Below are 43,017 nucleotides of genomic sequence, written 5' to 3'. Positions count from 1 at the left end.
CATTTCCCTGGGTGACCACCTCTTTGCTATTCTTCATTTGAGCGTAACCTCCTTGGTGGGCCAGTTCAAGCTGGCCTCTTTTGATTTCCTCAACCAAAGGTTACGCTTTTTGCTTTTTCTCCATCAAACGGGACGCGGCCCGGTGTCGCTCAGGATGTACAGGAGCCTGTCGAGGAAATGGAATCTCAGGCCGGTGGTGGCGTCCAAGTCGAGGTCGCTGTGATGGACTTTATGGATTCTCCAGACAAGCGGCGTTTCGTGGGAGAGGCGGTGGACCCAGTACTGGCTTAAGTCCACGAACAAGAGGGTCAGCACTATGTTGGCCCATGGTCCTAGACAAACCAAGTTGAGAAAGCCCCACCCGCCCTCTTGAAGCCGCCGCAGAAGGGGAAGCAGGATAAACACGCTCAACCCGGGATCGATGAAGGTATTGAGGCCCGCCAAACCGAAGTTCGTAAGACACCGGGGAAGGAAGGCCGCCCGCCGAGGCCGCCAGGGGCGAATGCGCTCCAAAGCCATGAAGAATACAAGCCCGGCGGCGAAAACCCAATTGCAGAGAACGAAGTGCATGCGGACATCCTACCAGAAAATGATAGGATGCGCGGAGCATCCCCGCTGAACGATGGCCTGGGCCAATTTCGCGTTCAAGTATCGCCTGCACCTGATCGCCCTCTATTTTCTCGCCTTTCTCAACTCCGTCTCAGTCATGCACGGGGCGATCAAGCCGGGCTTCGCCGCGGCTGGGCTGTGCTTCTCCTGCCTGGCCGCGGCCGTTTATTTGTTCAACATGATCTGGGACGATGTCGAGGATAGGATCAATTCTCCAGGGGAATGCCTGGAAGAAAGACAAAAGCCCGCCGTCCGAGTCGGGAGCCTAGGCCTGTTCCTCATCCCTTTCATTTATCTATGGGCCAAAGCCCCTCTACGGGTCTGGGGATCTTACCTGGGAATAGGCCTTTTGGGGATTCTTTACAGCCGGCCCTGGGACGGAACGGACTTTCGTCTCAAGAACAGCGCCTGGACAAAAACGGCTACCATGACCGCCTGCGTCTTTTGGACCGTCGTCGTCGTCCCTCTAATGCTCAAGCACCCCCTGAACCTCGAGCTCCTTTGGCGCTGCTGGCTAAGAGCCTATCCCTCGGCGCTCGTGATCGCCGCCACTGGCTTGCTTTGGGACATCAGGGACGCGCGGGGAGACGCCGCGGCCGGAGTGAATACTCTGCCGGCCCTCTGGGGGGCCCCCGCGACCGTGGCATTGATCTGCGCCATGATGTCCTTCAACCTCCTGTGGCCCGCCATGGCCGCCGGAACGCCCACCAAAGCCAACTCCCTGATTACCCTGATCTTCGCGGCAGGGTCCATCGAATTCAAGCAAGGACTCTATTTCCACGCCCTGATCCTGGCGCAGACGGCGGCTGTCCTGGCCTGCCTGGCCTAAGGCGCCAAGGCAGGCCCAGGAGCTCCAGCAGCGTCAGATTGCCGGGATCCGGAAAATCCGGGAGGCCGATCTTGATCGAGTCCTGGTCGTCGATTTCGCGGTAACTGCCCAGCCAGCGGTCCCAAAACGAGAATATGATCCCATAGTTTGAATTCGTTTCCTGGCTGAGCGCGGAGTGATGGACGCGGTGCATGTCCGGAGTGGTGAATACCAATCGGGTCATTCTTTCCACGCCGATCGGGAGCCTAAAATTGCAGTGCTGGAAGTAGATCAGGACCAGAAGGAACACCCCGGCCGCCGCCGCGGAAATCCACGTGGAGCCAAGAACAACCATGACCGCGAAACGCACTGGGAGGAAAAGGGCGTGCTCAGCGACATGGAAGCGGAAGCCAGTGGTGACGTCCATCTGGGAATCCATGTGATGCACCATATGGATGCGCCATAATAAAGGGTTGCGGTGAAAATGCCTGTGGAATAGGAACGTCGTCAAATCGACCGACACGATCGTCGCCAAGACATTGCCCCAGAAGCCGATCCCCAAAAGAGGCAGCAGGCCGAGGCCCATGCCGCTGAACCAATGAAGGAATGGAAACATCCAAAGACCAACAGCGCAGTCCAGGGTGAAGATGCAGAAAGATAAGAATATATTGCGCCCGCAGCGAATCAGCTGCGAGTCGGGCGCCGGACGATAGCCCCACTTTTGCTCGCATGTCCAGAAAAGGAGGAGAGGGCCGAAGAAGTAGAGCGCCTCAGAGAACACAGCCGCTCATCTTGAAATCTCGATTTGGAGCGCCGAGAAAACGCCTCCGGAGGGCGAGATGCTGACGATCCCGTTGAATCCCGCCGGCACGCGGATCAAATGATCGCGCCTGGCCCGGAAAAGCCGCCCGTTGAGGTTGATGGTCGCTCCATTGTCCAAGACGATCCAAAGCAGCTCCTTTTTGACCGGACCCAGCCATTTGACCGCCTTTCTGACGGTCAAAAGGCCGGCAGACACCTTATTGCCGGCGACAAGGCGCCTGATCGAGAAAGGCTTCGCGGCATCCTTGCCCAGCCCATCCTTCATGAGAGAGTAAGCGTTATATCCCTGGGGGAGGGGCTTGCCTTGCCTGCGCAGGACCTCAACATCCTTGCCGGAGGCAAGCGCGTCCGCATACCGAGGCACCTGCACTCGCAATCCCCAATCCGACTTTTCGGATTCTAGGACGCCGGCCTCCATAAGGGACATCGCGCCGAAAACGCTAACGTCTCCCGCTTCGTGCGAAACGACACGCCCGTTGAGAAGGCGGTAGCTTCCCCTCTCCATGGCGAAAAACAGCGTCTCATTCTTGGCGATCACCGCTGGAATTTCCCGTTTGGGAAATACTATTGTCAGCAGGATTCGGTGATAGTTCTTGGAATCGTAGACGACGCGCTGCTCCCCGATATCGTTTTTCCAGGCCAGCGGCAGGGATTCCGGCTTGGACAAATCCACCATGGAGGGAGCATCCGCCTGGGCCCAGGCCAAAGAAGAAGCAAGAAGAATCGCCGCGATCAATCCGGAGCCGCTCGCCCGCATAGCGACTCGAAGGTATAACAAACGGGCCGCCCTGTCAATCGCCCGGCTCGAAAGGCATCCTAAGCAGACGCCCCAGGCCCAGCTCCTCACGCTTAGAGTACTCGGGCAGGCCGATCTCGATCGAAGACTGCTTGGGGCCTTCCCGGAAGCTCCCGAGCCAGCGGTCCCACACCGAGAGGATGATGCCGTAGTTGGAATGGTTTTCCTCTCCCCGCGTGGAATGATGGACGCGGTGCATGTCCGGGGTGGTGAAAGCGAGCTTAAACCGGAGCTCCACGTTCCCCGGCAAACTGAAATTGCAGTGCTGGAAATAGATGAAGACGGGCGCGGCCAGGCAGTAGGCGCTGGCCTGCGGGAAGCTCACCCCCATGAGGCAGGCGCAAACCAGGCGCGCCGACAATTCTATGGCGAATTCCCCGGGATGGCAGCGGGGTGCCGTGGTGACGTCCATGTCCCGGTCCGAGTGGTGCACTCTATGAAAGCGCCACATCCAAGGGACCTCGTGCAGGGCCCGATGCACCGCATAGAAGGCCAGGTCTAGGACCAGGAAAGACGCGGCCAAGCGCGCCGCCGGGGCCAGCCTCAGCCAGTGAAGCAGGCCCCAGGAACGGATTTCGAAAAAAAACAACGCGGGAGCCAGAAAAGCCAAATTGAAGGCCTGCTCCATAAACACCATGAAGGCCCCCATGGCCAAGTTCGCCCGCAAGCGCGGAGCCTGGGGTTTAAGCCACGGGCGCTGGGGATAAAGCCGCTCGGCCCCGGCCAACAGGATCATGGCGCAGGCGAGGAAGGCCAGGACCGCGCCGCTGCGCAGAATCCATATCCTCACGGCGGACCCAAACTCAGCAGCGCGGCGTCGAACACATGCGAATTACGCGAGCGGGCCATTTCCCTGAATTTCTCGCGCGCCAGTCCGTAGCCCGGCCAGAGCTCGAAGGCCCTGACGATCTCCCTCTCTGCCTCGTCCCAGCGCCCCGCGCGGGCGTAGGCCTCGGCCAAGGCCGCGTGAGCCCGGGCGACGCCGGAATCGGCCCGCACCGTGGCCTCGTGCAGCTCTATGTCCCCGCGGAAATCGCGCGCGCGGCTCCACGAGCGGACACCCCCCAGGATCAATAAAGCGGCCAGGGCGCCGCCCGCGGCCTTCCTTGACGAAGGGCCCGCGTCCCATGCCTTCGACAGGACCGCGGCCGCCGCCAGGCACGCGCCGGCAGAGGGCAGAAACAGGTAGCGCTCGGCCTCGAGGTTGCGCAGTAGAAACATGCCGCTGACTGGGGTGAGGCTGATGGGTATCCAGAGAAGTCCAAAGCTTAAAACAGGCTGGGATTTCCTAAGGCGCCAGCCCGCTCCGAGTAAAAGCACCAGAAGGAGGAGCCCTGAAATGACGCGCCGGTCTCCCCAATCCTGCGCCGGCCGCGGCGCGTAGTCGGCCTGCAGGCGCCGCGGCCAGAGAAGGAGCCGAACCTCGTCGCTCCAAACCGCGAGCGAGGTCCGCAGGCGAGTCGCGGGGTCGCGGTAGTAGCCCGACATCCAGCCCGGGGTCGCGGCCTTGGGGCGCGGCGGGGGCTCCGGAGGTCTTCCCAACCCCGAGGGACGGGAGAAGAAAGAGAAAAGACCCGGCCTGTCTTGAGCCAAGCGGCTGAAGACGTCTCCGCCGGCGTCGAGGCGGTAGCCCGCGCGAGGCGCGCGGAAGCCAAGGAACAAGACGAGGAGAGCCGCGGCCGCGGCGAGATAGGCGGCCCGGCTCTTCGGAGGCCTGCCGTCCTCCGGGAATATACAATCGGAAAGAAGAACCAGGGCCGGAAAAACCACCGCGCTTTCCTTGGACAGGAGAGCCGCCGCGAACGCCGCGAGCGAAGCCGCTCGCCAGCCGCGCCTATACAGGAAAAGCGCGAACGCCGCGAAGACAAAAGCCATCGAATCGCAGCGGTAGCTCACAAGAGCCACGGCCTCCGCGTGGACCGGGTGGCAGAGGAATAAGAGGGCCGCGGCAACGGCCAACAATCCGCGGCCCGATAGGAGCCACGCCAGGGCCAGCACAAGAAAAGCCGCCAGACCATGCCAAAGAACGCCGGTCAAGCGAAGGCCCCATGGCCGCTCTCCATAGACCGCCCGGTCGGCCAGGATGGAGGCCAACCACAGAGGGCGGGCCGAACCCCTCACGGGCAGGGGAGTGATCAAGCTCCGCGGGTCGAGCACCAACTTAAGATTCCTGGGCTCCCCCAAAAACGACTGCTCCTCCACGAAGGTGTGGTCGTCCCAGACCAGGGGATAGCCCAGCAGGGCGCCGTAGAGGAGGAGTCCGAGCAGCTCGAGCGCCAGGAGCCAGGCGATGCCGAGAAGGAAAATTCCTTTTTTCCCCATTGTGGGAGGAGTCCTCGTTAACATATCATAAGCTGCCGATCTTGGGCAATCAGCGAGACATGAGCCTTTCCTCTGGATTTTTAGCGCTGCTGCTGCTCGGGCCGCTTCAGGCCGCGGTCGAGATCAAGTCCGCGAACGGTGGATACTCCATCGAGAGGGATTCCCTAAAACTCGTCTGGAAGCCGGGTTCGGGCTTCGCGTTCTACGACCTCAAGGCCGACCCCGGGCAGGCGCGCGACGCCATCAAGGCAAATCCCGCCGCGGCCTGCGCCTTGGCCAAGATGCTCCTGGACCGGCTGCGCCAAGATCCGGCGAAGGCGAAGCCGCCGGCAAGCTCGAAAGACGTGGAAGAGTCCCTGCGCCGCATCGGCTACACGCGATGAGCTCCCTGGGACTGCTCCTCTTCCTCCTGGGGACCATTCCGACGGCCGTGGCCGAGTCGAGACCGGACGTGGTCCTCGTCACTTGGGACGCGGCCAGAGCCGACCACGCAGGCTGCTACGGCTACCGCCGAAAGACCACCCCGCTATTCCTGGACGCGCTCGCCAAGGAGGGCGCTCTCTTCGAGCGGGCCTACGCACAGGCCCCTTGGACGGCCCCGAGCCTGGCCACGTTGCTGACCTCCCGCTACCCCGAGGCCCATGCCTGCAACATCCTAAAGCCCATTCTGGACCCTGGGCTTGCCACCTTCGTCAAGGCTTTTCGGCAAAGCGGCTACCGCACCGCCGCTTTTGTCGCGGGCATGCCCGGAGAATCCGCTCTTGGGCTGACCCGCGACTTTGAGACCGTAAGGCCGTTCTGGGTCGGAGAGCCGCTCGAAAAAATTAGAAAGGAAGTCTTGGAATGGGCCGACGCCGGCGACCCCCGCCCTTTCCTGTTTTGGATGCACGCGTTTAATTCCCACCTTCCGTATTACTGCCCCAAGGCCTACCGGGAGCAATTCGAGCCCGACTACTCGGGCCCCGTCCACGAGGTGGACCAGGAGCTGTACGCCGAGCCGACCTTGGAGAAGCTTCTCGAGGTGATCCGCTTCTACAATGAGCCCTCTCCGGAAAATTCTCCCAATCCCAAGCTCCAAAGCCTCATGGCCCGCATCCAGGCCGACCCGAAAAACATCGCCCATTTCACCGCCCACTACGACGGCTGCCTGAATTACATGGACCGGGAATTCTCCATCCTCAAAAGGGAGCTGGAATCGGCGCGCCCGAGGGGCGGGATCATTTGGATCGCGAGCGCCGACCACGGGGAGCACCTGGGAGACGCGGTGGAGCACTCCAGCCCTACCCTGTCTCACCCTTTGGCGGACTTGCATGAAAGCCTGCTGCGCGTACCCCTCCTCATAAGGGTTCCCGGCGCGCCTAAAGGGCGAAGGATCAAGGCCCCGGTCATGCTCATGGATGTAGGCCCGACCCTCCTGTCGCTCGCCCGCGTCCCGATCCCGGAAGGCATGCAGGGCCTCGACCGATCGGCCGAGATCATGGGCAAGGCCGCCCGGCCGGCGAGGGCCTGGGCCTACGCCGCGGACGTCGCCGGCCGGGGTTCGGGCTGGAGCTGGACCTTGGTCAAGGGCGGATGGAAGCTGGCCCGGACCGGCCAAGGCTGGGAGCTCTACGATCTAAGCGCCGATCCCTTGGAGAAAAAAAACCGCGCCGACTCGGAGCCCGCCAAATTCTTGGAGCTGGCCGGCGTCTACCTCCCGGAAATCCACGCGGGCGCGAGCTCTAATGCACCCGCTCAATAAATTTCTGCGCTGGTATCCGGCGCTCATACTATTCTGGGCGGGGGTTGGTGCTTGGGAACTGCTCCTCGCCCCATCGGCGACGCGGCTTTTCCATCTTGCATTCATTCTCTACGCCGCGCCTCTGCTCACCTGGCGACTCCTCAACCTCTTTCATCCCATCCGCGAGGGGCTTTTCTACTTCTCCGAAAAGGACTATTCCCCATGGCTGGCGTCCAATTACATCCAGGACGTCTACAATGTGTTCCCCGGCCTGGAAGGCCCCCTTCTCCTGGCGCCGGGCCTCTTCAGCCTGTGGCTCAGGCTCTGGGGAAGCTCGGTGGGCCGGGGCGTCTACTGGGCTCCGCAAATCTGGATCATAGACCGCGGGCTTATGGATATAGGAGATGGAGCGGTTTTCGGCTCCCGGGTGGTGTGCTTTGGCCACATCATCAAACCCAAGAAAAACCGCCACATGCTCTATATCAAGAAGGTCCGGATCGGCGCCGGCGCCTTCGTGGGAGCGGCCTCCAGGCTCACCGCGGGCGCGAGCGTAGAGGCCGGAGCCTCCGTCCCGATCGTCTCCGACCTTTACCCCAACAGGCGCTTTCGCAAAACCTGATTTTTGATAGAATAAGTCATTATGTTCAAGAAGAGCCCTTCCGAAAATCAGCGCAAGGCGAACAAGCGCCGCAAGTACGTCAAGCCGAAATTGACCAAGCACGGCGCCCTGTCCCAGACAGCTCTGGCCCGCAGCTATTGAGCAAGCCCCGCCGCATCGCTTTGCTGCCGGGCACGAGCCTGGAGGACCCCACGTACCGGCGCTTGTTCGATGGGCTGGAGAGCTCCCTGCGCCCCCTGGGGTTTATGGCGCGCGCCTTCTCGCCCGATGAGGGAGGCGAAACTTTAGACCATTTCTCCCCAGACATGGTGCATCTACACTTCACCGGCCATCTTCCCGGGCCCTGCCGCCGGCTCCTCGCGCGCTCCATGGCGCGCGGCGCGCGCCTGGCCCTCACTTTCCAGGACTTGGACAACCAGGACCGCCCAGCCAGGACCGCGGGGCAGACCCGAGTGATTTCCGATCTAGTGGATAGGGCATTTTTCGTGTCCGCACTTACCCCAGCCATGGCGCTGCGCGTCGTTTCAAACTTTCCCCAAGCCCGGGGCAAAATCGCTTCCATAGGGAATGGCGTGGGCCCGGAATGGTTCCAGCCCAGAAGCGGGTGCCGGACGCCGAGCCTGGTGTCCATAGCGAGGCTTTCCCCTTATAAAGGAACGGACATCCTTCTCTGGGCTTTCCGCGAGCTTCTGGACGCCCATCCGGAGGCCCGTCTGACCCTTTTCGGCGAGGACTTTCAAAACGGCCACTTCCAGGGCTTGGCTGAAAAGCTTGGTCTGGACGGCTATGTGGAATTCAAGGGCTTAGCCTCCGCTTTTCGCTTGAAAGCAGCGCTTAAGTCATGCCGATTATTCGCCTTCACTTCCCGAGACGAGACCTACGGCATGGCCCTTCTCGAGGCCATGGCCGCCGCGGCTCCCATCGTGGCCTCCGCCACGGGGGCCGCAGCGCTTTTCATCGAGCATAAAAAGTCGGGCTGGCTTTGCACGCCCGGGGACTGGAAAAGCCTGGCCCGGGGGATGAAAGCCCTTTGGCGCGACGAGAGTCTAGGCGAGACCCTAGGCCGAGCCTGCAGAGAGGTAGCCCTAAGCCAGACGTGGGAGCGAAGGGCCTCGGAATATGCGCGATTATACGCCCATTAAGCTCAGCCTTGTCATCCTCACTTACCGGCGCCTGGCCTCGGTCCTGCGCTGCCTCTCGAGCCTTCGTGAAATGCCGCGTCCCGATGTCGAGGCGCTGGTCGTCCTCAACGGCAGGGAGGCGGACAACCCTCTGCTCTTGGAGGAATTGGCAGCAAAATACTCTTGGGCTAAGGCCTTCCCCATAGAAAGGAGCCCGCGGGGTCTGGCCCGGAACTTGGCCGCGTCCCGAGCCCGCGGGAAGCTCGTCTATTTCCTCGATGACGACGTCGTCGTCCCGGAGGGCTTTATCTCCAGCGTCCTGGAGGCCGCAGGACGACATCCCCTAGCGCCCGCCCTGGGCGGCCCCCACCTGGGAACCCCGGAAGCCTCCGACTTCCAGGCCGCGGCGGACTTTCTCCTGCGCTCGCCGCTTGGAGCCGGCCCCTTGCGGGCGCGGCATTCGCCGGGCTCGGAGGAAGGTCCGGCCCCGGGCTGGAAGTTCACCCTATGCAATTTGGCCTTCCGGAGGGAGATTTTCGAGCTCCACGGCCTGCGCTTTCCAGACCGCTGCGCCAGCGCCGAGGAGAATTTGCTCCTATTCGAAGTGGAGGAAAAACTGGGCCTTCCGGTATTCTCGCCGTCGCTGTATGTTTACCACGAGCGAAGAAACGGCCTTCTTCCCTTCATGCGCCAAACATTTCTCTGCGGCAAGGGCCGGGGAGAGATCACCCGAATCAAGCCTCTCTCGCTCCACCCAGCCATCCCGGTTCCCCTCCTCTTTGCAGCCTATCTGCTGGCATGGCCCGTTCTTCCGCGCGCGGCGGCCTTCGCAGCACCCCTACTGGCTTACGGCACCCTCGCTTTGCTCGAGTCGGCACGCCTGCTTCTCCGCCAGAGGCGCTGGCGCGCCGGCCTCTGGCTCGCGGTCCTGTTTCCGGCGGCCCATCTTTCATACGCCCTGGGCCTGGCCCGAGGACTGTGTTCGCGCCCATGAAGAGCCTCGCTCTCGACTTTTACGGAATAAGCCTTTCGGTGGAGGCGGACTCGTCCGAGATTCTCGAACCGCTGCGCAGGGATTTCGAATACTTCTCGGCGCCCGGCCCCACTTCGGACGGCCGGGAGCCTGCCGCCATTGGGATTCGGCTTTGGTTGAAGGCGCCGCCAGCCCATAGGCTGTCGGACGCTGGCGTTCCCATTTTTAAAACCAAAGAATTCTTGGTCAAGCAAAGAACAAGCCAACGGCTTATCTCCTATTGCGACCAGGCTTGGGCCTTCTACGACTACCGCTCCCGCCGAGGCGAGATATTCTGCGTCCGCCCAGAGAGGCTCCATGAGCTCGCGTATCTGGCCGCTCTCTCCCGGGTCGGAGAGGAGCTCGACCGGCGCGGACTCCACAGAATCCACGCGCTGGGCTTCGAGCATCGTGGCCTCGGAGGGCTCCTATTGCTGCCCTCCGGCGGAGGAAAAAGCACCATGGCCTTGGAGATGCTGGAGAGGGAAGGCTTCGGCATCCTCTCGGACGACACTCCGCTCGTGGATTGCGCCGGCCGGCTTAGGGCCTTTCCCCTCCGCCTCGGATTCCAGCCCTCGGCCGACCTGTCGGGCCTTCCCGCCCGGCACGTGCGGCAATTGACGCGCCGACGCTACGGAGTGAAGAAGCTGGTGGATTTGACCTATTTCAGAGACAAGGTAAGAAGCGATCTTCCCCTTTCATGGCTTTTGATAGGGCGGCGCGGCGCGGCAGCGCCCCTCCTGCGCCCGGCCTCATGGCCCATGGCTATCCGGGCCTTGGCCGTCCACCTCGTCTTGGGGCATGGGGTGGCCCAAATGGCGGAGTACATGCTCCGGCCCTCGCCCTACGGCCTCTCCAACCTGACCGGCATAGCCCTCTCGCGCCTGAAGACGGCCCGACGCATCCTTGGGCAAGTGCGGTCCTATGAATTTCAGCTGGGAAATAACCCGCGCCGCAATCTCGAGGCCCTCGGGGAATTTCTGAACAACTACTCCAGATCCACTTCGCGCAACTGCTTGTCGGCCCATAGCTCCACCCCTTCGGCGTCCGGAAGCCTGGCGCCGGGAAATCTCTCCTGGTAAAGCCGCGCCAACTCGTCTATCGCGAAGAAAGGCGCGGCCTCCCCCTGTAAAAGCAATTTCAGCCCCATGACTCGGCTCAAGAGGTAGTGGCGGACGTACTCCGTGGAGAAGCATCCTCCGGCGCTGGTGAAGCGCCAGGTCAGGCGCAAGGCGGCGAGGCTCTCCTTGGCCGCGTCCTGGAGGCCGGGTGCAGCGCCCTCGCCGCGGCGGGCAAGCGCCGAGCCCCAGCTGTATTGCCAAAGTCCGGGAAATCCTGCTCCGGCCGGAAGGAGGAGCCCATCGCGATCGGGCTCGCCGCAGGCTTCAAGAAAGCGCGCCGGACATTCCAGATAGGGCAGGCGGCTCCATAGCCGCCACAGGCTCTCGGACAGGATTATGGGCAAGGTCCCGGGCGCCCCACGCTCCAAGGCGAACGTCCTAAGCGCGGTGAAAAGGCGCGGAAGATCGCGCTCCTCCAAGGAATCGTCGTCCAAGACCAGATAGGAGCGGTAGAGGTCGTCGCAGGAGCCTCCGGTCAACGAAGCCCCCAGGGCTTGGCGCAGCTCGCAGGCAAGCCTCATGCGCCTGCCTCTCTCCACTAGGCGTTCCGCGTCCATTTTCTCCAGCGCCGAATGCAGGCCGCCCGGGGCCGAGGAATCGGCGGCTCGCCCTTGACGAAGGGAAAGCGCGCTTTGGTGCAGTTGCCTCAAGGCCTCGGCGCAGAGCGCGGCGTGCGCTGGCCGCGGCCCCGAGCGCGGGCAGCGCTCGGCCTCGAAAGCCGCGCGGCTCAGCGGCTCGGATAGCGCCCGCGCGGCGCGGGCGTAGCGCATCGCGTCGGTAAACGCCTTTTGGGCCTGGACCCGGGCCAGGCCCGCGCGCGCTCCGCGTTTCCAAAGACACGACTGCATGAGTCGGGTATAGGCGTGCGCCGCCTCCCCCAATAATTCCGGGCCGGGTATGCTCGAGGAAGCCCTTTGGCGGCGGGGAAATCCGCCCGCGAGAACCCGTCCCCGGGAGCCCAGCTCCGCGGCGCGGCGGCCGCCCCAGCGCAGATAAGCTTCCAAATCCTCCGGCCCCGCGACCAAAACTTCTCCGAAGAAGGGAAACACGGCCCTCCACCGCCTCAAGCTCTTCTGAAAACCACGGCACCATTCAAGGCCTCGCTCCTCCCCAAGCTCCCGGGCCACGGCCACGAAGTCGATGTCGCTCGTCCCCGGCCGCCAGTCCGATGAGGTCCAGCTGCGGTGCACCGCGAGGGCCTTGAGGCCTCGCCGGCGCCTCGCCCAAAACGCTAAAAGGCGAAGAGACAGCCGGGCCCAGCCGATAAAAATCCAGCGGAGAGGAGGAAAAGCCGCGCCTTTGAAAACCGCGTGAGCCAGAGCTCTCCGCGCCGCCGCCCGAAAGCCGCCGTCAAAAAGGCCGTCGCCAATGATCCGGACCGCGGCCGCCGGGCTCTGGGCCAGGCCCTGAGGATTGCCCTTGACCGCAACCCGATCGAGGACATGAACCCCCGAGTCCAAGCTGACCCCGACTCGGGAATTGCCACAGACCGACACCCGGCTCAGATTGGACGAGCCATCCTCGACCGCGAGGCCGAAAGAGTTGCCCATAAGGCCGCAGCGCGCCAAGTCGAGAGCGCCGCCCTTCTCCACGGAAATTCCGCTCTCCGCATTCCCCAAGAAAAGCGAGTTCTCGGCCCCAAGGGCGCCGCCGGACACCAGGGCGCCGTGTCGGCGGCAATTCTCGACGCGGGACCGCCGCGCTTGGGCCCAAGCGCCGGGCCCCACCTCGACACCGACCTCCCCCCCCAGGACACGTCCGCCGCTCCACGCCAGGCGGGCTCGGCCGCCGGCCAGGCTGATCCCGGCCCGCCCCGACTCCAGTATTTCACAGGAAGAGCACTCCGCACGTCCTTCCTCCACCGCGATTCCGAACGCGTTTTTTTCGAAGCGGCATGTGGAAAGTCGAGCGGCTCCGTTCTTGGCCAGATGAAGCCCGGCCCCCCCGCAGCCCCGGAAACGGCCGCGTCGCGCCTCCAAGGCCCCGCCCAGCAGGCTCACGCCATGGCCACGACAGTCTTCAAAGGAGGATTTTTTAAGGAAGACGTGGGCTTGAGCCGCAACCTCGAGCCCGATGCCTCCACCTCGGACAATTCCGGCGAGCAGGCGCAGGCGCCCTTGCGATGCGCGGATGGCCGCCTGGTTGCCCTCCATGACGCAGCCGGCAAGCTCCGCCTCTCCTCCGGCCACGCTCATTGCCAAGACGGGATGGTCCCGGATCCGGACGCCCCTGGCCTTGAGGCGCCCCCCGGAAAGGGATATCCCGACCGAGGTGTTGTCTGAAAACTCGCAGTTTTCCAGGTTCCCCCGCCCTTGAGCGAGAGAAAAACCGAAGGCGTTGCGCTCCAGGGAGCATCGCTCCAAGCGCACGCGGGCGCTTCCCGAGGCATGGACTCCCGCCGAGCCATGCCCGGAGAATACGCAGCCGCGCGCCGTCAAGCGCCCCCCGACCGCCGCGACGCCGTGGCGCAGGCAATTGTCCACGATCACATCCTGTATCTCGGCCCGAGCGTTGGCCGAGAGCTCCAAGCCCGTGCCGCCCCCCCGGAGCTCTCCCTTCCTCCATTGCAGACGCGCAGAGCCTGCGCCCTCGGCGGGCGGACTCAGGACAACTCCGGCTCGGCCATTATCGAGGACCCGACAATCCTGAAGCTCAGCTAGCCCCTCTTGGAGGGACAAGCCCCATGCGTTTTTCTCCAAGACGCACCCGGAAAGCTCCGCTCGGCCGCCGGCCTTGACGAGCAGTCCTGCGCCTGCGTGGCTTAGGAATATAGACCCGCGGGCCGTCAGACACCCGCCCGAGATAGTCGCGCCATGCCCGCGGCCATTATCCAAGCGCACGCCCTCGAGCTTGGCGCGCGAGCGGTTGAGGAGCTCAAGGCCGGACTCTCCGCCCTTGAGCCGCCCTCCTTTCCAGGAGAGAGTCCCCAACGACAAGGCTATGCCGACGACGTTATCCTCGAAGAGCCCATCCTCCATGCTCAACGTCCCGCCCCGCCATGAAATCCCCCAGGCGTTGCGCTTGAAGCTCACCTCCCTGAGAAAAAGGCCGGCCCGGCCGAAGCCGTTGACTCCTCCGATTTCGCTTCCCGACACGTCCGCGCGGGCCAAGGAGCCGCTCGAGCCCGGCATGAAATGGATTCCCCCCCAGGGCTCGCCCCCGCCGAAGCGTATCCGGCTCGCGGCCTCGCCCTCGGCCTTCAAGCGGCCCGCCACCAAAATGCGGCAGCGCCCCGCACTACGCGCGTAGCGCCCGTGATGGTTGGTGCAGAGCGACTCGGGCGCAAAGCCGATCTCGGTCCCGGGAAGAATTTCAAGCGTGACGCCGGGCGGGACGTAGACGTCTCCGAGCAGGCGGACCTTCCCCGACCAGGAGGCTCCCTCCTCGACGATGCCGAAAATCTCCCGCTCCGCGGAAAGGTCCTCGCTCGGCGCGCCCTCGGGAGCCTCGCCGGCCAAAAGGCGCGCCGCCAAGTCGGGAAGATGCCGGTCCCACAGGCGGGAGACAAGGCAATGGCAGAGGGCCAAGGCGCTGCCCGCTGCTCCGGCTCCCGAGAGGCGTGAGAACGGTTTAATGGCAAGCTGGTGCAGGCCAGCGGCCGGCACCGAGAGAACTGCCCCAATGGCGCGCGCCTTGGCGCTGTCGAGCCTGATCCAGCGCCTGCCCCGCCGCACGGCCACAACTTTTCCAATGAAGGAATTCTCGGGAAGCGACGGATCAAAGGACAGCTTCACGTCGCCCTTGGTGAGCCCATGCGAAACACCCTCCCTCTTGAATCGCCCCCAAAGGCGGTGCACTAGATAGTCGGCTTCCCCTTTTTCCCAATGGAGGATCACCGCCACGTCGCCCACGGAGAGGCTCTCGAGCCCGGCTCGGCGATAATAGACCAGGTCGCCGGGCTCTATCAGGAAGCGCATGGAATCGCTGCGCACGCGCAGGCCCGGCTCGACCGGATTCACGGGGCGGAGGCTTTCTGGGCGGCTTCCGGATCGAGTTCGTCCAAGAAGCTCAAGGACTTGCGGCACCATTTGTCGAGGAACACGTCGCGGTTGGCACGGGCCTGGGCCGCCATGGCCTCGAAGCTCCCGAAGCTCTTATGACCGAAATGGTGCACGAAAACGTCCTGCGCGCAGGCAAGCTCATAGCCCGCTTGCCTGAGCCTCAGGCAATAATCGTACTCCTCGTAGCAGCCCCGGCCGAAACGCTCGTCGAGAAGGCCGACCTTGGCGACCGCCTCACGCTTGAGAAGCAGGCAAAAGCCGGTCAAGCGGGGAACCGAGAGCGCCTGGCCCTGGTGCTTGAGGGCCCAGGCCTGGGCGAACAGGGGCAGCTCCTTGAGCCCCTGGTAGCCCGCTCCCGGCACGAGCTGAAAGCCCACGGTCTCGTTGGTGCAGGGGCCCGCGGCCGCGATCCGGGGCAAGCGCGTGGCACAGGCAATGAGCCCCTCGAGCCAGCCCGCAGTCACGACCACGTCGCTGTTGAGCCATACCAGATAGCGGCCCTTGGCCTTCTCCATGCCTTGGTTGATCGCCTTGGCGAACCCCAGGTTCTCCGGATTGCGGATGAGGCGCACGCCGGGAATCTTTTTGGCCTGGGCCGCGGTCCCATCGGTCGAACCGTTGTCCACGATGATGATCTCGTAGGGCTTACGGGTGCACGCGAGCACCGAATCCAGGCACTGGCGGGTGTATTTCCATTGGTTAAAGCAAGGGATGATGAGGCTTGTCAAGGCCGTGGCCGGGGCCCGGCGCGCCGCCGCGAGCTTGAGCAGGCGCTTTGTAAGCCTAGGCCTTCGGCCTGGGCTGAAATTCCAAACGTCCGAAAATATATGCTCCGCGCAGGGAGCGCTCCTGCCAAAAGAAGCCCGGACGAGCGGGCATTTCATCCCCTCGAGAATTTGCAGCGGCCAATTCTCGCCCACGACCACCGCCGCGGCATACTCGGCGCCGGAGGCCTGGCTCAGAAAGCCCGCGGCCCTTCCAGGGGCCACGGCCAGGAGATCGAGCTCCCAGTCCTTGCCGAGCTCGCGCAGGAGCAGTCCCCGCCAGCCGCGGAAGGGGGACGCAGACGAGGGAAGAAGAACGAGCACTCTCCTCTTTTTCATGAATGAGCGGGAGCCGGGGAAATATCCGACCACGCGGCGCGCAGCACACGGTCCAAGACCGGGTTGGCGATGCAGTTGAGCCAGCAGCGGCATTGGCAGGGCCGCAGTTCGCCCCTCAGCGCCTCGGCACGGGCCGAGCTCCAGATCCGGTCGAAGGGAGCGTTTCTGACGTTGCCGACATGCTTGTTTTTGTTGACCGGACAGAAGAAGAGATTTCCCTCCGGATCCAGCATGGCGTAGCGCCGGCCGGCCATGCAGTCATCGAAAAACCTGGGCGAACCCCGCCCGTGCCGGCGCAGATAGCGCCAATAGAGGAGCTGGATCCAAAGTCCGTGCGACTCGGGCGCGGGACGCGTCAGCCAGCGCTCCAAGGCCCCGTGGCGAGCCGCTATGTCCGCAAGCACCCGGTCTATCTGCGACTCGACCTCGTCCAACTCCGCGCTTTGCCATTGGAAGCGCTCCGGGGCCTGGTAGCCCTCGTGATTGACCACGAATTGGCAGCCGAAGCCCAGGCCTTCCTCCTGGGCGAATCGGTAGACGGCCCAAAGATCCCGGTGATTCCTGGGAGTGATGGTGAAATTAACGCTGGCCCGGATATTCGGGAATTCCCGGCGCAGCATCTCAAGGGATCGCCTAAAGCCATGGAAAGCCCCTTTCTGTCCTCGGACGAGGTCATGGGTCTCCTCGAGGCCGTCCAAGGAGGATCCCAGCCAAATACCGGAGGCTCCGAGAGCTTCCGCTTCCAGGAGCTTGCGCCTCAAGAGCTCCGCGTTCCAGAAATTGGTGAGCACCCCCAAAGAGGCCTCAGGGTAAAGCCGGCGCAGGAGCGCTACGATTTGCGGGGCGTCCGGCCGGGTCCAGGGCTCGCCGCCGGTCACTACAACGGTGCGCACGCCGCGAAGGAGCTCCGATCGGGAAATGAATGCCTCGATCTCGGCCGGGTTCAACTGTCGCGCCAGGGAGCCCGGATCGCGCGAGGGCATCTCCCAATGGTGGCACATCACGCACTTGAGGTCGCAACGGTGGGTGATCTCCAGGTGCAGCTCGCGGATGGGCTCGGGGTCGCAGCATCCCTCGAGGGCCTTGAGCCCCGCCCCCACCCACTCATCGAGCTGCTTGAACACCAGGCGCGACGACTCCGGGCTCATAGCGCCTGGATCAAGCCTTCCCGGCTCAACTCCTCCACGAGCTCGTCCACGTCCCGGCGCAGTTCGGCCCGCGCCACCTCGTACTCGCCAAAGAGCTTATCCACGATATTCTCGGCGGGCTCGCCCTTGACCAACAGATCCCAGATGGAGGCGGCGGGGTCATTGAGCGAATAGTAGACGCTGTTTTCCAGGTTGAGTATTACGGCCTCGCCCTGGACCCGGCGCCATGCCACGTTGGAGGAATGCTTGAATGTCACGCCTTAATTTATCAAATTTAGCTATAATTTCGCCGTCCGGCTTTGCGGAAAGGTGCGTGAGCGGTTGAAACGGCACGACTGGAAATCGTGTAGGGTGTAACAGCCCTCGGGGGTTCGAATCCCCCCCTTTCCGCCGGCGCTTTCCCCGGCGAATTCTAAAATAACCTTTGAAACAGGATCGGCGGATCCGCCTTTGGGAAGTCCTGGCCCTGGGCCTGGCCAGCCTCCTGGCGCTGGTAAGCGCCCCGGCCCAGTACCTCGGCCGCCAGCAAGACGACCTCCTCTACGTCATCGCCTCGCACGCCTTGAGCCAAGGCCGCTACCGTCTCTTCACGAGCCCCGGCCTGCCGCCCCTGACCTTCGTCATTCCCGGCCTGCCGCTTCTGCTCCTGCCGGTGACTTTCCTAGCCGGAGAGAATTTCGCGGCCTACCAGATTATTTCGACTCTCCTCATGGCCTTGAGCCCGTGGCTTTTCTGGCTTTGGCTGCGGCGCAAAAAAGAGCCCTCAGCCGCCCTGCTCTGCCTCGTCTTCGCCTCGAGCCCCATCGTGCTGAGCCAAGCCGGGACCGTGATGAGCGAGATTCCCTACCTCCTCCTGGTCTTTCTCCTGCTCGCGGCCCTGGACGCCCCGACCGGCTCTGGCTGGGCCGGGGGCGGGCTTCTCCTGGCCCTGACGCAAATACGGCCGGCCGGAATTTCACTGCTCCCCGCCGCCGTCGCTCGGGCCTTGGCGGGCGGGCGATGGCGGCAAGCCCTACGGCTTCTCCTTGCGCCCTTGCTCGGGCTGGGGCTTTGGGCGCTTTGGTCCTGGAACAGGTCCGGCTCGGTGCAGGAGCTCGGGGAATTTGGCCTGTCGTACGGCGGACGGCGATGGCTGGATATTCTTCAAGTCTCCCGCGAAAACGCGGGCTTCTATCTGTCCTCTTGGGGTTCCTGCTATTTTCCGCCCGCGTGGGGCCAAGGCCCGGCGGCGATGGCCGCGGGGCTCCTCCTTTTTGGCGCGAGCCTTCTAGGACTCAAACGGATTCTCAAGAAGGACCCTCAGGAGCCCGCCGCCTGGGCTCTCGTCGGCGCGCTCCTCATGCACGCGATCTGGGCCTGGCAGTATGAGCGCTACCTTATAACGCTTCTGCCTTTCCTGCTCTGGGCCCTGGCCCGCGCCTTGGGACCGGCCAGGGCTCCCGTCCTGGCCGTCATGCTCGCCGCGCAACTCGGCTTTCACTCGATCCCGCGGCTCTTCAAGCCCAATCTATGGGCCGAGCCCGAGCTTTCCCTCACCTATTCCTGGATACGAGCCCACGGCGCTGAGTCCGACATCCTGGCAAGCCCCCTGTACGTGCGCGACGGGTTTTACGCCAGGCGCCCAAGCCTGCCCCTGCCCGACTCCGCGCGGATCGAGGAGTTCCATGACCTCCTCAAGAGGCACCGCGCCCGCCTCGTCCTCTGGCAAGAAGGCCTGGCCCTGGGCCTAGCCCGGGGCCAGGCCGGGCGGATCGGCCAGATGTTGGAAAGAGCCCGCTGTAATTTGGAGAACCAGCGCTTCTTCAAGCTCGTTTATGAAAATTCCGGGGAGCGCAGCCGCGTCTATGAACTCCAGTAAAGGCCAACTTCCCTGGGCGCTCGCGGCCGCGGCCTCTCTCTTCTACTTGTGCTTTCACTCCACTTTCTACAACTTCGACGGCGTGGCCTGCGCGATCGCCGTTGAGCTCTCGGATTTTCCCCATCTGGTCCACGGCAACCACCTGGCCTACGGGCTGGCGGGATGGCTCTTCCACCAGCTCTGGAAGCTGTTAGGCTACAGGGGGCCCGCGCTCTTCTGCCTGCAAGTCCTAGACAGCCTCCTGGGAGGAGCTGGGATAGGCCTCTTCTGCTCCCTCCTCCTGGCCCAGGGCTTTACGTATCCGCTGGCGGTTCTGGGAGCCCTGGGGCTGGGATTCTCCCAGGCCTATTGGCTGTGGAGCCTCGAAGCCCAGGTCTACTTATTTGGCGTTTTCTTTCTACTGGCCGCGCTCCGGGAGCTATGGAGCCAGAGCCCCCGCCCCCGAGCGGCGGCCCTGGCTCACGGCATGGCGATCCTGGGGCATGCCGGCCATGCGATGTTTTTTCCGGCGGCGGCAACTTTGCTTCGCAAAAAGAAACTGAGAACTTATACGGCGGTCCTCCTCATCACGGCGGTGGGGGCTTACGCCTTTTGCGCGCTTTCCCTATTACGACACCAAAGTCTCCACGCATGGAGACTTTGGATACTGGGCAGCGCGGCCCTCCAGCCCGACCGGTCCTTCTCCTGGCACGGCGGGTACTCTTGGGACAACCTCCAGGAATGGGCGAGGATGACATTGAATATTTTCGCGGACTCCAGAGAACTCGAGGGAGCTCCCCAAATAACGGCACTACTGCTCTCCATCTCGGCCTTGGCCGCGGCGGGCCTCGGCCTTCCCTCTATTAGGGGCGCCGCTGGGCCGCGCCGGAGGCTGGCGATTTTCTGCCTGGCGTGGCTTATCTCCTACGCCGCGCTCTTCGTTGGTTGGGAGCCATACACCATCGTCTACAGGATTGCGGACCTGATCCCGCTCTGGGTCCTGGCCCTCATCGGACTCGAACGGCTGCCGCCGCGGCTTCAAGGCTCCGTTCTCGCCGCTTGGGTCGCGGCGGCGGGGCTTTTCAATTGGCGCTTCTCCATCAAGCCCAACTGCGACCCCGAGCGCAACTGGGAGTATCAGGAGGCCCTCTGGGTGAGGCGCCAGACTCCGGAGGAGGCCTGGCTTGTAGCGACCGCCCGGGCCCAGGTGTATTACCCCTACTTCGCCCACCGCCGGCCCCTGAACATGCGCTATTACTCCAGCGACCGGAAAGCCTTGACCGAGAAGCTCGACGGCTTGGCCGGCCAAGGCTTTCCGGTCTACATCACCTCGAGCGTTCTGAAAAGCGCCGACTGGGAAGGATTCTTCAGGGACTACGGCCTGGAGGAGGTCGCGAAACGGGACGCGTCCCATCTCTACAAGATCAATAGGCGAAAGGGAATCCCAAGGGCAGGAGCCAAAAGAGGTTGAACAAAGCGGCCGCGCTCAAGAAAGGCCCGAAGGGGATGGGATCGAAGCGCTTGAGCCGGCCTTGGAGCATCTGGGGCGCGCCGTAGGCGGCCCCGAGGAGCGAGCCCAGCATCAGGCAGTCGAAGGCCCCCAGGCCCCCGCTCCAGGCCCCCACGGCCGCCAGGAGCTTGACGTCTCCCCCGCCCATCGCCTCCCGCTTAAATATCTTCTCTCCCACCCAGGCCACGCCCCAGCAGAGCAGGAAGCCGACCGCGGAGCCTAGAAGGCTCCAGGCGAAGGCCCAGATTCGATGGGAAAATCCCTCCAGAAGATAGGGATTGACGGGAGCCGCGATCCAGCCCAGGACCAGCAGGCCCAAAGAAAGCTCGTCCGGGATGAGGAAGGTATCCCAGTCGATCAATGCGATGGCCAAAAGAGCCGTCGCGGCCAGGCTCGCCGCCGCGACCCAAGGAAAGTCTCCCCAGCGCAGCCACAGCCCCAGGGAAAGCAGCGCCCCCGCCGCTTCCACGGCCGGATAGCGGGGCGATATCCGGGCCCGGCAGGAGCGGCAGCGCCCCTTGAGCGCCAGCCAGCTAAAGACGGGGAGATTGTCATGCCAGGCGATGGCCTTGCGGCAATGGGGGCAGCGCGAACGCGGGGAAACGACGGACTGCTGCTTGGGAAGGCGCTGGATGAGGACGTTGGCGAAGCTCCCCAGGCACGCTCCCCACGCGAACGCAAGAAATCCCATAACTCGAGGGTCCCTCCAGCAAGAGCAAGAGGCTCCCGGCTTGCGCCGGGAGCCTCTTTTCTACGGTCTTTGCTGAATTAGTACGTCGTCCAGACGCTGCCCTTGGTGTCGGTGTGCGTGCAGTTGACCCACACGGTTCCGAGGTTGGCGTTAGACATCGTATTGTTGTACAGCCAGCCGCCCGCGTCCGCCGAGGTCGTGCCCGCCGTTACGGTGGAGGCGTCCGAGTGGTAGTTCGGGGCCTTGGCCACGGGAACGGAACTCAGGTACTTGCCGCTGATGGTGAGAGAGTCCATATCCGTTGGATACTGGCCCTCCATGTCTCCGTAGTAGATGCTGAGCGCCGAACGGATGGAACCCAGGTTCCCTTTCGAAGCACCCTCGCCCGACTTGCGAATCAGCTGCGCGAACTTCGGGATGGCGATAGCCGCCAAAATACCTATGATTGCAACCACGATCATCAACTCGATGAGCGTGAAACCCGAAGCCTTGAGTCTTTTGCTGCTCTTCTGTGCTCTCATGCTATACCCCCTTTTGTACCGGTATCATAATCCAGGGTAAACAGTCCATATCCCGGCACGCACCAATATAGCCCTAAGGGCACCGCTACAACTTCTTGGCAATTATAAAAGGAACGCGCAACCTTGTCAATAGCAATCTGCGCACAGGCCTAAAAGGGGCTGGCGACTCGGCCGCCGCCGCGGCGATCTCCTGGGACATAGTCTTCGAGAGCCCCAGGTTCACAGCGGAGTCTGGGTCGTGGAGCGCAGCTCGACCGGGGTCTCCAAGTCGAGGATGAGGTACAAGTGCTCGAGGATGTCCGGAACGGATATCCTGTAAAGGAGAAGGTCGATGCGCTCCCGGCCGAGCCGGCCGCTCAAGAAACTGTAGCCTTCAAGGGATGTGTGGCGCTTTTCGTAGACCAGACTCACGTCCATGGTCGAACCCGCCGATGACCTTATTCCCCTCTCGTCGTACTCCAGGTTCAACTGGATGGGTGCTAGCTCCCGTCCGGAAGCCTTAATCCAGGCCCGGCCCGAAAGCCCTCCCTTTCCGGGCTTTACCAGAGCCGCGTAATCGCGCCCCTGGGTATGGCCCTCCAGGCGCGTGGAACCATCCGGCGCGACGCCCTTATCCAAGCTGGTTTCGACGCCGCCCACGTAGCCAACTATGGCGCGGTCCTTCACGGCCAGCGCCACTTCCCGCCAGGCCCGGTCCGAAAGCTCGCGTATGTAGGGCTGGGGGCCCCCGCGATCGATCTCCAGCTCCATGTACCTCGTGCCCGCCATGCCCTTGATGACGGACACGCCCGCCGCGGCCTCCCGCAGCATCTCATCGGCGGGAGCCAAACCGAGGAGCAAGGTCAAGATGGCAAGCTCGCGATTGCCGCAGGACTCGCCGTGGCCCAAGGCATCGAAGCCCCAGCGGCCGCGGTAGATGACCCCGTCGTCGAAGTGGGCCATGGCGTCGTAGCCCCAGCGACCCCGGTAGAGCACCCCGTCATCCAAGCGGGCAAAAGGATCGTAGCCGTAAGCCCCCTTGTGAAAAACATTGTCATCGATGTGAAAAATGGCGTCGTAGCCGTAGTGGCCCTTGTAGACCTTGTCGTCATAGATATGGGCAATGGCCTCCCTGCGGTCGCGGTAGACGACGCCGTTGTCAATCTCGGCCAGAAGCTCGTAGCCGAAGCGGCCCGCGTAGAGCCGGCAGGACTGGGCCCGAGCTGGGGCCAGGTTTGAAGTACCGCTCAAAAGCAACAGAACTGCGACAATTAGGTATTTTTTCTTCACTGTCCCTCCACAGAGTTTCGCTGTGAAGAGATTGCCTTTTATGCGGAACGGCTGAGATGGGCCTTTCGGCCTATTTGGGGCGATACAAAGGACCTACCACTTTTGGGGAGGAAAGTTGTCCACAAAAATTTCCCGCGAAGTTTTGGGGATAAGTCGGTCAAGAAAATGCTCAGCCTGCAAAGTACAAGAGAAGCTCAAGTCCCCCATCTCTCGACTGCTTTCCTCCTCCTTCGGGGAGGAAAGCGACATGGGCAAGGGGGGCTTTGCAGGCCCTAGCCTGCAAAGTATAAAAGAAGTTCAAGTCCCCCCCCTCTCGACTGCTTCCCTCCCCACGGGGAGGGAAGCGACATGGGCAAGGGGGGACTTGAACCCCCAAGGCCTTGCGGCCACACGGTCCTGAGCCGTGCGCGTCTGCCAATTCCGCCACCTGCCCTATAATCGCAAGCCTCCCCCGCGGGGAGGCGCGCAGCCGCAGAGGGGGCCGCGCGTTCTTTTTTGTTAAACTATTTTACTAAATATGAAGCGCCAAAAGGATGCCGAGGACGTGATCCCCGTCGCCACCCACCGCAAAGCCCGGCAATTCTACGAGATTTTGGAAACCTACGAGGCGGGACTAAGCCTGGCCGGCCCCGAGGTCAAATCCCTGCGCGCGGGGCGGGCCTCCCTCGACGGCTGCTTCGGGCGCCAGGACAAGGACGAGCTATTCCTCTTTAATTTCTACATTCCCCCCTACCAGCACAGCTCGGACCCGTCCTTGGACACGCGCCGGGCGCGCAAGCTGCTCCTGAACAAGGGCGAGATCCAGAGGATCTCTGGAAAGCTCCAGACCAAGGGCCTGACCTTGGTCCCGCTCGAGGTCTACTTCAAGCGCGGCTGGGCCAAGGTGAGCCTGGCGCTGGCCCGCGGCAAGAGGGGAGCCGACCGGCGAGAAGATTTGAAGAAAAAAGACGCGGCCCGCGAGGCCGAGAAGAGCTTTAAAGGGAAGTATAGGGGCTAGATTCCTCTAGCCCCAGGAAGTGTGTCCATCGTTCTAAAACCTCACCCCGAATCCCCCCTCCAGTCCGCCCTGGCCGTGCGCGACCGTATAGGCGAGGTTGGCGTAAAAGAAGTGCCAGGGCTTGAAAGTCATGCCCGCGGTGAACCGCGTCTCGAGGGTGGTCGCCACGGCCCCGTTCAAGGTCGGGTCCAAGGTCGAGGAACGCACCACCAGGCGAGTGCGGTCGCAGCCAGCACCCATGTAGGGCACGAACTGGGGCGTTCCCATCGAGGCCACGAGGCTCGCCCCGAGATGCGAGGCGGAGAAATGCTGGTGCACCACGGAGTGCCCCACTCCCGAGACCAGGACCTGGGGGGCCCATGGGGTGTCGGAGACCTTGAGCAGGCCATAGCGCAGGCCCCCGCCAGCAATGGTGAGGCCCTGGTAGCTGATCCCGCGCACGAAGCCGTCCACCTTGAAGGGCATCCCTACCTCGGCCTGGACCCAAGGCAAGCCGAAAACCGTGACGCCGTTGTTCCGCAGGATCAGGTCGTTTCTGTCGGGCTTGAACTGCATGCTCCCGCGCGCCCCGATGTCAAAGCCGGAGAAGCCCAGGCTTCTGCCGCTGTGGAAGGTGGCAGAGCCGAGGACGCCGCCGAGGTCCCTGGCGAAGGGCTTGAGCGAGCCGCTGTCGGCAAGCCGCTGGAACGCCCCGTACTGGTCCGCCCACAAAGCCGGGGTCGAGATCAGCAGAAGGGCGGCGCAAATGATTTTCCTGTTCATAGTTGGCTCCCGATTATTCTGGAATAAGCGATGCGCAGGCCCTGCAAAGTCAGGTCTGGGACGAGGGGAATGGACCGGGGCCAGTCCCTCTGGAAAAGGCCCGAAAGCCCACCCGTGGCCATCACCTGGACCTTCTTCAGCCCCCGAGCCTCCGGCTTCATCTCGCGCAAAGTCTCCTTGAGGACTTTCTCAACCATGCCCAAATAACCGAAGTAAAGCCCGGCTTGAATGCATTCGACCGTTTCCTTGCCGATGGCGCGGCAAGGCCGTCGGATCTCCACCAGGGGAAGCTGGGCCGTGCCCTCGGCCAAGGCCCGGGCGCTCAGGCGCGGCCCCGGCAGGATGGCCCCCCCCAGGTAGTCCCCCCGCCTCGATACGCAGTCGAAGGTCGTGGCCGTTCCGAAATCGATCACCACTGCCGGCCCCCGGGCGCGCTCGAAGGCGGCCAAGGCGTTCAATATCCGGTCCGCCCCCACCTGCTCGGGGCACTCCACCTTGAACTTTATCCCGAGCGGGGCGGACGGCGTCACGGCCACGGCTCTCCGGGAAAAGCTCTTCCAGACCGCGCCCTCCAGGGCGCGGTCCACACAAGGCACCACGCTTGCGTAGACGACCGCGTCCACGGCGACTCCGCGGGCCGCGGCCTCCTTGGCCAAGGCCCGTCCCAAGGCCGCCGCGGAGACCGCCGGCTCGGTCTCAAAACGCCACTCGGCCGAGAGCTTTCCCCCCATGAAAGCCCCGACCGTGATATTGGTGTTGCCGACGTCGAGAGCAAGCAGGGCCAATTATTTAAGGGCGGCCGACAGCTCCTTGACCGCCGAGGCCGATTTCTGGAGCTCCACTCGCTCCTCGACCGAAAGGTTGAGCTGCAGTATCTGCTCTATGCCGCGCGCGCCGAGCTTGACCGGCACGCCCACGAAGACCCCTTCGATGCCGTACTCCCCCTCGAGATAGGCCGCGCAGGGCAGGACCTTCTTCTTGTCCTTCAAGATGGACTCGACCATCTCGGCTGCCGAGGCCGCGGGGGCGTAATAGGCCGAGCCGGTCTTCAAGAGCTTCACGATCTCGGCCCCCCCGTCGCGGGTGCGAGCATTGATGGCCGCGATCTTCTCCTTAGGCAGAAGCTCCGTGATCGGGATTCCCGCCACGGTCGAGAAGCGCGGCATCGGCACCATGGTGTCGCCGTGCCCGCCCAAGACCATGGCGTGGACGCTCTCCATGGAGACATCGAGGGCCTCCGAGATGAAGGAGCGCATGCGCGCCGAGTCGAGCACCCCAGCCATGCCGATGACGCGATGCTTGGGGAACTTCGAGGTCCGCAGGGCCACCAGGCACATGGCGTCGAGAGGGTTTGAGACGATGATGAGGATGCAGTTCGGGGATTGGCGGACCACCTGCTCGGTCACGGCCTTGACGATCCCGGCATTGGTGTTCAAGAGATCGTCGCGGCTCATGCCGGGCTTTCTTGGGATCCCGGCCGTGATGACCACGATGTCGGAGCCCGCCGTGGCCTCGTAGCTCGTGGCCCCCGTCACGCGCGAGTCGTAGCCGTAGACGGGGGCCGACTCCACGATGTCCAGGGCCTTGCCCGCCGGCATCCCCTCGGTCTGGGGAATGTCCACGGCCACCACGTCGCAGATCTCCATCTCGGCCAGCCTTTGGACGAGAGTGGCGCCGACGTTTCCGGCTCCGACGACGGTTACTTTGTTTCTCATATTTTTCTCCTATAAGACGCTAGCGCCAAATTGGCGAGCTCGCCTATAACGGAATATTTCCGTGTTTTTTTGGGATTCTCTCTATTTTTTTGCTTCTTAAAAACTGGAAGGCCTTGACCGCCTTGGCTCGGGTCTCGCCGGCCTCGATGACCTCGTCTATGTAGCCGCGCTGGGCGGCCTGGTAAGGCGAGGCAAAATTCCTGGCGTAATCGTCTATGAGCTCCTGCCGCCGCTTGGCCGGGTCCTTGGCCGCCTTGATCTCGCGCTTAAACAGAATGTCCACCGCCCCCTGGGGCCCCATCACCGCGATCTCGGCGCAGGGCCAAGCGAAGTTCAAGTCCCCGCGGATGTGCTTGGAGCTCATCACGTCGTAGGCCCCCCCGTAGGCCTTCCTCAAAATGACCGTCACCTTGGGGACCGTGGCCTGGCAGTAGGCGTAGAGGAGCTTGGCCCCCTTGCGGATGATGCCGTCGTGCTCCTGCTCCAGGCCCGGCCAATAGCCGGGCACGTCCACCAAGGTGAGGATGGGGATGTTGAAGGCATCGCAGAAGCGCACGAAGCGCGCCCCCTTTTCGCTGGCATCGATGTCGAGAGCGCCGGAGAGCACCGAGGAGTTGTTGGCCACGACCCCGACCGACTCACCGTTCAAACGGATGAACCCCGCCACGATGTTCTTGGCGAACTGCCGGTGCACCTCGAGAAACTGATGCCCATCGGCGATCTCCCAGATGACCTCATGCACGCGGTAGGGCTTCTTGGGATCGGCCTCGGAGAGGCCCTGCAGGAACTCGCTCTTGCGGCGGGGGTCATCGGAGGGGATGACGGCCTTGGGAGCCTCCGAGCAGTTCTGGGGCAGGTACTCCAAGAGCTCGCGGATCTGCCGGAAGCAGTCCTGCTCCGAGCCCGCCATGAAATGGCAAACCCCGGACTTGGCGGAGTGGGTCTGGGCCCCCCCCAAAGACTCGAAATCGCAGGTTTCTCCAGTCGCGGATTTTATCACCTCAGGGCCGGTGATGAACATATGGCTCGAGCCCTCGACCATGTACACGAAATCGGTGAGGGCCGGCGAATACACGGCCCCACCGGCGCAGGGACCTAGGATCGCCGATATCTGGGGGACGAGGCCGGAGGCCTGGACGTTGCGGTAGAATATCTCGGCGTAGCCGCCCAAAGACTCCACCCCCTCCTGGATGCGCGCCCCCCCGGAATCGCATAGCCCGATCACCGGAACCTTGGCCGAGACCGCCATATCCATGAGCTTGCATATCTTCATGGCGTGGGCCAGCCCCAAAGACCCCCCCATCACCGTAAAGTCCTGGGAGTAGAGGCAGACGTTGCGGCCGTTGATGCGGGCAAACCCCGTCACCACCCCGTCGGCCGGCAGGTACTTGCCCTCCAGGCCTAACTCCCGACAGCGCTTCTCGACGAGCAGGTCCACCTCCTCGAAGCTGTCGTCATCCACGAGAAGCTCGATGCGCTCCCGGGCCAGAAGCTTGCCCTGCTCCTTCTGGGCCTTCTCCTTGTCGGGGCTTCCCCCGGCCATGGCCCGGCTTTGGCGGGCCTTCAGGTCCCGGGTCTTTCCGGACAGAAGGGGCTTGGACGTCTTGCGGTTCTCGGCCATCAGGCCTCCTCCACGAGCTCGACTAGGACCCCGTGGGCGTGTTTTGGGTGAAGAAAGCAGACCCGATGCCCGCGGGCGCCGGGGCGGGGCTCCGGCTCCAAGGCGGGCAGGCCTTTCAGGGCCAGGCGCGCCATTTGATCCTTGAGCCCCGGGGCCTTGAAGGCCACATGGTGAAGTCCCGGACCCCGGGTTTTGAGGAACTTGGCGACGGCCCCGCCTTCTCCCAGCGGCTCCAGAAGCTCGAGGGCGGTCTCCCCGGCCTGGAGAAATGCCACCGTCACGCCCTGCGCAGCCACCTCTTCGCGGTGGCTGACCTCGAGGCCCAAGGCCTCTCGGTAGAAGGGCAGCGCCTCTTCGATGGACGCCACCGCTATGCCGACGTGGTCAATGTTCACGGCCGACCTCGCTAGCCAGATGATAAATAAGAGCTTGCATCAGCCCGACAAACCGCTCATCATCCAACGCAGCCGAAGAATTATTCCACCCGGCGCTCAGGCAGAAAGCCTGAGGACCTTTACTCCTCAACAACCACGTCATATTGATCACGCCGGGCTCGGAGCCCCCTTTATAGCCGGCGTAGGGGAAAATCTCTCTGGGGACGTCCAAGCCGGGGTTGATCGCCATGATCTTAAGGGCCTCTTCATAACGGCCCGATACGTGGAAATGGTCCATCAAGCGGCAAAGGTCCGAGGGAGAGGCGAACCATTCAATGCTGTCCACCGCCGTGGGCTTGGACCAGCCCAAACCCTCACGCCCAAGAGTCTTGAGCTCGCCCAATATCCCGCGCTTGCCGGCCTCGTCGGCTTCGAGGTAGCGCCTCATAAACTCCGGCCGGCTTTTAAGCTTGAACATCTCCAAAGTTGACAGAAATGGGATGGAACGGTAAAAATTTCTGTTGCCAAGCTTCCAGAGCATGGCTTCCACCCGATGGCGGCCGACGTAGTCCAATAGATGGTCCGTGGCCGTGTTGTCGCTGATGGAAATCATGAGCGAGGCCAAGGTGTGCACCGTGATGGGAGACCCCGCCGGCCAAGCCTGGAGCTTCCCGGAGGGAAGCGACTTCAAGTCCTCGCGTATTCTCAGCACCTCGTCCCAGGGTCTGCGGTCCTCGACCAAGAGAGCCAGGATATAAAGCTTGAACGTAGAGCCCAAGGCCAAAGCCGCGTCCGGGTTCAAGTAGTACAAGACCTCGGACGCGGGGCCAAGCCAGGTGAGGCTCAAACCCGCGGAACCGGGAAATTTTTTCATCTCGTCCACAACGCCCTGGATGGAGCCGTAAGACCTGACGGGCTCCCCCAGGCGGAGGCCGGTGATCTTGCCCGTCCGGGGCGAGACTTGCAAAGTGATCTTGATGAAAACGCCTCTCTCGAACGAGAGCACGGCGCTCCCCAAAAATTCATTCTCCTTGGAAGCCAAGAAAACGGACACGGCCCTGCCGTGCTTTAAGTAGTACTCCCGGAATAATTCCCGGAATTTCTCGGCCGGCAGAATAGCAAGAAGGCTGGGATCCAGTATATCCTCGAGCCCCTCCGGATTCGGCGCGAATTTCCCGGACACCTGTCGGGCGCTCCGAAGGAGCGCGCCCTCTTGCGCGACATACAGGGAGAGCCCCGGCCCGGAGCCCAGAGCCTGGGCTCGGATGCCTTGAAGCGCCCGCGCGAAGGCCTGGTCCGACCCTGCCGCCGCGGCGCCCAAGGACCACGCCGGATATACCAGAGAGGCGACGATCGCCAAGACGGAAGTTATCCACAAAACTTTCCCGCGAAGTTTGTGGGGATAACCGCTGCGGCTATGGTCGCCCACAGTCGCGCGGCCGGCTGCAGTCCCGCGGCCGGCTGCAGTCCTGCGGCGAAGCTGGAAGAGCTTATTCATTTCCCCAAAATCTCGAGCCCCAAGGTCACGGGGTCGGTCTTGTGCTCGACCAGCGCCTCCAAGTGCTTCTCGGAGATGCGGTCGAGAGCGCTCTTGAAGATCCGGCGCGAGATGTAGAGAGAGAGCTCCTCGCGGTGCTGCTCCTTGAGGCGCCGGCGGCCGGCGGGACTCTCTTGCAAGTGCCTCCAATGCGCCTCGATGGCGCGGCCCAATTCCTCGACCCCGGTACCGGTGAGAGCCGACGTCGAGAGCACCGGCGTTTCCCAGCCGTCCGAGCAGGCCCCGGCGGCTCTTCCCAGGCCAAGGGCCGCGCTGAGGTCGCTCACGGCCTTGTCTATTCCCGGCAAATCCGCCTTGTTGACGATGAATAGATCCCCGATCTCCATGATCCCGGCCTTCATGGCCTGGATCTCGTCTCCCATGTGGGGCACGGTCAAATACAGAACGGTGTCGGCTACCTTGGCGATTTCCACCTCGTCCTGCCCGGTGCCGACGGTCTCTATGATGATTTTATGGAATCCCGCGGCCTCGAGGACATGGATCGCGCCGAAAATCGTGTGGGAAACCCCCCCCACCATGCCGCGCGAGGCCAGGCTCCGGATGAACACACCGGAGTCCATAGCGTGCTCCTGGATGCGCAGGCGGTCTCCAAGGAACGCCCCCCCGGTGATGGGGCTCGAGGGATCCACCGCGAGAATGCCGACCTTGAGGCCCCGCTTGCGCCAGTGAGAGACCAGGCGGCTGGTGAGCGAGGACTTGCCCGTTCCCGGCGGCCCGCAGATCCCGATCTTCTGGGCCGTCCCGGACTTCGGGAAAAAAGTCCGGATCAGGGAATCAGAGTCCGGAGCCTCGTCTATGACCCGTGAGAGAGCCCGCGAAACCGAGGCTGGGTCGCCTCTCCCGACGCCCGCCGCCAGGTCACCTCGCTCGCCTTTTCGCGCCACGTGCCGGCGGAGCCTCTTGGGGAGAAAGATTTTGCTTAAGGTACTCCACGATCGCGGAAAGAGGCGTGCCAGGGCCGAAAACCTGGCAGATTCCCTTTTTCTTGAGAAGCGGGACATCCTCGTCCGGAATGATGCCCCCACCGAAAACAAGCACGTCCTTGAGGCCGAGCTCCTTGAGACGGGCGGTCACCTGCGGGAAAAGCGTCATGTGGGCCCCCGAAAGAAGGGAAAGACCCACCGCGTCCACGTCCTCCTGCATGGCGGCCTGCGCGATCATTTCCGGGGTCTGGCGTATTCCCGTGTAAATGACCTCGAAGCCCGCGTCCCTCAAGGCGCGCACGATCACCTTGGCCCCGCGGTCGTGTCCGTCGAGACCCGGCTTTGCGATGAGGACTCGGTAGGGACTCGCGGAAACTACCATGCCGCCTCCTGATTTTTCATGAGCTCGACGAAGGCCTCGACGACCGCGGGATCAAAGCGCGTCCCCGCCCCCTTCTTGGCCTCCTGAAGGGCGCGCTCCCGCAGCTCCGCCCCCTTGAGCCCCATCATGCGCATCTCCTCCACGCTCTCCACGAGCCCCAGGATGCGGGCGCCGAGAGGAATCTCCTCCCCCCAGAGCTTGCCCGGAAAGCCCGACCCGTCGAAGCGTTCGTGGTGATGGCGGATCATGGGGAGGGCCCCCTCCAGCATCTTGACCCCCTCGAGCATCTTGACCGAGAGGAGGGGATGAAGCTCCTCTGCGGCGCTAGAGACCCCGACCTCGGCCAGGACCCGGGGGTTCTTGTAGGCGGTGTAGCCGAGGTCGTGGAGTATTCCCGCGTAATAGAGCATGCGGTACTGGTAATCGTCCACCCCGAGAAAGCGGCCGATGGCGCAGGCAAGCCTGGCCGAGCGCATCGGGTGTTCTCCCATGGCCGGTTTCGATACCTCGATGACGTCCACCAGGACCTCGATGATGTGCGAGAAAAAGTTTTTCTGCTCCGATATGATCTTGGCGTTGGTGATGGCGACCGACGCGAGGCTGGCCAAGCTCGAAAGCAGGCCAATCTCCTTCTCCGCGAACTGCCCGCGCCTCTTGTTCAGGACCTCGACCACGCCGACGAGCTCCCCGCGGTAGAGCATGGGCACGCAGAGAAGCGATCTAGTGATGAAACCCGAAGCCTTGTCGAATTTCCCCGCGAAGCGCGGGTCCGAGGCGCAGTCGTTGACGAGCTCCGGCTTCTGATGCTGGGCCACCCAGCCCGCGATGCCGTGGCCGAAGGGCAAGGTCATGGTCTTCAATGCCTTGGCCTTATCCCCCGAGGCGACCTTGAAATACAGGCTCTTCCTGTCGTCGCTGACGAGCATGATGGCGCTGGCCTCGCAATCGAGGAGCCGTTCGGCGGCCATGCCGATCTTCTGGAGGAGGAAATCGAGGTCTACGGTGGAGTTCAGGCTTCCAGCGATCGAAAAGAGCTCAAGGGCCAGCCCCAGGTCCATGTCCGCCGCCTTGCTCCCGTTTGGGGCCGTCATTCAGCGCCTCCCAGGACCTCGCGCACCGTGGTGAGCCCCATCAAGACCTTCTCGAGCCCGTCTTGGACGATAAGGCGCATCCCCTCCTTCATGGCCATATCCCGGACTGGATCAGCCGCGACCTCCTTGAGGCAGAGGGTCCGCAAGGAGTCCGACATGACCAAGAGCTCGTGCAGACCCACCCGGCCCTTGTAGCCCAGATTCTTGCAGGAGGAGCAGCCCCCCTCCTTGGGCGGGCCGAAGATCTTCGCCCCGGCGGGGATAACGACCTTGTTCTCCTTGAAAATCTGGACCTCCTCGGGAGTCGGCTCATGGGGGATCTTGCAGTCCGGGCAGAGGCGGCGAGAGAGGCGCTGGGCCAGGATCGCCTTGATGGTGGTCGCCACCATGAAGGAGGGTATCCCCATGTCGGTCAAGCGAGAGATCGCGGAGGAGGCGTCGTTGGTGTGGATCGTGGAGAAAACCAAGTGGCCGGTCATGGCTGCCTCCATGGCAATATGGGCCGTCTCCTCGTCTCGGATCTCGCCCACCATGATGACGTCGGGGTCCAGGCGCAGGAAGGAGCGCAGGGCCGCGGCGAAGTCGAACTTCTTATTTTCCCCGAGCTTAAGGTCCGGGTTGACCGGAACCTGGACGATGCCGTCGAGATTGTATTCCACCGGGTTCTCGGCGGTAAGAATCTTGATGTCGGGGCGGTTGACGCGGTTCAGCGCGGCGTAAAGCGTCGTGGATTTACCCGAGCCCGTGGGACCGCAGACCAGGATCAGGCCGAAGTTCTTCTTTCCCCCGATGCCCCTTAAGAGGCTCAAGAATCTCTCCTGAGTGTCCTTCATGAACCCCATCTTTAGAATATCCACCTGAACGGATTTACGGTCGAGTATGCGCATGACGCATGACTCCCCATAGACGGTGGGAACCATCTCCACGCGGAACTCGATGGGGTTGCCCTGGGCCAGGATATGGATGCGCCCCGACTGCGGGATGCGCCGCTCCGTGATGTTCATGGAGTTGGTCATGATCTTGATCTTGGCCGCGACCGCGTTGCGGTAGCTCCAGGGGACCTCGAAGGGTCCGGGCAGAAGGCGCCCGTCCACGCGGTAGCGGAGCAAAATCTTGGAGTTCTTGCCCAGAGCGTCCTCGAAGGGCTCGATGTGGATGTCGGAGGCCTTCATGGAAAGCGCTCCCAAAATGACGGCGTTGACGAGCTTCTCGACCTCCGGCGCGGTGGCGTCGACCTCGGTGATGTCGGTCTTGGCCTGCTCCGGCACGAGCTCCATCTGGCCCTCGGCCGCGTCCTCCCCGTCCTTCTTGACCACCTCGGCGATGAGGCGGTTCATGGCGTCGCCCTCCCCACGGCCGTAGGCGCCGTTCAGGGCCGCGAGAATGTCGTTGGGCATGGCCAGATAAGGCTTGATCTCGAGGCCCGTGCGCAGCTGGATGTCCTCCGAGACGAAGAAATCCAGGGGATCGGCCATGGCGATGAAGAGCGCGTTCTCCTCCTTGGCGAAGGGAATGGCCAGGTGCCTGCGGGCCACCGCCTCGGGGATGATCTTGGCGATTTCGATCTCCACGTCCATTTGGTTCAAGTCCACGGCCTTGACCTGCCACTCCTCGGCCAGGCACTTGAGAAGCTGGGGCTTGCCGAGGAAATTCAAATCCAGGACCGCCTGCTGGAAGAGCGCGTTGGTCTTGCGGCAGTGCGCCTCGACTTCCTTGGCCTGGTCGGCCGAGAGGAGTTCGCGCCCCGCCAGAATCTCGTTGGCATTCTTGCGCCTCTGCAGGCCTCTAACGGGCATGATGCTCTCCGAATTGGCGGCGCAGAACGCCGCAGATTTCCCCTAGCGTAGCCGAGGATTCTACGCAGCTCAAAATGACGGGGAAGAGATTTTCCTTGGAAGCGGCGGCCTCGGACAAGTTTTCAAGAGCGCGACGGACGCAGGACCGGTCCCGGCGCTCCTTGAATTTCTTGAGCTTCTTCAACTGCTCGCGCTCGACGCCCGGCGGCACTTTCAGAGTCGCCAAACATTTTCTTGGCTCCGACGACTGCAGGCAGTTGACTCCCACGATCCTGCGCGCCCCGGACTCCAACCCGCGCTGGTACTGGTAGGCCCTTTCCTGTATCTCGGACTGGGCCTGGCCGCTCTCGATCAGGCCACGAATGCCGCCTTGCTGGCGGATCCGGCCCAAGCTCTCCAAAATCCGCTTCTCGAGCTCCGCGGTGAGCGATTCCACCGCGAAGGCGCCGCCCACCGGGTCCACCGTGTCGGCTACCCCAGTCTCATGCGCCAAGATCTGCTGGGTTCTCAAGGCAAGCTCCGCCGACTCCTGGGTAGGCAAGGCCAAGGCCTCGTCGTAGGCGTTGGTGTGCAGGGATTGAGCTCCCCCCAAGGCCGCGGCCATGGCCTGCAAAGCCACCCGGACCACGTTGTTGCGCGGCTGCGCGCTCGTCAAGGTGGAGCCGCAGGTCTGGACGTGAAAGCGCAAAGAGAGGCTCTTAGGGTCCTGGGCCGAGTAATCCTCCCGCATCACTGTGGCCCAAACCCGCCGGGCCGCGCGGAACTTGGCGATCTCCTCCAAGAAATGGTTGTGGCAGCCGAAAAAGAAGGCGAGCCTGGGCCCACACTCGTCCACGCCGACGCCGCGGGCCAGGATCTCCTTCAAGTAGATCTCAGCGTTGGCGAAGGTGAAGGATATCTCCTGCACCGCGTCAGAGCCCGCCTCACGGATATGGTAGCCTGAGATGGAAACGGGATGGAAGTTGGGCAGGTTCTTGAAGGAGTACTCCATGACGTCCACGGCGAGCCTCAGGCTCGGCCCCACGGGGTATATCTGGGTGCCGCGGGCCAGGAACTCCTTCAAAATGTCGTTCTGAAGCGTGCCCCGCAGGAGCCTGGGCTCGACGCCCCGGCGCTTGGCCGCGGCAACGTAGAAAGCGAGGATGACGGCGGCCGTGGCGTTGATGGTAAGAGAAGTCGAGACCTGGTCCAGGGGAATGGAATCGAAGAGCTGCTCCATGTCCGCCAAAGTCCCGACGTGCACACCCACCCGCCCGACCTCCCCCCGGGCGCGGGGATCGTCCGCGTCGAGCCCCATCTGGGTGGGAAGGTCGAAGGCGGTGGAAAGCCCGGTTTGACCCTGGGACAGGAGCCAGCGGAAGCGCTCGTTGGTCTCTTTGGCCGTGCCATAACCCGCGTACTGGCGCATGGTCCAGAGCCGGCCGCGGTACATGGTCCTCTGGATGCCCCGGGTATAGGGATATCGTCCGGGCTTTCCCGGAAAGTCCGGGCTGGGAGAGTTTTCCGGGCCGTAGTAGCGTTGAATATCGACGCCGGAAGGGGTACGGAATAAATTCTCTTCCATTTACGGCACCAACTCCGACACCAACTCCACCTGGTCGCCCGGAAACGTCCGGCCTCCCAAACTGCCCGCCCGCAGCTCCAAGACGCTGCGGGCCGACAGCACCCACGGGGACAGCCGCCAGGGCTTAAGATTCTCCAGGACGCGAACCACCGTCATGCCCTTGTCGAGAAACAGAACGTCAATGGGAAATTTCATGAAAAACGTGTGTATCATGGGGCAGGGATGGATCCAAAGGCCCCCCGCAGGCTCGAGCCTCTCCCGGCCCAAGAGCCCGCGGCTTCGCGACTCGTAATCCTCGGCCTTCTCCACCTTGCACGCGATCTCGAACCCCCGTGTCCGGTTAAAGGCTACAAAAAATGGCCCGGCCATTCAATTGATCACCGAGAACCGGCCGGAGCCCGTTCCCTTCTCGGTCGAAATCAGAAAAATATAGGACCCGCTGGCCGCGGCCTGGCCGTTTTCATTCAAGCCGTTCCAGGAAAGGCCGGTAAGCTCGCGCACCAGTTCGTAGCTGGCGGTGTAGATTTTTATCTTGGCCTGCGCGCCCTGCAGGCTCGGCGGGATGCTGAAGGAAAGCCGGCCGTGGCGGGAGACCCGGAAGGGGTTGGGGAAGGCTATGGCCTTGGTCTCCCCGGCAGAGCCCGCCAAGGTGCCGTTGACGGCCAGGCGGAGAGCCCGGAAGGCGTTGACCCGGCCCGCGCCCTGAGCTGAGGCACTATCTCCGATATTATCGGCTCCCCCGCGGATAACGCTCTGGACCTGGGCCGGGGTCATGCCGGATTTAGCCGAGAGAATGAGGGCCGCCAGGCCCGCCACGTGGGGGGAGGCAAACGAGGTGCCGGAGGCGGATGCAGAGGCCGCGTTCAAGTCAGTGGTGAGTACGCTTACCCCGGGAGCCACCACGCCCCCGGCCGAGAGCTCCGCCCCCCGCGAGGAAAAATAAGCCACGCCGTTGCCGGAGTCCGTGGCGCCCACCGGAATCACTCCCGCGCAATTGGCCGGGGATTCCACCGCCCCCCCGGAGTTCCCCGCCGCGGCCACGACCACAACACCGGCGTTCACCGCGTTGGTGACGGCGGCCTGCAGAGGGGCAGCGCAGGCCCCGGCTCCGCCCAGGCTCAAGTTGACCACGACCTTGCCCACCCCGGCCCCGTCCTGGATGCCCCGGGCGTAGTTGAGGGCGTTGATGATCCCGTTGTCGGCGGTGACGCAGGCCCCGGCCGAGCACTCGGGAAACCCCGCCGCGCAGTCGGCGTCGGCGAAAACCTTGAGGGAGACGAGGCCCGCCCCCCAGGAGAGTCCCGCGATCGAGGAGCCGTTGTCCGAGGAAGCTGCCGCGATCCCGGCCACGCGGGTGGCGTGGTTGCAGGCGGGCGTGGGAGGGTTGTTGGCCACACAGCCCGGGAGCCCGCTCGGGTCGCAGAAGCGGCTGGCCCCCGCCACGAGCTTGCCCGACAGCTCGGGCTGGGTCCCGTCTATCCCGGAGTCGATCACGGCCACGGTCACGGCCGCGGTGTTTCCCACCTCGAACTCCCAGCCCGCGAAGGCGTTGATCTGGGCCAGAGCGTACTGGGCGTTGACCAAGGCATCGTTGGGCGCGCGGCTAGGGCGGTACACCCGGTGGGGCGAAACGGCTTCCACCCGGGGGAGATTCTTGGCCGCGCGCAAGGCGGCCGAGACCGGCGTTCCCGCCTGGAACTTGACCACGGTCCAACCGATGGACTCGAGCTCCGCCTTCACCTCGGCCCCGGCGGCGGCGAGTATCCGGGCCTTCTCGGCGGAAGCGGTGGGGCTTGCGAACTTGACCAGAAGCTCCTCGGCCACCACCTCTAGGACCCTGTCCTTGGCCGAGGCCCCCGCCAGCCTCTCGATCTTGAGGGCCAGGGCGGAGTCCGCCGTCAGGACGCCGAGGCAGAAAATTAGGGCGAGCGTCCTCACCCGGCCTGGTTTTCCTTGCGGATGATGTCCACGAGCTCGCTGATGTCGTCGAGCTCGAACTCGGCGCCGGAGTCCTTGGTGTCAAAGGTGTCGCCGTACTTGGCCCAGGCCGTGCGGATGCCGAGGTTCTTGGCCCCGGTCATGTCGCGCTCGGCCCAGTCGCCCACCATGAGGGTCTCCTCGGGCTTGGTGCCGAGGACCTTGAGGGCGCGGCGGAAAGGCTCCGGGGCGGGCTTCTTGACCCCGGTGTCCTCGGAGGTGATCACCTCGTCGAAATAGTTGTGCAGGCCCAGGCCCACGATGCGCAGCCAAACCGCGAGCTTGGGAGCATCGGAGACCACCACGCAGCGGATCCCCATCTTCATGAGCTGGGTCAAGGCGAGGCTCACGTGGGGGTAGAGCGCCATGGTCCCGGCCTTGGCCCGGCGGTAGCCGATGATCCCGGCGGCCAGTATCTTGTAGTCTATGCGGCCGAATTCCTTCTTCAATATCTTGTCGAAGATGTTTTGGTCCTCGACCCCGTCCTGCCAATAGAGATCGAATATCTTCTCGACCATTTTCTCCTTCTCGATTTTAAGCCCCGCGTCCATCATCCCCTCCACCGCGGAATCGATGGCCGCCCGCTTCATTTTCATGAAGTCGGTGAGGGTGTTGTCGATGTCAAAAATAACGGCTTTGATCATAGTCGCAAGCCTCCCCACGGGAGGCGCGCAGCATGGGGGGGCTTGGCCGTATCCGTTATATTATTCCCTCGCCCTCTCCACGTACGAGCTCGTTCTGGTGTCCACCCGGATATTATCCCCCTCCTTAATGAACAGGGGCACCTGGATCTCCAAGCCCGTCTCGAGAGTGGCCGGCTTCATCATGTTGGAGACGGAGTCGCCCTTGATTCCCGGCACCGTGGAAGTCACGGAGAGGACCACGTTCGGGGGAAGCTCGATATTGGTGAGCTTGCCGTCCACGCAGACTCCCAGCACCTGCATGTTCCCCTGCAGGAACTTGGCCTGGGGGCCCAACTTCTCCTTGGCGAAGGTCACCTGCTCGTAGTTCTCGTTGTCCATGAACACGGCGCCGGCTCCCTCATCGTAGATGTAGGCCATCTCGCGCTTGGTGACGGGGACCTCGCGGAACTTGGTGCCCGAGGCGTAGGAGCGTTCCATGACGTTGCCCGTGCTCAAGGACCGAAGCACGGTGCGGTACACCGCGGCCGACTGGGATTTGCGGTGGTGTTGGTAGGACAAGATCTCGAGGAACTGGCCCTCGTCCTCGAAGACCAAGCCGTTGTGGAAATCCGACGTGCTGATCATGCGCCCTCCGGAAAGCTGAAATTATTATAAATGTTACAATATTTCATCGTGCCGATTTTCGACCTCCCCGCCGCACCCAACGTGACGGTCCTGCTCATAGGCCGGATCGGGGATCTGCTCGTCAGCACGGCGTTTCTGAGGGCCCTACGCCGGGCCCGTCCCCAGGCACGGATCAGGCTGGTGGTCCCGAACTCGAGCGAGGAAACGGCTCGGCTTGTCCCTTGGGTGGACGAGATACTGCTTCTGGAGCGCGCTCCCCAGAAATTCCTCTCCCATCTCAAGCTCCTTCGAAGCTTGAGGACGCCATGCGATTTACTACTAGACCTGAACCCCTCGTTTTCCCGCAGGTCCGCCGCCTTGGCCGCGCTTATCCCGGCTCAAGTCAAGGTCTCCTTTAGAAAAGGCCGTTGGGACCGCGTATTTTCCCATCAAATAGCTTCCCCAGGAGAGCGAGAGCCCATGCTCGAGCGCTACGCGCGCCTGGCGAAATCTTTTGGGATCGCCTACGAGCCCAGGCTCGAGATTAGATTGGAGCCCACGCACGAGGAAGAGGCCCGGCGCATTCTGGAGGAGACGCGCCCGCGTGAGAGCGCCTTCAAGATCGCGGTGCATCCCGGAAACTTCAAGAAATTCGACAACCGCTGGCCGGAAGAAAAATTCGTGGAGTTGACGAATCTTCTGGCGGAGCACTTTGGGGTCCAGCTTTTCTACATGGCGGGCCCGGGCGAGGAAAAGCCGGTAAGCGGCATCGTCTCCCGACTCGCGGCCCCGGTCCCGATTCTATCCCCCCGCCCCATAGGGGTGACCGGAGCCTGGATGAGGGAAATGGACCTATGCGTCCTCAACATCACGGGGACCACACATCTCGCCGCCGCCCTCGGTGTCCCGACCTTCGGCTTCTATTCGGGCTACACCGACGCGGTCTGGCGCCCGAGCTCCCCCATCCACCATGGAGTAGTCTCGCAGTCATGGCAATCCTGCCGCGACATCCCCGTGGCCGCGGCCTATGCCGGGATTAAGGCCCTTTTACCTTAGGGCCTTAGTTCTCTGAGCGCCGAACAATCGCAGACAGCTCCTCCATAGAGCGGGGGCCCGACTTTGGCAGACTGCGGCGTCGCAGTTATCCACAAAAACTTCCCGGGAAATTTTTGTGGATAACTTTTCGGCGGTCAGAGCACTACAACAGGAATATCCAGGACAGGAAGGCGAGGTTGAAGAGCAGCCCCCACCATGGGCTGCGCAAGGCCTTGAGGCCCCACAGGGCAATGCCGAGAGCCATGAGCCCGATGTAGAAGCACCAGCCAATCACCGCGGCGAAAGCGACGGGGTGGTCGAGAAGTATGAAGCCGTCCGACATCAAGGTCCGCGAGACATGGATCCAGAAACCGGTCAGCATCGCCGTGTGCATGAATCCGGCCCAGGGATGGTCGGTTTTGAGCCCCTTCAAGGCTACGACAAACAACATCAAACCGATCAAGGGAGTAAAAATGATGGGGCTTGTAACTGACTGAGCGACGAAAAACAAGCCTGCCGCGAGCGCCGACCCCGAGAAAAAGGCACCGGTTTTGTGTTCCTTAATAGCCCGTTCCCATGGCAATGGCGCACCCGGCAGCCGGGGAGGCTTGGGGGCGCTTTGCCTGATGGCATTGACAGCCCCCAGGATGGGGCCCGGCGAGTCGTGGTTGCGCCGGTTGGCCTCGCGCATGAGAAGGACCATGGCCAGGCCCCGCTCCCGGGAATCGGCGCTCTTTTGAGCGATCTCAGCCACGGCCTGGAGAACCAATCCCTCCAAGGAGTCGCTCCCGTCCTCGTTGGCCACGCTCCAGGACTTCTGGTCGTGCAAATAGCTCGTCAGCCCCTGCAGGACCATAACGCGCAAATCTCGCCGGGTCAGAGCGATTTCCTTAAGTTCCCTCAAGACTTCACGCCGGTCCTCCTCCTGCTCCACCGAAAGGGCCTGGAGAAGAACCTCTGCTTGAGCTTCCAGCGTCTCTTTTTCTTCCGGATCCGCTGCTGCCGCGACCGCAGACACAAGGACCCTACTGCCCAGCAGATCCTCCTTCACGGCCTCGGCCAGCGCCTCGGCCTTCTTTGCCGCGGCCGGCGGAACCGCGACTTTATTCGTGATCTTTTCACAACGTGAAATAAAATCGTCCAGCTCTTTTTGGTTCGGCTCCAGGATGGCCATGATCGGAACAAGGTCGCGCACGCGCGCGGCCTCCGAGCTCCATTGGGCCTGGGGAACTTTCCCCTGGCTTACTTTGCTCTCGAACGCGCCAAACCTGGCCTTGACCAGATCCAAGGCCGTTTCAGAGGCCGCGGCCAGGGCCAAGGAGCGCGCCCGAGGATCGCGCGTGGAGAGGAATCTATTCAGGCTCCAGCCGGACTGCTCCAAGGCCATCTCGAGCACGCCCAGCATGCCTCGCGCCTCGGCCTCGCGGCCTTCGAGGTCCGGGGCGAGAAACTTCGCCAAACGCGACAAGACGGAGGACACAGAAACGCTGAGCCCGGGCGTCTGGAAGTGCCCGCGGATGGCCATGGGCCGGAACGACGGGTCTGGCCTCCCCCGTCCGGGGTGCCGCGACGCGGATCGGGAAAGCCGCGCGGGAAGTGGGAACGCAGACAAACAAAAGGGAGAGACTCAACCGGAACACTCGTTTATCCTACAAGACCCGCTCCCAAGGCGCCAGAGACCTAGGGTACGAAAGAATCCCAGCACTAGGCCTATCCTGGCCTAGGCCTAAAGGCCTAGGCCATACGGACCAAAAGACCCTCCCCCCTCCCCGCGGGGCGCCCTACACTACTTTCAAGATGATGCCTGAGATGCCCAAATGCGCGCTGGTGGTGGACGACGACGAGGAGTTCCTCTTCTACGTCCAGACCGCCCTGGAGTCGGCCGGCTACGATGTGGAGACCGCCGCCTCACTCATGGAAAGCCAGGAGCTCCTGCGCCGCCGCAGCTTCGCCGTGATCCTGGCCGATCTGCGCCTGCCCGGAGCCTCGGGCCTCGACGTCCTGGACGAGGCGCGAAAGATCGACTCCCTGGCCGTGGGGATAGTCCTCACCGGGCATAGCTCGGTGAGCTCGGCTCTCCAGGCTCTTAGGGAAGGCGCCTACGACTATCTCCTCAAGCCCTGCCCTCCCGAGGAGCTCGCGGCCGCTGTCGGGCGCGCCGTCGAGCACTACCACCTCAAGGTCTCCTTGGTCCAAAAGACCGCCGAGCTCGAGAAGCTGGAAGCCCAGCTCGACGTGAAATCCCGCGCCCTGCAGGACGTGTCCCACGAGCTCAAGAATCCGCTATCCGTGGTCTCCGGCTACTCGGCCCTGCTTCTCAAGCGCGGGGGAGAGTCCTACAAGCCAGAGGAGCTGCGCAAGGGCCTGCAGTCCATCTACAGCAACGCCCAGCACTTGAACCGCCTCCTTGATGATCTCATGGAGTCCACCCGGGTCTCAGCGCGCAAGGTGACCTTGTCCAAATCCAGGCTCTCGGCCCGGGAAGCGGCCTCGGAGGCCGTGGAGAACCTGCGCCTGGAGGCCGCGAAGAAGGGGATCGAGCTTTCCTGCGAGACCGGAGACGAGGAGCTTTTCATCGAGGCGGACAAACACCGGCTTACCCAGATATTGCTCAATCTCCTCGGCAACGCCCTAAAATTCACGCCCTCCGGTGGGAAAGTGCGGATTTCTCTGAAAAGCCTCGAGGACTGCGCCCGATTCTGCGTGCAGGACACCGGAGTCGGGATAGACCCCGCAGAGACCGAGCGGCTTTTCGAGCGCTTCTACCAAGCCGAGGGGACTCGCCTGAATCACAAAGGCCTGGGCCTAGGTCTTGAGATTTCCAAGGGCCTGGTGGAGATGCACGACGGAAAAATCTGGGTGGAAAGCCGCCCCGGCATGGGAGCCTCGTTCTACTTTACCATCCCCTTGGCCCAGGATCGCGAGCCCCGCCCCCTGCGCCATCC

General features: G+C 63.2%; 39 protein-coding genes, 2 tRNA genes and 1 pseudogene (1 of these 42 cut by a window edge). 13 read left to right on the top strand and 29 right to left on the bottom strand.

The window, feature by feature from the left end; genetic code table 11:
- Nucleotides 1-123: 123 nt before the first annotated feature.
- Complete coding sequence (locus tag HY921_04865) at nt 124-570, bottom strand: sterol desaturase family protein (protein MBI5630198.1); 447 nt, start codon at nt 568-570, stop codon at nt 124-126.
- Nucleotides 571-622: 52 nt separating this feature from the next.
- Between HY921_04865 and HY921_04860 the strand changes: the two genes are divergently transcribed.
- Nucleotides 623-1,438: a UbiA family prenyltransferase gene (locus HY921_04860; GenBank protein ID MBI5630197.1), complete on the top strand. Its 816-nt coding sequence runs from the start codon at nt 623-625 to the stop codon at nt 1,436-1,438.
- On the opposite strand, the gene HY921_04855 is transcribed toward HY921_04860, so the two are convergent.
- The 4 genes from HY921_04855 to HY921_04840 all read right to left on the bottom strand — a co-directional run bounded on the left by HY921_04855 (nt 1,368) and on the right by HY921_04840 (nt 5,357).
- A complete protein-coding gene (locus tag HY921_04855; protein MBI5630196.1) occupies nt 1,368-2,033 on the bottom strand; it encodes a sterol desaturase family protein in 666 nt (221 codons plus the stop codon). The two genes, HY921_04860 and HY921_04855, sit on opposite strands and share 71 nt — an antisense overlap.
- A 171-nt stretch (nt 2,034-2,204) precedes the next feature.
- Complete coding sequence (locus HY921_04850; protein MBI5630195.1) at nt 2,205-2,996, bottom strand: hypothetical protein; 792 nt, start codon at nt 2,994-2,996, stop codon at nt 2,205-2,207.
- 34 nt (nt 2,997-3,030) lie between these two features.
- Complete coding sequence (locus tag HY921_04845; GenBank protein MBI5630194.1) at nt 3,031-3,825, bottom strand: sterol desaturase family protein; 795 nt, start codon at nt 3,823-3,825, stop codon at nt 3,031-3,033.
- Entirely contained in the window at nt 3,822-5,357 is a 1,536-nt protein-coding gene (locus tag HY921_04840) for a hypothetical protein (protein MBI5630193.1), read from the bottom strand. Before HY921_04840 ends, HY921_04845 begins: the two co-directional genes overlap by 4 nt.
- A 59-nt stretch (nt 5,358-5,416) precedes the next feature.
- Between HY921_04840 and HY921_04835 the strand changes: the two genes are divergently transcribed.
- The 6 genes from HY921_04835 to HY921_04810 all read left to right on the top strand — a co-directional run bounded on the left by HY921_04835 (nt 5,417) and on the right by HY921_04810 (nt 10,911).
- Nucleotides 5,417-5,740 carry a hypothetical protein gene (locus HY921_04835; protein ID MBI5630192.1) on the top strand — a complete coding sequence of 108 codons (324 nt, stop codon included), beginning with the start codon at nt 5,417-5,419 and terminating at the stop codon, nt 5,738-5,740.
- The gene (locus HY921_04830; GenBank protein MBI5630191.1) at nt 5,737-7,098 is read left to right on the top strand and encodes a sulfatase; all 1,362 of its coding nucleotides are present in this window, start codon (nt 5,737-5,739) and stop codon (nt 7,096-7,098) included. Before HY921_04835 ends, HY921_04830 begins: the two co-directional genes overlap by 4 nt.
- Complete coding sequence (locus HY921_04825; GenBank protein MBI5630190.1) at nt 7,082-7,696, top strand: acyl transferase; 615 nt, start codon at nt 7,082-7,084, stop codon at nt 7,694-7,696. The genes HY921_04830 and HY921_04825 overlap by 17 nt, the downstream gene beginning before the upstream one ends.
- 137 nt (nt 7,697-7,833) lie before the next feature.
- Nucleotides 7,834-8,838, top strand: a complete 1,005-nt coding sequence (locus tag HY921_04820; GenBank protein ID MBI5630189.1) for a glycosyltransferase — start codon at nt 7,834-7,836, stop codon at nt 8,836-8,838.
- A complete protein-coding gene (locus tag HY921_04815) occupies nt 8,816-9,811 on the top strand; it encodes a glycosyltransferase (protein MBI5630188.1) in 996 nt (331 codons plus the stop codon). Before HY921_04820 ends, HY921_04815 begins: the two co-directional genes overlap by 23 nt.
- Nucleotides 9,808-10,911 (top strand): hypothetical protein, encoded by a 1,104-nt coding sequence (locus HY921_04810; GenBank protein MBI5630187.1) that lies wholly within the window; start codon nt 9,808-9,810, stop codon nt 10,909-10,911. The genes HY921_04815 and HY921_04810 overlap by 4 nt, the downstream gene beginning before the upstream one ends.
- Here the strand turns inward: HY921_04810 and HY921_04805 are convergent.
- The 4 genes from HY921_04805 to HY921_04790 are packed head-to-tail and all read right to left on the bottom strand — an operon-like array spanning nt 10,818 to nt 17,459.
- Entirely contained in the window at nt 10,818-14,909 is a 4,092-nt protein-coding gene (locus HY921_04805) for a right-handed parallel beta-helix repeat-containing protein (protein ID MBI5630186.1), read from the bottom strand. The genes HY921_04810 and HY921_04805 overlap by 94 nt on opposite strands.
- A complete protein-coding gene (locus HY921_04800) occupies nt 14,906-16,054 on the bottom strand; it encodes a glycosyltransferase family 2 protein (protein MBI5630185.1) in 1,149 nt (382 codons plus the stop codon). Before HY921_04800 ends, HY921_04805 begins: the two co-directional genes overlap by 4 nt.
- On the bottom strand, nt 16,051-17,202 hold the full coding sequence (locus HY921_04795) for a radical SAM protein (protein MBI5630184.1): 1,152 nt from the start codon (nt 17,200-17,202) through the stop codon (nt 16,051-16,053). Before HY921_04795 ends, HY921_04800 begins: the two co-directional genes overlap by 4 nt.
- On the bottom strand, nt 17,199-17,459 hold the full coding sequence (locus HY921_04790) for a PqqD family protein (protein ID MBI5630183.1): 261 nt from the start codon (nt 17,457-17,459) through the stop codon (nt 17,199-17,201). Before HY921_04790 ends, HY921_04795 begins: the two co-directional genes overlap by 4 nt.
- Nucleotides 17,460-17,505: 46 nt before the next feature.
- Here HY921_04790 and HY921_04785 point away from each other — a divergent pair.
- From HY921_04785 to HY921_04775, 3 genes are all read left to right on the top strand, one after another.
- Nucleotides 17,506-17,592: transfer RNA gene (locus HY921_04785), tRNA-Ser, on the top strand.
- 34 nt (nt 17,593-17,626) lie between these two features.
- Nucleotides 17,627-19,060 carry a hypothetical protein gene (locus HY921_04780; GenBank protein ID MBI5630182.1) on the top strand — a complete coding sequence of 478 codons (1,434 nt, stop codon included), beginning with the start codon at nt 17,627-17,629 and terminating at the stop codon, nt 19,058-19,060.
- Nucleotides 19,047-20,510, top strand: a complete 1,464-nt coding sequence (locus tag HY921_04775; protein MBI5630181.1) for a hypothetical protein — start codon at nt 19,047-19,049, stop codon at nt 20,508-20,510. Before HY921_04780 ends, HY921_04775 begins: the two co-directional genes overlap by 14 nt.
- Here the strand turns inward: HY921_04775 and HY921_04770 are convergent.
- The 4 genes and pseudogenes from HY921_04770 to HY921_04755 all read right to left on the bottom strand — a co-directional run bounded on the left by HY921_04770 (nt 20,464) and on the right by HY921_04755 (nt 23,463).
- Nucleotides 20,464-21,240, bottom strand: coding sequence for a prepilin peptidase (locus tag HY921_04770; GenBank protein MBI5630180.1), 777 nt, complete (start codon nt 21,238-21,240; stop codon nt 20,464-20,466). The genes HY921_04775 and HY921_04770 overlap by 47 nt on opposite strands.
- A gap of 407 nt (nt 21,241-21,647) precedes the next feature.
- Nucleotides 21,648-21,761 (bottom strand): annotated as a pseudogene (locus HY921_04765) (prepilin-type N-terminal cleavage/methylation domain-containing protein).
- Nucleotides 21,762-21,980: 219 nt separating this feature from the next.
- Complete coding sequence (locus HY921_04760) at nt 21,981-23,030, bottom strand: hypothetical protein (GenBank protein ID MBI5630179.1); 1,050 nt, start codon at nt 23,028-23,030, stop codon at nt 21,981-21,983.
- Between the two features lie 349 nt (nt 23,031-23,379).
- Nucleotides 23,380-23,463, bottom strand: a tRNA-Leu gene (locus HY921_04755).
- Nucleotides 23,464-23,547: 84 nt separating this feature from the next.
- Between HY921_04755 and smpB the strand changes: the two genes are divergently transcribed.
- Nucleotides 23,548-24,027, top strand: a complete 480-nt coding sequence (smpB, locus tag HY921_04750; protein ID MBI5630178.1) for an SsrA-binding protein SmpB — start codon at nt 23,548-23,550, stop codon at nt 24,025-24,027.
- 33 nt (nt 24,028-24,060) lie between these two features.
- Here smpB and HY921_04745 read toward each other — a convergent pair whose 3' ends face one another.
- The 15 genes from HY921_04745 to efp are packed head-to-tail and all read right to left on the bottom strand — an operon-like array spanning nt 24,061 to nt 39,058.
- Nucleotides 24,061-24,789 (bottom strand): hypothetical protein, encoded by a 729-nt coding sequence (locus HY921_04745; protein MBI5630177.1) that lies wholly within the window; start codon nt 24,787-24,789, stop codon nt 24,061-24,063.
- Nucleotides 24,786-25,574, bottom strand: a complete 789-nt coding sequence (locus HY921_04740) for a type III pantothenate kinase (protein MBI5630176.1) — start codon at nt 25,572-25,574, stop codon at nt 24,786-24,788. Before HY921_04740 ends, HY921_04745 begins: the two co-directional genes overlap by 4 nt.
- Nucleotides 25,575-26,504, bottom strand: a complete 930-nt coding sequence (gene mdh / locus HY921_04735) for a malate dehydrogenase (protein MBI5630175.1) — start codon at nt 26,502-26,504, stop codon at nt 25,575-25,577. It abuts the gene before it with no gap.
- 43 nt (nt 26,505-26,547) lie between these two features.
- On the bottom strand, nt 26,548-28,125 hold the full coding sequence (locus HY921_04730) for an acyl-CoA carboxylase subunit beta (protein ID MBI5630174.1): 1,578 nt from the start codon (nt 28,123-28,125) through the stop codon (nt 26,548-26,550).
- Nucleotides 28,125-28,520, bottom strand: a complete 396-nt coding sequence (mce, locus tag HY921_04725) for a methylmalonyl-CoA epimerase (GenBank protein ID MBI5630173.1) — start codon at nt 28,518-28,520, stop codon at nt 28,125-28,127. The genes HY921_04730 and mce overlap by 1 nt, the downstream gene beginning before the upstream one ends.
- Nucleotides 28,510-29,997, bottom strand: coding sequence for a serine hydrolase (locus HY921_04720; protein MBI5630172.1), 1,488 nt, complete (start codon nt 29,995-29,997; stop codon nt 28,510-28,512). The genes mce and HY921_04720 overlap by 11 nt, the downstream gene beginning before the upstream one ends.
- Nucleotides 29,994-30,941 carry a methylmalonyl Co-A mutase-associated GTPase MeaB gene (meaB, locus tag HY921_04715; GenBank protein MBI5630171.1) on the bottom strand — a complete coding sequence of 316 codons (948 nt, stop codon included), beginning with the start codon at nt 30,939-30,941 and terminating at the stop codon, nt 29,994-29,996. Before meaB ends, HY921_04720 begins: the two co-directional genes overlap by 4 nt.
- Nucleotides 30,916-31,362 carry a cobalamin B12-binding domain-containing protein gene (locus HY921_04710; protein MBI5630170.1) on the bottom strand — a complete coding sequence of 149 codons (447 nt, stop codon included), beginning with the start codon at nt 31,360-31,362 and terminating at the stop codon, nt 30,916-30,918. Before HY921_04710 ends, meaB begins: the two co-directional genes overlap by 26 nt.
- Nucleotides 31,356-32,453 carry a GAF domain-containing protein gene (locus tag HY921_04705; GenBank protein ID MBI5630169.1) on the bottom strand — a complete coding sequence of 366 codons (1,098 nt, stop codon included), beginning with the start codon at nt 32,451-32,453 and terminating at the stop codon, nt 31,356-31,358. Before HY921_04705 ends, HY921_04710 begins: the two co-directional genes overlap by 7 nt.
- Nucleotides 32,450-34,249, bottom strand: coding sequence for a Flp pilus assembly complex ATPase component TadA (gene tadA / locus HY921_04700; protein MBI5630168.1), 1,800 nt, complete (start codon nt 34,247-34,249; stop codon nt 32,450-32,452). Before tadA ends, HY921_04705 begins: the two co-directional genes overlap by 4 nt.
- Nucleotides 34,239-35,813 (bottom strand): methylmalonyl-CoA mutase, encoded by a 1,575-nt coding sequence (locus HY921_04695; protein MBI5630167.1) that lies wholly within the window; start codon nt 35,811-35,813, stop codon nt 34,239-34,241. Before HY921_04695 ends, tadA begins: the two co-directional genes overlap by 11 nt.
- Entirely contained in the window at nt 35,814-36,182 is a 369-nt protein-coding gene (locus HY921_04690; GenBank protein ID MBI5630166.1) for a DUF192 domain-containing protein, read from the bottom strand. It lies immediately after the preceding gene.
- The gene (locus tag HY921_04685; protein ID MBI5630165.1) at nt 36,183-37,751 is read right to left on the bottom strand and encodes a S8 family serine peptidase; all 1,569 of its coding nucleotides are present in this window, start codon (nt 37,749-37,751) and stop codon (nt 36,183-36,185) included.
- A complete protein-coding gene (locus HY921_04680) occupies nt 37,748-38,434 on the bottom strand; it encodes an HAD-IA family hydrolase (GenBank protein MBI5630164.1) in 687 nt (228 codons plus the stop codon). Before HY921_04680 ends, HY921_04685 begins: the two co-directional genes overlap by 4 nt.
- A gap of 60 nt (nt 38,435-38,494) precedes the next feature.
- Entirely contained in the window at nt 38,495-39,058 is a 564-nt protein-coding gene (gene efp / locus HY921_04675; GenBank protein MBI5630163.1) for an elongation factor P, read from the bottom strand.
- Between the two features lie 48 nt (nt 39,059-39,106).
- On the opposite strand from efp, the gene HY921_04670 reads away from it, so the two are divergent.
- Nucleotides 39,107-40,093, top strand: coding sequence for a glycosyltransferase family 9 protein (locus HY921_04670; GenBank protein ID MBI5630162.1), 987 nt, complete (start codon nt 39,107-39,109; stop codon nt 40,091-40,093).
- A 142-nt stretch (nt 40,094-40,235) separates the two neighbouring features.
- On the opposite strand, the gene HY921_04665 is transcribed toward HY921_04670, so the two are convergent.
- Entirely contained in the window at nt 40,236-41,597 is a 1,362-nt protein-coding gene (locus HY921_04665) for a hypothetical protein (protein ID MBI5630161.1), read from the bottom strand.
- A gap of 272 nt (nt 41,598-41,869) precedes the next feature.
- On the opposite strand from HY921_04665, the gene HY921_04660 reads away from it, so the two are divergent.
- Nucleotides 41,870-43,017, top strand: partial view of a hybrid sensor histidine kinase/response regulator gene (locus HY921_04660; GenBank protein MBI5630160.1) — the 5' portion only. Its footprint extends 19 nt past the window's final position; only the first 1,148 of its 1,167 coding nucleotides appear in the window; it begins with the start codon at nt 41,870-41,872; its stop codon lies off the right edge, out of view.

This window comes from Elusimicrobiota bacterium (assembly GCA_016218575.1).
In the GTDB taxonomy this organism is placed as follows: domain Bacteria; phylum Elusimicrobiota; class Elusimicrobia; order UBA1565; family UBA9628; genus JACRDN01.
The sequence above is the reverse complement of the archived record's forward strand: the minus strand, read 5'-3'. Positions and strand labels throughout refer to the sequence as shown.

Bases quoted from the DNA above. Each gene is read 5' to 3' on its own strand.
- HY921_04865 (MBI5630198.1), bottom strand. From the start codon at position 570: ATGCACTTCGTTCTCTGCAATTGGGTTTTCGCCGCCGGGCTTGTATTC.
- HY921_04860 (MBI5630197.1), top strand. From the start codon at position 623: ATGGCCTGGGCCAATTTCGCGTTCAAGTATCGCCTGCACCTGATCGCC.
- HY921_04855 (MBI5630196.1), bottom strand. From the start codon at position 2,033: ATGTTTCCATTCCTTCATTGGTTCAGCGGCATGGGCCTCGGCCTGCTG.
- HY921_04850 (MBI5630195.1), bottom strand. From the start codon at position 2,996: ATGCGGGCGAGCGGCTCCGGATTGATCGCGGCGATTCTTCTTGCTTCT.
- HY921_04840 (MBI5630193.1), bottom strand. From the start codon at position 5,357: ATGGGGAAAAAAGGAATTTTCCTTCTCGGCATCGCCTGGCTCCTGGCG.
- HY921_04835 (MBI5630192.1), top strand. From the start codon at position 5,417: ATGAGCCTTTCCTCTGGATTTTTAGCGCTGCTGCTGCTCGGGCCGCTT.
- HY921_04830 (MBI5630191.1), top strand. From the start codon at position 5,737: ATGAGCTCCCTGGGACTGCTCCTCTTCCTCCTGGGGACCATTCCGACG.
- HY921_04825 (MBI5630190.1), top strand. From the start codon at position 7,082: ATGCACCCGCTCAATAAATTTCTGCGCTGGTATCCGGCGCTCATACTA.
- HY921_04815 (MBI5630188.1), top strand. From the start codon at position 8,816: ATGCGCGATTATACGCCCATTAAGCTCAGCCTTGTCATCCTCACTTAC.
- HY921_04810 (MBI5630187.1), top strand. From the start codon at position 9,808: ATGAAGAGCCTCGCTCTCGACTTTTACGGAATAAGCCTTTCGGTGGAG.
- HY921_04800 (MBI5630185.1), bottom strand. From the start codon at position 16,054: ATGAAAAAGAGGAGAGTGCTCGTTCTTCTTCCCTCGTCTGCGTCCCCC.
- HY921_04795 (MBI5630184.1), bottom strand. From the start codon at position 17,202: ATGAGCCCGGAGTCGTCGCGCCTGGTGTTCAAGCAGCTCGATGAGTGG.
- HY921_04775 (MBI5630181.1), top strand. From the start codon at position 19,047: ATGAACTCCAGTAAAGGCCAACTTCCCTGGGCGCTCGCGGCCGCGGCC.
- HY921_04770 (MBI5630180.1), bottom strand. From the start codon at position 21,240: ATGGGATTTCTTGCGTTCGCGTGGGGAGCGTGCCTGGGGAGCTTCGCC.
- smpB (MBI5630178.1), top strand. From the start codon at position 23,548: ATGAAGCGCCAAAAGGATGCCGAGGACGTGATCCCCGTCGCCACCCAC.
- HY921_04745 (MBI5630177.1), bottom strand. From the start codon at position 24,789: ATGAACAGGAAAATCATTTGCGCCGCCCTTCTGCTGATCTCGACCCCG.
- mdh (MBI5630175.1), bottom strand. From the start codon at position 26,504: ATGAGAAACAAAGTAACCGTCGTCGGAGCCGGAAACGTCGGCGCCACT.
- HY921_04730 (MBI5630174.1), bottom strand. From the start codon at position 28,125: ATGGCCGAGAACCGCAAGACGTCCAAGCCCCTTCTGTCCGGAAAGACC.
- HY921_04720 (MBI5630172.1), bottom strand. From the start codon at position 29,997: ATGAATAAGCTCTTCCAGCTTCGCCGCAGGACTGCAGCCGGCCGCGGG.
- HY921_04710 (MBI5630170.1), bottom strand. From the start codon at position 31,362: ATGGTAGTTTCCGCGAGTCCCTACCGAGTCCTCATCGCAAAGCCGGGT.
- HY921_04705 (MBI5630169.1), bottom strand. From the start codon at position 32,453: ATGACGGCCCCAAACGGGAGCAAGGCGGCGGACATGGACCTGGGGCTG.
- tadA (MBI5630168.1), bottom strand. From the start codon at position 34,249: ATGCCCGTTAGAGGCCTGCAGAGGCGCAAGAATGCCAACGAGATTCTG.
- HY921_04695 (MBI5630167.1), bottom strand. From the start codon at position 35,813: ATGGAAGAGAATTTATTCCGTACCCCTTCCGGCGTCGATATTCAACGC.
- HY921_04690 (MBI5630166.1), bottom strand. From the start codon at position 36,182: ATGGCCGGGCCATTTTTTGTAGCCTTTAACCGGACACGGGGGTTCGAG.
- HY921_04680 (MBI5630164.1), bottom strand. From the start codon at position 38,434: ATGATCAAAGCCGTTATTTTTGACATCGACAACACCCTCACCGACTTC.
- efp (MBI5630163.1), bottom strand. From the start codon at position 39,058: ATGATCAGCACGTCGGATTTCCACAACGGCTTGGTCTTCGAGGACGAG.
- HY921_04665 (MBI5630161.1), bottom strand. From the start codon at position 41,597: ATGGCCATCCGCGGGCACTTCCAGACGCCCGGGCTCAGCGTTTCTGTG.